The sequence below is a fragment of the Lacibacter sp. MH-610 genome (assembly GCF_045780045.1).
In the GTDB taxonomy this organism is placed as follows: domain Bacteria; phylum Bacteroidota; class Bacteroidia; order Chitinophagales; family Chitinophagaceae; genus Lacibacter.
Genome location: NZ_CP116002.1, coordinates 3,859,374 through 3,917,044 on the forward strand (window position 1 = coordinate 3,859,374; position 57,671 = coordinate 3,917,044).

Consider the following 57,671-nt stretch of genomic DNA (forward strand, 5'->3'; position numbering starts at 1 on the left):
TCAGGGTTAAAACTAAGTGCACGTGTAACATTGTAGTTGGGATCAGGAGCCGGTCTGCCCAAAGGAGGTACATATCCTGTGGCCATTGCTTGGTAAGTGGTATGACCCCAATAGGCAATGTTTTGTACAATTGTGTCCACCCCATCGGTTGTGTTTTTCCGGAAATGATTTTGAAGTCTCCCGGCCCAGGCAGTGTTGTAAGTGCTGGCATTAGAGCCTGCGGCTGTAGAGGAGCCCATAACTACAATTACTTTTTGGGCTTCACATAAAAAAGCAGCAAACAGGAATAGAAGAAAAAAGCAGAAACGTAGTTTCGGTTGCATAACCCATCATTTAACTGTTGATAAAATCTGAAAACAGTTTTTGAAGGGTGAAGGACAGTGTTTGAGAACACCAAAATAGATAATTTGTTGAAATTTCATATAATGAATCCTTTATTTTTTAATTATGTATTGGAATCCGGCACCACACCTATCATCAATTCTTTATTCGGGTTGTTGATTGCTGCTGTTGGTATTCCTGTTTATATACTTTCAAAGCCAGGGAAATAGCCCTTCACCATTCATCCCAACTTTAACCTGTCTTTTTCAAAATCCTCCTTCGGGTCTCAAACAATCTTCGTTTCTTTAAACCATTAATTGATCAACTGTAATGAAGAAATTTTTTATCCTGTTGCTGGCAGTTTCTGCTGTCATCAACACATTTGCACAAAGCAAGTACAACCATCGTGAAGCATTTCATCCTTTCTTTTATCCGTATCCCGGCACTGTTTTCAGAAGTGCCGCCGGTGAACCGGGTCCTAAGTATTGGCAAAACAAAGCCAATTACCAGATCAGTGCTACGTTGAATCCTGATGATCATACGGTAACAGGAACTGTTACGCTGCATTATACCAATAACAGTCCCGATGATTTACGTTTTCTGTGGCTGCAGCTGGATCAGAATATTTACAAACAGGATTCAAGAGGCAGTGCTACCACCACCACACAGGGCGGACGTTGGGCCAATGCAGAGTATACTGATGGTTATAACATCCAATCGGTAAAACTGGAGATGAACGGAAAAACCATTTCTCCCAAAAACTCCATAACCGATACACGTATGCAGGTATGGTTGCCGGAAGTTTTAAAAAACAGCGGCGCTACCATAAAGCTTTCTATTGATTATAAGTTTACAGTTCCTGAATATGGTACAGACCGTATGGGTCGTTTAAAACGTAAAGATGGCTGGGTGTATGAAGTAGCACAATGGTTTCCCCGCATTTGTGTGTATGATGATATTCTTGGATGGAATACCAATCCTTACCTGGGTGCCGGTGAGTTTTACCTGGAGTATGGAGATATTGAATACAGTATTACTGCTCCCTCTAATATGATTGTTGTGGGAAGTGGTGGTTTGCAGAATGCACAGGATTGTTTTACTGCTGAGCAAATCAAAAGATGGAGCCAGGCCATGAGCAGCGATAAAACAGTAATGATCCGCAGCGCAGAGGAAGTTAACAAAGCATCTTCACGCCCGTCTACTCTTACCACTACCTGGAAATTCAAATGTGAAAACACACGTGATGTAGCCTGGGCAGCCAGTACTTCTTTCATCATGGATGCAGCACGTATTAATTTGCCAAGCGGCAAAAAATCAATGGCGGTAAGTGTATATCCAAAAGAAAGTGCCAATGAAAAAGACGGCAACGACTGGCGCCGCTCAACTGAATATACCAAAGCAAGCATTGAATTTTACAGCAACTATTTGTTTGAGTTTCCTTACCCGGTAGCCACAAACGTAGCAGGTATTGTGGGTGGTATGGAGTACCCCGGTATTGTGTTTTGCAGTGCAGAAGCAACAGGTGCCGGTTTGTGGGGTGTAACCGATCATGAATTTGGTCATACATGGTTTCCGATGATTGTGGGTAGCAATGAACGTAAATATGCATGGATGGATGAAGGGTTTAATACATTCATCAATATTCAGTCAGGCGAAGCATTTAATAATGGTGAATACAACGACCGGCCCGATGTAAGCGGTATTGCTCCCTATCTCTTTAACGAACGCATGGATGGTTTACTCAACACGCCCGAAGTAATACAACAAAGTAACCTGGGTGCAGCTGCTTATTTTAAACCCGGCATGATGTTGTATGTTTTGCGTAATGAAGTGCTGGGCCCGGAACGATTTGATGCTGCATTGAAAGAATATGTAAGAAGATGGGCATTTAAACATCCAACGCCGTGGGACTTTTTTCATACCATTGAAAATGTAGCAGGTGAAGATTTGAGCTGGTACTGGAGAAGTTGGGTGTTGAATACCTGGAAGTTTGATGTAACAGTGAAAGACGTAGCACCCATTCGTAATAACTTTAAAAACGGAACCAATATCACCTTACAGTTGCTGGAGCAAATGCCGATGCCTGTAACGGTAAAGATTAAAACCACAGATGGTGAATCAATAACCATGAAACTACCTGTAGAAATCTGGCAGCGGGGTGATACATGGACATTCCCTGTAAAAACAAATGCTGAAGTAAAAGAAGTGGTGGTAGATCCTGACCGTCGCTTACCGGATATGAATCCTAAAAATAATGAGTGGAAGAAATAATTAAAATTGCCCTGACTGAAAAGTTGGGGCAATTTTTCTTTTGATCAAATTATTTAATATGGAGATTACTGTTTCAGCTATTACATATCTTGTTTTTATTGGACTGATTGTATGTCCCTTTTTTCTAAAGAACAGAATTGAAAAGCTACAAACAAAAAATAAATTTTTGATTTACTTAGTCACGAGCATTTTTGCAAGTGTTCTTATGACTACTCTTCTTGCGTGGTGGGTAAATTACTCGGATACATTTTTGCTAAACTACTACGGCTACAATTTTGATGGTATTAATGAAAAAGAGTTTTACGGAAACGTGTCTGTAAAAGATTTAAAAAGAGTTAAAGAGCTTGAAGCCAGCATCTCCGGAATAGGTTGGCCTGCCAAAGCTATGTTGTTATCACCCTTTAGTTTCCTGTATATGCTTACGGCCTATTTTGCTGTAATCGTTTTTAAATGTAATTACAAAGGCTATAAATAATATTTCAATAATTCTCAACAATCAATCTCCGTTAAACAGCAATAAATTTTCTAAACTCATTTCTTCCAGTACTTCCCACTGAGAAGTAGCTTGCTGCTGCTTCCATTTAATTAAGCGGATCATTCCATCAGCAATTTCAATACCCGTTATATCTCCATCACTGAAACAACAACAGCCGGTATTAAAATAAAAAGGTTTCATCTGCATATAATTGGCCGCTACATAATCATATTCCTGTTTCCTGAATTGTATGGCCTGTTTGAGTTGTTGAATGGTGGCAACATTATTTTCTTTTTCAGCCGAGATCAATTGCTTGTACAAACGTTCCAGGTGTGTAAGGGAAGCAAATACAGGTTGATGCGTATGACCCGTTATCAACACGGGATTATTTTCAAGCCTGCTCCATTCATACATAAAACGGTTATGGGTGCTTTTCATTTCTTTTTGATATGCCGGTGTATTGGGATTGATGTTGAGAAAACTTTGAAAAGGCGCCCACACACGGCTCACAAACCAGGCACTCAGCGGATTGCCATCACTTTGCCCGTCTCCCTGGTGCCCGTGCGTAAGAAAGAGATTGGTATTTTTTCCTTCCAGCTTTGTTTGCAGTACAACGCCCTCATACACAGGAATACTTTCGCCGTACATACTCTTTAAATAGAGAGAGGCGAAAGGATCATTGTTCCAGAACAGATCATGATTGCCATAGACCTTGGTAAAGCGTTGCTCTTTTACAAAGAGACGTTCTGCTTCTTCACTTGGTTTATTCTTACTCATCACACTCCAGATTAAATTCTCCCAGAGTTCTTCACAATCTCCCAAAGCAATTAAATGAAAGCCTTTTTTATGATAATGCTGTAATGCACTGATGTAATTGGTTTCTGCATTTCTGAAATCATCGCTGCCATCTTTTGCTCCTTTATGCTGATCGCTGAAAATGATATAACGGCTTGCCTGCATATCCAGCGGCAAAACAGGTCCTTTTTTGGTATCACCATTCATAATAGCTTCAAACAATTTAGAAAGCGCCTGGTGAACACGATCGATATCAGGATTGCTCGAAATTTTTTTAGCCAGCCACAGTGTTGGTTTGGTTAACAGTTGTTGAAGAAAGCGACGCATACTTAAAGATACTGTCTTGTGCAATAAAAAAAGGCGGTGTCGTTACACCGCCTTCAGACAATTTATAAACCAATCAGAAATTAAAGCCAAGACGTACAAAGAATCTCATGCCATTACCACCCATCTGCACGGCATCCCAGGGACCACCTGTTTCATTATTAAAGGCCCATCCTTTGGCACCGGGTGCAACACCCAGATCAGGATGCACATTCAGCAAATTATCAACACCTGTAAACAAACTCAGTTTGGAATTAAACTTATATCCAAGATAGAGATCAGTTACAAGCTTGCCGTTGTAGTTGTATTGATCCGGCACATAATTATTTGGATCAGCATCAGTAGGTACCTGCGGATTGATGCCTAAACCATCTTCGCCATAACCCAGCAATACAATTTTACCAAAGTAAGTAAAGCGTGTACCGATGGTAAGATTATTGCAACCGTATTCAAAGTTGAATGCAAATTTGGTGGGGGGAGCAGAAGCGAGGATGAATTTCTGTTCCCGCTCACTCAGGAAGGTAGAACGTAAAAATGCAGAACCACTGAGTTTGGAAGGCACATTGATTTTGTCAATGGTCATATCCTGGAAGTTACCGGTGAATAAAGCACGGAAATTGTTTTTGCCCCAGCGTTTATTATAATCAATCACCACATCAATTCCCTGATTGGTGGTGTTTACTGCATTGGCAAAGAACTGGGCATAACTTACATTTAATGCCTGTAAACGGGCTGCAAGTGCCGCATCAAGATTGGGATCTGTTGCATCAAACTGACCGGATAGAACCACACGGTCTTTAACTTTAACAATGTAACCATCAACGGTAACATTTAATTCAGGAATAGGTCGCCACGTAAAGCCTAAACTTCCGTTGATGCTTTTTTCCTGCGTAAGATCAGGGATGCCGGCCAGCTTAGCCAGGTCACTGTAGTTAGGCGCAATCTTTACTTCAGCAATATTGCCACCCTGTACCGTAGTGAAGGTAGAGCTGAAATTCATTTGCTGCAGGGAAGGTGCACGGAAGCCGGTACTGAAAGATCCACGGATATTAAAGTTGGAAGTTGCTTTTAAACGTGCTGCCACTTTATAGTTATGTGTAAAACCAAAATTACTGTAGTTTTCAAAGCGGGCTGCAATGTTTAATAAAAATATTTTTGAAATATCAAACTCCATATCACCATAAGCACCCAGTACTGAACGATTGGCTGTTACTGCATCTGCAGGCTGATAACCGGGAAAGCCCTGGGCGCCACCTGCAACATATTTATCATAAAACGCACTGTATTTATTGGGATTGAAATTTCTGTAAGATGCTTCTTCACCCGCATACAGTTTATAACGTTCATACCTGTACTCTGCACCAAAAGCAAGATTTGTTTTGCTGCTCAGCTCTTTACTGAAATTGGCATTAATGGTGTTTTGTAAGAAGTTGAAACCACCATCATCAAAGTTTGTTTTATTGGCGCCTAAAGACGCATTGAACGTTTTATCGCCAAAGAAGTGAAAATTATTACGGCCCAATGTATTGCTGAGATCCCAACTCATGCCGTTTTTAAATACACCCTTTAAACCGGCAGCAAAAGAAAGATCGCCTACTTCTGTTTGAATGTGCGGATTATAACTGGTATCATCAGCCGTTACGTTCATAATGGAAGGAACATAGATGAGATTCCAGTTATTATCAGTAGGGAAACGCTCAGGTCTTGCACTCCAGTTGCGGGTAAAGGCAAAGGCATCTGATTTTTTTCCATTATAACCGCCAAAGGCATAAAACTTTGTTTGTCCTTTCATTGGTACTTCAGCATTGAAAAAAACACCACCTGCAGTAAGTGAACCATCACCATGTGCACGGCGGTAAATATTGGTATACATAAAATCTTCGCTGTTGCTGTTTGTATCCAATGCCTGGCGGTAGGTTTTACCCTGCGACAGAAAATTACCCGTTACATTAAGAAAACCGCTTTTACCCAGTTTGAATCCATAGTTGCCGTTGAAGGTAAACGCACTACCATCTACCGCACCATCATGCACATACAGGTTATAGCCTTTCTTGAAATGCGGATTGAATTCAGGATCATAATAACCGCTGTATCCAATATTACCGCTAAACTTTCCGGTATTTTCTTTTAAGATGATATTGATCACACCTGCTATGGCATCAGAACCATATTGAGCGCTGGCGCCATCACGCAATACTTCAATACGATCAATGGCTCCTACGGGAATCGCACTCAGATCAGTTCCTGAATTACCACGACCTCTCGTACCAAATACAGCAACAAAGGCTGTTTGATGACGGCGCTTTCCGTTAATGAGTACTAAGGTTTGATCAGGCCCTAAACCACGGAGTGTGGCCAGGTCAATATGATCTGCTCCATCACTGCCACTTTGTTTGTTATAGTTGAACGATGGCGCTGCATAATTAAGAATGGAAGTAACATCCATTCTTGCTGTTGGTAAAGAAGCCTGGCCAACATTCACCACATCCACCGGAGCGGTTGTTTCTGTTTTTACACGTCCTAACCTACGGGTGCCTACCAGTACCACTTCACCAAGATTGGCACTTGTGCTTTCCATAGCAATGGTGAAGGAAGTGCGGGAGCCAACTCTTTGTTCAATGGTAGTATAACCAACAATGCTGAACACCAATACATCAGTTGATGTGGCAGCAATTGAAAAGTTCCCATCCTTATCAGTAGAGGTTCCGGTTGAAGAAGATTTCACTACAACAGATACGTCCGGGAGCGGATTGCCGTTTTTATCGGTCACCTTTCCGGTAATGGTCTGTTTTTGTGCAAATACAGGAAGAAAGAACAACAGCAATGCTGTTGTAAGCAGTTGTTTTATCGGGTTCATGAGTGATTGTTTGTACTAATTTAATCAGAAATTCTTTTCCTTACACTTTTAATACTGATTACCTCAAACTCCGGCAGCCATAACAACCCGAATACAATCATATTTTTTCGTTCCTTTGAAGTTATGCAACCCGTAAACGAACAGATTTCTCAACTATACCAAACCAAATTCGGCAGCGAGCCTGTTTCTATTTCTAAAATTCCGCAAAGCGGCAGCGACCGCATTTATTATCGTGTGGAAGGCGTGCAAACCTGTATTGCTACTTCCAATAAAAACATCAAAGAAAATCAAACCTTTCTCCGGTTCAGTACGCATTTTAAAAAAAGCAATTGCCCCGTTCCTGAAATTTTTGCGGTGAGTGCGGATGAAAGCATCTACCTGCAGGAAGATTTTGGTGATGTGTCACTGCTCAATGAACTGGAAAAACATGGACATAATGACCATGTGTACGGTTTATTTCAGCAAAGCCTGCAGCAGTTGGCACATCTGCAGATAAAAGGACATGAGAATTTTAACTATGAATGGTGCATCACGTCGCAGGAGTTTGGTAAACAGGCCATCCTTGCAGATTTGTTGTACTTCAAATACTATTTCTTAGATGCATTAAAGATTCCATATGATAAAGAAAAGCTGGTAGATGATTTTGAAGTATTGAGTATTTACTTAGCACGGGTGGATTACAAATATTTTATGTTTCGTGATTTCCAAAGCCGCAACGTGATGGTAAGAGATGGAAGAGTACACTTCATCGATTACCAGGGCGGCATGAAAGGCGCTGTGCAATATGACGTGGCTTCTTTATTATGGCAGGCCAAAGCAGAACTGCCGGAAGAATGGAAAAATTCGCTGCTTGAATTTTATATGGACCAGGTAGAAGCAGTGTTACAATCAAAAGTTGACAGAACCAGGTTTACCAGTCAGTACAACGGTTATGTATTGATACGTTTGCTGCAGGTGCTTGGTGCTTATGGATTCCGTGGACTCTTTGAACGAAAAGCCCATTTCTTAACAAGTATACCGCTGGCATTAAGAAACCTGCGTTGGTTTTTAAATAATAAACATATTGGTTTGAGTGTACCTGAGTTTGAACGGTTACTGGCATTGGTAGTGGAAGATGAGGTCATTCACCGCTTTGAACCACCCAAAGCAACGGACGAAACCAAACTGCTGGTGCAGATCAATAGTTTTTCTTATAAAACAACCGGCATTCCTAAAGATGAGAGTGACAATGGTGGTGGTTTTGTATTTGATTGTCGTGGCATCTTAAACCCGGGCCGGTTTGAAGCATACAAACAGTTAACGGGCAGAGATAAAGAAGTAAAAGATTTCTTAGAGCAAAACACCAGGATGCCGGCCTTCCTCAACAACATTTATAATATTGTTGACATTAGCGTGGAAGATTATATGAAGCGTGGTTTTGAAAGCCTGCAAATCAGTTTCGGATGCACGGGCGGCCAGCACCGAAGTGTGTATGCAGCAGATGCACTTGCGAGGCATCTTCGTAACAAGTATGGTGTTAAGATTGAACTCAGGCATTTGGTACAGGATGCCAAGAACTGGAATAATAAACCGGAGGTGAAATGAAAGCTATGATTTTCTCTGCAGGTCTCGGTACACGCTTTAAACCATGGACGGATAAACATCCGAAAGCACTGGCATTAGTAAACGGCAAAAGTTTACTGCAACGCAATATTGAATACCTGCAGCAATACGGCATTAAAGATGTGGTGGTAAATGTGCATCATTTTGCGGATCAGATTATTGAAGCAGTTGAAAAAAATAAGGGCTGGGGCAGCAAGGTGAAGATCAGTGATGAACGTGATGCAGTATTGGAAACAGGCGGCGGTTTGCTCAAAGCACGTCACCTGCTGGAAAGTGATGAACCGTTTGTAACGATCAATGTTGACATTCTTACCAACCTGGATCTGAACAAACTGCTGGCGTATCATGCACAGCACAAACCACTTATTTCATTTGGAGTAACCAACCGAAAAACTTCCCGTAATTTTTTGTTTGATGAACAGAACCGTTTGTGCGGATGGAGAAACAATACCACAGGTGAAACAAAGGGCCCCTTCCTAACCTTCCCCCAAGGGGAAGGAACAGAAAAGCATCTTGTAGAAAAAGCGTATAGTTGTGTAGTGGTATTTGAGCCAACTATTTTTTCACTCATGCGCCAGCAGGGGAAATTTTCATTAACCGAACCCTACCTTGATTTATGTAAAGACCATCTCATCCTCGGTTATGACCACAGCGGTGATCAATGGGTGGATGTGGGCAGACCGGAGAGTGTGCAAGTGGCGGAGAAGATGTTTAAATAGAGCTTTTAATAAGAAATAACAAATACTTTGTATTCAAACAAGATTCAAATTTGAAAAAAAGAATAAGCCCGAGAGCTAATAAAAGCAAGGCTTCTTAAACATGTTTTTAAAACAAATCTGTAAACTTAGTTAAATATGTTTTCGCAAATTGGCTCAATCACCAGGTTAATATAGTATGTACGAAGGAGTGTGGCTTCAAAGTATAAATTTTATGAAATCAAAAAATGTTTTCTGGACTTTGACATAACAATGATTGATACAAATCAATATTATCATAGGTTTCAACAAAATTTTCTCCAATAAACTCAACTCTTCGTATTGGAGTGATAGCTAAAAAAGGATCAAGACGTTTATAATTCAAAAACGTCTCCTTAATTAATAGTTCTATTTCAATTACATATTGTAGATGACTTTTGCAAAAAGGAAAATAAGAAAGATCAACTCGCTCAAAATTATTATCAGTAACTAAGGGGATACTTGCTTCAACTGAATAGGAACAAAAAATATAGCCATATAAGTTTGAAAACGGATTTAAATGAAAAAACAAACCATCAGATTGCTCGTTTACTGAAATGGATAATTCAAAGCTATAATTAACTGATCTCCTATGACCTGAATCTCTAAGTTTTACAGAAACAGGTAATTTTTTACTTATTTGATTTATTAAACTACTCCACTTTGTATGAGCATGATTCAAATGAGGTCTTATTTTTAAGGATTCAAGGTTGTTTTTTAATATCAACCCCTTAAAAACAGGCGAATATTCTATAGTCGTATTAGGAGAACCAAAACTATAAATAATGTACTTATAAAGGCTATCAATTACAATTTGTGCCATACCAAGCAATTGAATTTTGTGTTGTTGAATTAGTATTAAAACTTACTCTTGATCCAGGTACAACAGCTTTAAGCAATGCCTCAGTTCTATTTCGCCATTCTGTTCTTGCGATCATATTTGCAGGATTTGCTGCCCCAGGAACTTCTAAAATAACCGTGGCAGACGCAAAGTTTGAAGCCCAAGATGAAATAGTTTGAACGGCATAATGATCAAAATACCAATAAATTTTTCCGTCTGATGGAGAAACCTGAGAGTGAATATGAGTGCCGAGCAATCCACTTAACATAGGTATTTCTTGCAATGCTTGATAGGCTGATATTCCAAGTGCTGAGTTAGGAGAAGTCGTTCGAAAATTAGCATCTAAAATTCCATTAGCCAAAAAGAAATAAGCGTCAAAATCATTTGTTGTTTGACCATTTTCAAACCTAAGCCCCCTCATGTTTGTCTCCCAAAAGGAGTCTTGAGTCCCAGCTTTGAATTGAAATGAAGTGTTACAGAGTTTGTCCCCCGGTGCGTTTGGGTCTGAAGGCGGGTTTTCCCCACTGCCGCCGCCACTACCTCCTGATGCGCACTCTAAAGATTCTAAATAAGGGTCTGATGGAGTACAGTTCCCATCACAAGTCGTTCCGATATAAGTTTCATATTGGGCTGTAATATTACCACCTGAATCATAGAAAGTAGTAACTATGTACCAATCTATACAGGATTCATTTTTTAAGTCAAATGATCTATTTATTTTTTTTCTAAATACACCTATACTTTTCAAATTGCCATTCTCAAAATCCAATGTAGACATGAATTTTGAATCACTGTTATAATACCGATAACTTCCATTTTCATCAATAATATTTAAAGTGTAAAAATTGAAAGCATTATTTTCAGTTATACTATCTCCAGTATAGTTGACTATATAATAGTTGATTACTGTATCAGCATTAAATCCAAAAAGAACTACTGAATCGAGGTTTTCATTAGAATTTGTTTGATATTCAGAAATTAATGTTTTTTTAAAATTTGCGATTACAATTTTGTTGTTTCCCTTATCAGTTATTTTAATATTCTCAAAGTCAAGTTTTTCGAGTAAAACATCAGGAGTGAATCTGCCTTTAGTTTTTGTAAATAATGAACTGGTTGTTAAATGATTTTTCAAAATTGATACAACATTCTTTTTATCTGGCTTTTTTTCATCCTTAATTAAATGATTATCAAATTTTTTGCAACTATAAAATAACTGAGTTAGTCCTAAAAGGACAGCAAATAATAGACGATTCATAAACTCGAAATTTAAAATGAAAGATTTTTGAAAAGTAATTAATATATTGTGTATTAGCAATACTACAAAGCGAGTAGTAACAATATGATAATCATAAAAAGTTAGAGTATTAGTTAAATTAACCGAGCTCATATTTAAAACTCATATCTAAATATGAGAACAGTAAAAGAAAAGTGTTCGACGCCGCTACAACCCAATAGCAGTACTCCACTCTGTAACATCATCATTAAAAACAAGCAAAGCGTTTTATTCCGTCCGACGGGGGCGTCTGACGAATGTTAATCCCGCTCCTGCGCCCGCAACCAACGTTCAGGTATTTCACTGTGTGCTGCCAGGCGATAATCGCTTTCGCTGCAGGCTACAAACTTTTGGTTGGGTAACTGCATCCACCAGCGGCCGGTACGGTGGCTCTGCAAAAAAACAGTATCTACATCTGCCAGTTGTGTGTGGTATTCATTAAAATTATGACGCTCTGTTAAGCTGGCTTCACTCTTTGCTTTGTTTCTTCCATCTACAAAATACCAGAGCATATGTGCAATTTGTATGGCGGTTAATTCATCCACATCATTTTTAGCATTATAACCATACACACCGATGCTGTTGAGCTGATCACTCATTCCTGCAAAGCGGGTGAGTGTGCACATATCTTCACCCGTTAATCCGTTAGGACTAGTACGGTTAGCTGGCGCCGCTGCATGGCTCATGGCTGCTATATCAACACTCATCATCTGTGAGTTGCGGATCACAGGTTCCATTTCTTCCAAACGCTCCCGCACCACACCTACACGGTAACAATCAAACCGCAGTTTGTCTAAGGTCTGCAACATGCTGGGGTGCACAAAATAACTTTGAAACGCCAGGTGATTGTAATGACGAATGAAGTTGGGCTCGCCGGTGAGCATCTCCATTAAAAAGTTTTCGCTGCGGATGTTGCTGCCGGTACCCAGGTTGATAAACGCATCTACGCAACAGGCTTCAATGATCCGGTTGTTCTGTGCATAAGCACCGTATTGTGCCAGTGTAAGATCATGACTGCCGCCCAATATGATGACGGTTTTATTACCGGCTATCAATTCAGCAATCACGGCCTTAGCCGCTGCATACGTATCGTTTAAAGAAGCGCCGGGTTTTATATTACCAATGTCTGCAATTTTTAACTGCGGATGCCAGTTAAACAGCCGGTAAAAATTTTTACGGATGAGGTTGGGTGCATCGCCGGTACTTACTCCGTTGCCGGTACCACGTTCTTCGGTGATGCCCACTATTACCAGTTCAGCTTCTGTAAGGTCCGGGAAATGATGAAAATAGGTATCAATCTTTGTTCCCATCTGCATGTCGTTCAGCTCTTCATCACCCAACACAGCAGCTATGGAAACAGGTTCTAAAAAATCAGCTATCAGCAAAGAATCACTCATGGGTTTGATTTGCGCAAACATAGGAAAAAAGATGACAGTTGATGGAAGACAAAGGGCAGCCATTAGCCTTATGTCTTCCGTCAACTAACCACTCTCAACTTCTTCCTATGCCTTATCTTTGCCGCATGGAACAGGTGTTACAGCAACTTGCAGATCTGCGTAAGGAAATTGAAAGTTTACAGATTTCCAATGCCAAAGCTTTGGAAGAATACCGTATTAAATTTCTCGGTACCAAAGGATTGGTAAAAGCACTCATGGGCGAAATGAAAAATGTGGCCAATGAACAGAAAAAAGCATTTGGTCAATCACTCAATGAGTTTAAGCAGTTTGCAGAAGCGAAGTATGAAGAATGGAAAAACGGTGTGGGCGAAAGTAACGGTACAGCAGGTGATATTCCGGATGTAACCTTACCCGGCGATGCAATTGCTGTGGGCAGCCGTCATCCCATTTCACTCATGCGCAACCGCATGGTACAGATTTTTCAGCGCCTGGGCTTTGCTGTGGCTGACGGACCGGAGATTGATGACGACTGGCACAACTTTACCGCACTCAATTTACCGGAGAATCACCCGGCACGTGATATGCAGGATACTTTTTACATCAGTACGAATCCTGCCTGGCTCTTACGTACACATACCAGCAATTTACAGATACGTGCTATGGAGCACAGCAAACCACCCATTCGTATTGTAACACCGGGACGTGTGTACCGTAATGAAACCATCAGTGCACGCAGTCATTGCTTCTTTCACCAGATTGAAGGTTTGTATGTAGATGAAAATGTAAGCTTTGCAGATCTCAAACAAACTCTTTACTTTTTTGTGCAGGAGATGTTTGGCAAGGAGGTGAAGGTTCGTTTCCGTCCTTCTTATTTTCCATTTACAGAGCCGAGTGCTGAAATGGACATCAGTTGTTTACTGTGCAAAGGCGAAGGTTGCAGCGTGTGTAAAAAAACCGGCTGGCTGGAAATTCTTGGTTGTGGTATGGTGCATCCCAAAGTTTTGGATAATTGTGGTATTGACAGTAACAAATACACCGGCTTTGCATTTGGTATGGGTATTGAACGCCCTGCTATGTTGAAATATGGTATTAAAGATATTCGCCTCTTTAGTGAAAACGATGTGCGGTTTTTAAAACAATTTACGGGAGCCGTGTAGCAGTTTATTGTTTGTAGTTCATTGTTTTTTGTTACAGAGGTTTGTCTTACTATGCAGCTTCGGTTGTGTCACTCACTGCAACGTTTGGTAATTCTATTGAGCAAGTATTCAACCGGGTTCACAAAACAAAATCAATAAAATAATTTTAGAGAAGATGCGGGGGCTTCGCCCCCGCATCTTTTTTTATATGTCTGTGTTCATCTGCGCCATCAGTGAGCAACTAAAACACCCATAGTCCGTCCACTTCACCTGTTCTATATTTAAATTCATCAATTCTTTTTAAAACGATACAGGTTTGTTATACGCTTATCAATTGCTGCCTGTACTTATGCTATTTATAAAAACTCTTTCTCATTATTTAAGTACTCAATAAAAGAGAGTACCCATGCTATGTATGAACTCGTTACTTTTGTTGGTAATTCAGAATAAACAACTCCATCCTTTAATGAAAATTCAAACGATTTGTGTTTGCGGAGCCGGCACCATGGGCAGTGGTATTGCACAGGCTGCTGCTCAAAGCGGCATCTACACCATTCTGTTTGATTTAAATGAAGCAGTCATCCAAAAAGCCCAAAGCGCTATTGAAAAAAACCTGGCATCACTGGTTGAAAAACAAAAAATGACGGCAGAGCAAAAGCAACAGGTGCTGGGCAACCTGCTTTTTACCACCGACCTGCATCAGTGCTTAGCCGATGTGATTATTGAAGCCATCATTGAAAAACCCGAAGCCAAGATTGCCCTCTTTAATCAACTGGCCGAAATCAATCACAGCGAAGTGATTTTTGCCAGCAATACATCTTCCTTATCTGTTTCTCAACTGCAGCAACAAATTGTGCAACCGCAACGGGTAGCAGGACTGCATTTCTTTAACCCGGCTACTATTATGAAACTGGTAGAAGTTGTGAAAGGCCGGCAAACCCATGAAAGAGTTATTCAACAATTGGTTTCGTTGGTACAACAAATGAATAAAGTACCTGTGGTGTGTAAGGATGCGCCGGGCTTTATTGTAAACCGTGTGGCAAGACCGTATTACACTGAGGCGCTTCGTTTGGTGGAAGAAGGTGTGGCAGACTATGCCACCATTGATGTATTGATGGAGGCAAGCGGTTTTAAAATGGGACCTTTTAAACTGATGGACCTGATTGGTAATGATATAAACTATGCCGTAAGTTGCAGTGTGTACGACCAATTGGGTCAACCGGAACGTTTAAAACCTTCCTTTCTGCAAAAAGAAAAAGTGGAAAGCGGAAAATTGGGAAGAAAAACCGGTGAAGGATACTATAAATATTAATGGATAATTGTTTAATTGATAATTTAGGCTGTGAATCTTCCCCTTTTACTTATTAATGCAGCAGTTTTAAATTATCATTTATCAATTAATAAATTATCAATTCAATAAAAATGATTTTTGTCACCGGCGGTGCAGGTCTGGTAGGTGCTGCACTATTGAAACAATTATTGCGGCACAACAAAGGCCCGATTAAGGCATTGTACAGAAATCAACTGCCGGTTCTGCTTTCTAAAGAGGAACTTGAAAAAATTCAATGGGTGAAAGGGGATGTACTGGACACATCTGTATTGTATGAAGAGCTGAAAGGATGTAAACAGGTTTATCATTGTGCAGCAGTTGTTTCCTATCATCAAAAAAGAAGAGAGCAGATGTACCGTATTAATATTGATGGTACCGCCAATATGGTAAATGCTTCTTTGGAAAATGGTATTGAAAAATTTCTGCAGGTAAGCTCAGTAGCGGCTATAGGGAGAATAAGAAAAGGAGAATGGGTGAACGAGGAAACCAAATGGACAGAAGAAACCAATAACTCTCATTACGGCAAAACAAAATATTTATCTGAACTGGAAGTATGGCGTGGCATTGGCGAAGGTTTGAATGCAGTAATGGTGAATCCTTCAATCATCTTAGGTGAATCCACTTGGGAAGCAGGCTCCACTGCTTTGTTTAAAAATGCATGGAATGAATTTCCCTGGTACACCAATGGAAGTACCGGTTATGTAGATGCACAGGATGTAGCCAAAGCGATGGTTGGACTTATGGAAAGTAATATCAAGGGGGAACGGTTTATTCTTAGTCATGAACATTTTACCTATCGTGAACTACTCACTAAAATTGCGAATGCATTTGGAAAACAGCCACCCAAACGGGAAGCCAAACCATGGATGGGTGCATTGGTGTGGCGGCTGGAACATTTGAAATCGCTTGTTACCGGTAAAGAACCCTTGCTTACCAAAGAAACAACCAAAACAGCACAGTCGGCTACGTTCTTTTCCAATGAAAAAATAAAAAAAGCATTGCCCGGTTTCGAGTTCACACCCATTGATGCAACCATTGAACGTACCTGCTCATGGCTGAAAGAATTCTATAATCTGAAGTAATGAAGTTTTACCAATCGCCGCTGGTTATTTGCTCTGTCTGTTTGATAGCAATGGGGACTTATTTTACATTTGAAACAATTCTTAATCCTCAAAGCTGGGGTCTATTAATAGGCATCCCGGCATTAATTGTGGGTGGTATAGGCATAATACTGCATTTTATAATTAACAGGTTTATAAGGTCGAAACTGAAACATAAAATCATGGTGGAGATTCTAGTCATTATTGCAACGATTATGTTTTTTGCTTTTTATTTATGATAGGATCTTAATTGGGCTATTATTTTATTTCGGCCTCAAAATTGTTATTTTTAATCCGTCATCAAACAATTCGTATGAAAACAATCCTCTCCATTATCCTTTGCCTGGCATCTGTGTTTACATCTGCACAATCTTCTTTTTATATCAAAGGAAAAGTACTGGACGATAGTACGGGCACGCCGCTGGATGGCGCTTCTGTGCTTTGTCAAAATACCACCAAAGGAACGGTTACAGATAAAGAAGGTTCGTTCAGAATGGAACTTCCTGCAGGAGGTCATATCCTTGTGGTAACCTATACCGGTTTTGAAACAGAAAGCATCCGCATCAGCTCTTCGCAGGATAATGGCGAACTCATCGTAAAACTCAAAAAGAAAGAAAAGAAACTGGAAGAAGTAGTGATCCAGGCCAGTACCGAAGTAAAAGACGGATGGAACAAATACGGTCAACAATTCCGTGATTATTTTCTCGGCACCACTCCCAATGCCAAACAATGCACCATTACCAACCCTGATTCCTTACACTTTTATTTTTCCAAAAAGAGGAACCGCTTAAAAGTAAAAGCAGATGAACCGCTTGTGATTTTGAATTATGCATTGGGCTATAAAATACAATACCTCCTGGATTCATTTGTATATGACTATACTACCAAGTTCAGCACGTACACCGGCGTAGCTTTTTATTCAGAATTAGATTCTACTGAAACGCAAAAAAAAATCTGGAATAAAAACAGGCAACAGGCGTATTATGGCTCCCGTTTGCATTTTATGCGTTGTTATTTTGACAGTACACTGGAAGAAAACAGTTTTGTACTGGAGCAGATTGTTACCGACAGCACCACAGGTAAAATCAGTTTTGCTGCACTTGAAAAACCATACGACAGTACGATTTACACCATTGTCGACAGCGTTGACAGAGAGGTGGCACTGTTTGGTAAATACCGCCTTACGTACAAACAAGGTTCCATGGAAAAAGAATATCTCATTGCCAATAAATATTCACTCAACTCCAAATACCAGGTTTCTACACTGGAATTGCTTAACGGCTTTGTAATTTCTGAAAACGGGTTTTTCTATGAGCAAACAGAAGTGATCAACAGTGGTTATTGGGCCTGGAAAATTTTAGGCGATTTATTGCCTTATGATTACTGGCCGGAGGAAAAGGTTGAATAGTTTAACAGGTTCAATAGTTCAAGGATTACATACATCACAATACATCGGATCTTCTGTTGTTTTACCGTAGGGAAAATCTTTTCGTTCTTCAAAATGACAATGACTGCATTGATACAAATGCGCCAATGTGCTGCGGGTGGGCGTACCACAAAAGCTGCAGGGCAATCCGCTGATGAAATCAGTTACATCATAACCGGGAGCATGGCACTGCGGACATGCTGAAAATATTTTTGTGATCAGTTTTTTGGCAGCAGCTTCTATTACCAGTAAACGGGAGGGATTGTACATTGCCCGCATATCCGTTTCTGCATACACATGCCAGTAGGAGTTCAAAAACAGTCCTGCTTCTTTTTCCAATACTTCCCACTCCGTTATTCCTTTAATAACAGGTGACAGACTGTTTTTGTCTTTGCGGAGAATAAGTCCATGCGAAGGGAACTGCACTTTTTCAGCAAATACTTTTAACTCATTGTACGAATGACAAGTTTGGCCGTCAAAATTGGTAGATGTGCTCAGCTCCTTAGCTGTAATTTCAAAACCGTTTTTGGCATCCATCAACACTACCAGTTCTTCATCACTGCTTACAAAACCAAGGAAGGGATGCGGACCAAAACTTCCTTCATTGGCAATTGCAAGGTCTCCACCTGTTTGTACCATTGCCTGCCGGCATTTTTCACGTGCCGCATCAACAGGTGATAAAGTGCGTTCTATTTCACCGGTAAAAGTTCCGAGTAAATCTGTATTTAATGAAGAAGGCAGCACAATCTCTACACCCAATGCTTCCATGAGCAATGGAGCCAGCACCTGTTCTTTACCATGCATGGTGGCAATCACCAGCTTGCGGTTTTCAAACAACGATTTTATATGTAAAGGAAAGTTCACAATCATTCATCTTTCAATGATTGTTACTTGTTTTTCATCAGTTTTTCCCACATTTCAGGAATGCGTTTGATCCAAACAAGCTCACGTCTTTTATAAGAAGCATCTTCTGCAGGGTAACCAAAATAGGTTTTACCACCTTGTAATGACGAGGGTACACCGCTTTGCGCCAGCACCACTGCATTTTCGCCAATGGTTAATGTTTTACTTACACCTACTTGTCCCCATAACACAACACCCTCTTTAATATCAACTGCACCGGCCACTCCCACCTGTGCTGCAAACAAACAATTTTTTCCAATCACACTATCATGCCCGATATGTACCTGGTTGTCAAACTTAGTACCACGGCCAATCACTGTATCATGGCTCACTCCCCTGTCAATAGTACAGCCGGCACCTATTTCCACATCATCTTCAATTACTACACGTCCGCAACTCTGCATTTTTTTATACCAGACTTCACGGTTCTTTTTGGTGTTGTAATAAAACGCATCGCTGCCGATAACCGTTCCTGCCTGTATAATTACATTATTGCCGATGACGGTATAATCGCCGATGGTTACATTGGGATGAATGATGCAGTTATCACCAATCACTACTTCATGCCCGATGAAAGCACCCGGCATAACAACCGTACCAACGCCGATGGCAGCAGTATCGCTGATCATTTTTGTAGCTGCTACAAAGGGCCGGAAATGATTTACAATTTTGAGATACGCTTCAAAAGGTTCGGCAACTACCAGTAATGCTTTACCTGCAGGAACATCTGTTTCTTTATTGATGATGATAAAGCTGGCAGCTGATTGAATGCATTTATCGTAGTACTTGGGATGGTCAACAAATACCAGGTCGCCGGGTTCTACTTTATGAATTTCATTAATACCTGTAGCGGAGGCATCTTTAGTACCGATAACAGTTGCATCAATTAATTCGGCAATCCATTGAATGGATACAGGAGCAGGAAACTTCATGTTTTAAAAATTTTTCTTGTCATGGGAACACCCACGTGTTCAAACGGCGTTTCAGTAAAGTATTCCGTTTTTTTCAAAGGTAGTATGCTTTACAGTAGCAGCCGCAATTTCATGGAAACCATATTTTGTTTCTGCAGAACAATAAAAAATAATCAGACAGCCGGCAACATTAAAACATCACATTTTCATTGGAGAAAATCACTTTTATAATTGTACAGATGGAATAAAGTTGGCACGATCAAACAACACAATTGCATGAATAAAAATCAGTAACATCAAACCCGTCAATCAAAAAAATGAATGCAAAAGTTGATTTTTGTAAAGTGGGAAGTGGTGTAAATGCATACAGCCTTTTCCACAACCACCAAAAAAATGTGAATAAAATAGGTGAAAAAATTTTTCTTGTGGAAAAATTTATTTTAATATTGTGGAGGGAAATTTATTTCCCGGTACTTACTAACCCATCCATCATAAAAGTCCCGTTTTCCAGCGGGATTTTTTTATTGCCGATTGCTTTGATAAAACATACTTACATTTAAACAAGATAGCAACGAACAAAAGAATAATGTATGATTAAATCCATGACAGGTTATGGACGTGCCGAAGAGGCAGCAGGTAACAAAACCTTTTTAATTGAAATCAAATCCCTCAATGGAAAACAGTTTGATTTGAATTTAAAACTTACTCCATTATTACGTCCCTCAGAATTTGCAATACGCAGTTTACTTTCTGAACAGTTATTAAGAGGTACCATTGAATGCACTGTTTCTTTAAAAGAAAACGGCGGCAGCGGCGCAGTTACTATTAACAAACAAATGGCCAAAGCCTACTTTCAACCATTAAAAGAAGTGGCTGATGATTTGAACCTGCAGTTAAGCGAATACATACTGGGTGCACTTTTACGACTACCGGATGTGGTGACTCCCAACTCTGATTCCCTCAATGAACAGGAGTTGAAACAGTTTATGCAGATTCTGCAAAATGCCATCAATGAACTTAATAAACATCGCATCCTTGAAGGCGATGCCCTGGAAAAAGATTTGATTGAACGTATTAATAATATCCTTGCCTACCAGGAAAAAATAAGCGAACTGGAACCCCTGCGTCAGCACCGCATGAAAGATGAACTGCGTCGCAAACTGGAAGAACAGGTAGGTAAAGAAAATTATGACAGCAACCGGCTGGAACAGGAAATGATTTATTACATCGAAAAGATTGATATCAGTGAAGAACAGGTACGCCTCCGCAATCACTGTGATTATTTCCTCAACATTTTAAAAGAAGCTGAAGAATCAAAGGGTAAAAAACTCAGCTTTGTGCTGCAGGAAATCGGCAGGGAAATCAATACTACCGGTGCCAAAGCTTATGATGCATCCATTCAAAAGCTGGTAGTGCTTATGAAAGATGAGCTGGAAAAAGCAAAAGAACAGGTGCTGAATGTTTTATAAGGAGTTTTGTAAAACATCTGCTGCTATTCCTCTTCGCTTTACATTTGCAAATAAAATCATTGAAAAAACCGTTACATAACGTGTACGCTTCTTTAAAACAAGTTTTGCTTTGCTGCAGCATCGCAGTTTTTTTTGCTTCCTGCATGCAGCTGGATCATTTTGAACAAACTTTAGAAATCAAAAAGCATGAGTGGAGCGCCGCAGCTCCGGCTGAAGTTTCATTCAACATTACAGATACCATCAGCCCTTATAATATATTTGTTGTGCTCCGGCATACAGATGCTTATGCTTATAAAAATATCTGGCTTACTATTTCCACCCGCCGGCCCGGTGACAGTACGTATCAAAAAGACCGGTTTGAATTTACACTCCAGCAACCTGATGGCACCTGGTTGGGTACCGGCCTGAACGATGTATGGGAAGTACGCACTCCGCTCTTTTCCAACGTACGATTTACCCGGCAGGGAACCTATTATATACGTCTGCAGCAAGCCATGCGGGATGAACCGTTACTCCACATTATGAATGCAGGTATAAGAATTGAAAAAGTAAAACGTTGATGGGCTATACCAATAAAGTTTTCAGGTTTGGGAATTTTTCATTCTGGTTCTGGATATTACTGGTATATGTAATAGCAGCGTTAGTTTGGTGGTTTATTTCACTGGAGCGGCAGAACCAGGAAATGACTAGCCTGAAACTTTCTGAATTAAAAAAAGATCATCCCCAATATACTTTACAGTACAGTAATATTATGGAACTCCGGAAACGGGGTACCGCTAAATACATAGCAGAAGGCATTACTTTTTTAGCACTCATATTGGTAGGCGCTTTTTTTGTATATCGCTCCATCCGTAAGCAGATGGAGTATAACAGCCTGCAGCAGAATTTCATGATGGCTATTACGCATGAATTAAAAACGCCTATCGCCACTACAAGGTTAAGCCTGGAAACTGTGCTGCGACGAAAACTGGATGAAGTACAGCAGCAAAAATTATTGTTAAGTGCTTTATCAGAAACCAACCGGCTCAATATTCTTACCAATAATATTCTGCTGGCCTCCCAAATGGAAGAAAAAAATTTTCAACGGGATAATGAAGATGTGAACCTGGCTGATATTGTTGAAACTGTAGTAAGCGATTATAAAAACCGTTTTCCGCAACGTACGATTGAAGCCAGTGCTGATAAAGATGTGTTTTTGCAGGGCGATGAATTGTTGCTGCAGATAGCCCTTAGTAATTTAATTGACAATGCGCTCAAATACGCCCCTAAGGAAAGTCCTGTATATGTTGATCTGATGGATGAGAATGATATGATCCAGGTAAAAGTAAGTGATGAAGGGCCCGGCGTTCCGGATGAAGAAAAGAAACGAATTTTTGAAAAGTTCTACCGCAGCGGTAATGAAAGTACCCGTAAAGCAAAAGGAACCGGGCTGGGTTTATATCTTACCAGAAAAATTATCAGGGATCATAATGGTGACATTTTTGTGATGGACAATACTCCCCATGGAAGTATTTTTGTAATTCAATTTTAGTTGAACCGCAAAAATTCAGTATCACTTTTTTAAAATTTCATGAGTACAAAAGCCTCCATATTACTGGTAGAAGATGAAGAGCATTTGCAGGATGCACTTAAACTCAATTTAGAGCTGGAAGGTTATGAAGTTACTACAGCGGGCGACGGCAGCGCTGCTTTAAAAGCTGTAGAGAACGAATACTTTGACTTGATTATTATGGATGTGATGATGCCTGAAATGGATGGCATCAGTGCTACTGAAAGCATCCGCATCCGCAAAAATGATGTACCTATCCTGATGCTCAGTGCAAAAAATACCAGCAACGATCGTGTACTTGGCTTAAAGAAAGGAGCTGATGATTATCTTACCAAACCCTTTAACCTGGAAGAACTGTTGCTGCGGGTAGAAAAGCTGATTGAAAAGAATAAGAAGATCCAGGATAAAGACACCGTTGGTGAAACCTACTCCTTCGGGAAAAATAAAATTGACTTTAAAGCACAGGAAGCATTGAACTTCAAAGGCGAAACGATTCAACTGAGCAAAAAAGAAAGTATGCTGCTGCACCTGTTGGTTGAAAATAAAAACGAAGTAGTAACCCGTGAAAAAATCCTGCAGGTAGTATGGGGTTATAATGTTTATCCCACCACAAGAACCATTGATAATTTTATACTCAACTTCCGTAAGTATTTTGAGGAAGACAGCCGTAACCCCCGCTATTTTCACAGTGCCAGGGGTGTAGGTTATAAGTTTACAGAAGAATAAATACCGGGTATACTGCTGTTGTAATTTAGTTCCAACCTTGTACTGCAGGGTTGCATATTCCGTTTATTTTACTATTTTCACCCCACTAAAACAAACTCATAAACCTCTGATCTGTAAACCCTGCACCATCAAAATCACCTTTTAATTATGTCGCAAGTAGAAGCTTATAAACCAAGTTGGAAAAATCTCAGTAAGTACGGAGTTTATATCCATTATTTTGTTGAATACCTGAAACATGGTGATTTAAAATCACTCGGTGCTTCTTTAAAATATGTGCTTACCCATAAATTACCGCAGCAGGATTATACTACCAGCAGTGGTATGGGAAAATTTCTCATCCGTAAGAACACCACTGATTTTCAGTTTATCAATTATGCCTATGAAAAAAGCATCAAAGATTACCTGCGGAACAATCTGAATAATTTTGATGTGTTTATTGACCTGGGAGCCTGCATTGGTGAATATTCCATCTGGCTGGCAAAAGAAGGCAAACAATGTATAGCCGTTGAACCGGTAAATTATAAGGGTCTTATCAATAATATTCAGCTCAACGGGCTGCAGGATCGCATCCGGGTTTTTCCCTGTGGTGTGGGCGATAAAAAAGAAAAAGTGTTTTTTAATATCCCTGACGGAGTTACCAGTTCCAGCTTTATGGATAAAGAAAGTACCAATGAACCCAATGGTGAAATTGATACACTTGATAACATTATGGCGGCTGCGGGCATTGCAAAAGATGCACGCATTATTATGAAGCTGGATGTAGAAGGCATGGAACCGGAAGCCATCCGTGGCGGAGCCAATTTTATTAACTCCTGCTCTAACCTCCGTGTTATTTATGAGCACTTTCCGGAAGATGATTACCGGAATGATAAATGTCTGCTGGCAGTTTGCAGTTTTACTTTCAATAACCTGGATGAAGTAAACCGGGTAGCTACAAAAGTATAAACATCATTGATCAGCTTTTTGCTGCAGCAGCGTTTGCTGTAATTGATTGATCAATGCTTTTCATAATGAATTCAGCATCTCTCAGTAATTCATCTTTAGAAATATTTAATTCCAGCGGACTGAACATTACTTCTTCACAACGGTTCACCATAGAGTTCCAGGTTGCAGCTTCCTGCACTAATTGTTTTTCCTGCAACAATTGTCGTAAAGCTGTACTGCTTACAGACTGATGCTGCAGTTGAAACCGGTCAATAAAAAACTCCTGCATACCATTAATCAATAGGGAATAAAATTGTTTGTGATGCGATGAATCACGGGCATATAATGCAGGCGCCAGGAATGTTTCAGCGGGTTCCTTTAGCACAGGTTCTATGGCAGGTTCTGCTACGGAAGCAGATGGCTTTTTAAATCGTTTGATTGCCAAAACAATTAAAAGAATTGCTGATAAAATACCGCCCACCAAAAACCATTTCCATTTAGCTAAAAAGGAAACATTCTCTTTTGTTTCAGTTGCAGGCAATTTCTTTTTGCGGAGCGAAGCAGGTTGAACGGTAAATGAAACAGGATCACTCTGAACCGTTTTGTAGGTTTTAGATGCCACATCAAAAAAACTAAATACAACCGGTGGCAGCTCAAATGCACCTGCCGGGGCTGAAAAAGGAATTTCAAAATCCTTAAACCCACTTATCGGCGAAAGCAGCTTGGAAATTTCTTCTTTTATTTTTGGTTCAAACACTTCTGCTTTGTCCGGCCAGTTAACTACCGGTGCATTGATCATGGGAATATTACCAGTTCCTGTTATTTTAATTTGCAACACACCGCTTTCATCTGCCTTGAATTTATTTTTAATAAGTTTCGAAGAAATAGCAAAAGAGCCAACCGCACCGTTAAAGCTCTCCGGTTTACCGGCAGGTAACTCCGCAACGGTTACCTGCAAAGGAGGTGTTACCGTAACCAGTTCTTCTTCTACAATGGTCTCATCATTGAGCTGCTGATTTTTTTCTTTGTTAGTGAGTGCATCCATCCAGTCTTTACCGGTTTTAGAAGAAGTTCGAATAAGCCGCACTTTGTTAGTGATTTCAACCGGCTCAATATTCAATACACCGCTTTGCAGCGGAAACAATTGCACTTTACGGATGAGGTAGCAGTTATAAATTTTTCCGTCTATTACTTCCTTTGTAAAAATGCCTGCTTCCGGCTCTTCCAGGTCAATCACAGAAAAGCCATTAAATGAAGGACGTTTCAAAATCTTTGATTCGCTGTCGAGCCTTGTGTATAGTTTAAAGGTTGCCAGCAGGGCCTCTCCTACATAACAGGATTTCTTATCAATGAATGCCTTTACAAATAAATTCTTCCTGATTTTTTCCTTTGCATCTTCCCCCGGCAGCAGGTAGTAATCGGGTTTTTCTTCCTCTTTACTTGCTGTTACATCCCTGTTCACAGTAACTGCATCTGTTACCTGTATCGTAACTACCTGGGAAAAAACAACTTTTCCTTTTGCCTTAATAGCGGCTTCGCCGATAGAAAGTTTACCCTTGATTTTCGGTTTCAGGATATACGTGTAGCTTACATATTCAGTAAGTGAACCGTTCACCCAGGTCCAGCCATTTGTTTCAAAAGCATTGGAAACCTGCTCAAAATTTTTGAACGCCGGTGGTATAAATTCATCGGCTTTAGAAACACCTTCTGCTACAAACTGCAAATGTAATGTTTCATTGGGATGAATAACGGTTTTGCTGGGTACCGCCACCAATTTCACCTGTGCAGCAATGTGCTCCACAATCAATAAGGCAACCAAAAAAATATAGAAACGTTTCCTGAGCATGAAGGGCAAAAGTATAACAAGCAATGCTAAAGAAATCTCAAACGCCAATAAGGCTCTGTTAAATGAATGATGTAAAAAAATTACAAATCACCTAATTGCGGCCGTATGATGATATCCTCCACACAGGCAGCCGGTGATAGCTGTGCAGCAGCATAGATCATTTTGGCAATATCCTGAGCTTCCATAATACGCTGGTTGGTGTTGTCAAAATCACCCCAGCTATCTGTTAATACAGCACCGGGAAAAACAGAGGTTACTTTTATTTGATATGGTTTCATTTCCTCCCGCAGATTTTTGCTGAAACCATAAAGAGCATATTTGCTGATGCTGTAAGAACCGCCATTGGCGTAGGCCTGCAGCGAGGCAATAGAACACATATTGAATATATGACCGCTCTTTTGCTTCATCATTGCGGGCAACACCGTTCTTGTAAGATGATAGGCGCTGTAGAGGTTTACTGCCATCATTTCCTGCAACAAACCATCCGCTTCGTTATATACACTGCCCGGTTCGAAATTTCCTGCATTGTTCACCAATACATCTACCGGAACACCATTGTCCAGTATCCATTCACCAAACTGTATGGCATCTTCTTTTTTAGAAAGATCCCTTGCCTTGCCTTTGATTCTGCTGTTTGGGTATTTGGTAATGAGTTCTTCAATTGTTTTGTACAGACCATATTCATTCCGGCTGCATAAAAACAGATGATGACCATTAGCTGCAAACAGTTCAGCAATGGCTTTACCGATTCCACGTGATGCCCCCGTAATAACTATGTTCATGCGTTTAGATTTTAGATTGTAGATTGCAGGATTCTTTACAAATCTAAATTCGTAAATCCGAAATTGGAAATGAAATATCAGCACCTCTTCTTCGACCTCGATCATACTTTGTGGGATTTTGATGCCAATGCCATGGAAACACTTGCTGATGTGTATCAGCATCTCAACCTGCAGGCGGCCGGCGTACACGACTTTGATCTCTTTTGCAAACAATACCTCCACCACAATGCTATCTTGTGGGACCGCTATCATCATGGTTTTATTACAAGCGACGATTTAAAGTGGAAACGTATGTGGCGCACCTTGCTCGATTTTAAGATAGGCAGTGAGGAACTGGCCAAGAATATGAGTGCGATATTCCTGGAAATTCTACCTACCAAACAAACCCTGTTTCCTTATACGCATGAAATACTGCAACATCTGAAAGAAAAAGGATATATACTGCACTTAATTACCAACGGTTTTGAAAAAACACAATGGCGGAAATTAGACAACAGCAATCTCGGTCAATACTTTAACGAAGTTATTACCAGTGAAGCCAGTAACAGTGTAAAACCGAACAAAGAAATTTTTGATTATGCCTTAAAGGTAACCGGTGCTGTACTAAAGGAAAGTATAATGATTGGTGATAACCTGGATGCAGATATCGCCGGCGCTATCAATGCAGGAATGGATTCAATTTTTGTAAACCATATTAAAGCCGAATTAAACGGAGTAGAACCAACGTATGTGATTTATCACTTGAAGGAACTGGAAGAGATTTTATGATGTGAATAGGCAAAAGTGAATAGTGAATGGGTGACCGACTTTTGGGAAAGTTTATTAGCTATTTAAAATAAAACTTATGTTTCTCCAATTAAATCACCAAAAGCCTGAAGTTTATAAAGCATCAAGGGAATTTGTATTAGAATGTTATCGCTTTTCAAAGACACTGCCTGATGACGAAAAATTTGGGATGTCTTCCCAAATCAGAAGAGCTGCATTATCAGTTCACTTAAATATCGCAGAGGGTGCTTCAAGAAAATCAGCCGCAGAAAGAAAACGTTATTATGAAATTGCACGTGGTTCTATTGTAGAAATTGATGGGGCTTTGGATATTGCTGACGGGCTTAGTTATTTCAAAAATTATAACAGAGAGTTGTTTGGTGAAAAAATGATTCAAACCTTTAAGTTACTTTCAGGTATGATATAATACTTAAGATTGATCCTTTCATTGCCTATTCACCATTACCCATTCACTTCTCAACATTCTGCCAATACCGTCACTCCCGCCTGCACCTTCTCACCCAGCTTTACATTAATCTTTGTACCAACAGGCAGCAACAAATCCACCCGTGAACCAAACTTGATAAAACCAAGCTCGCCGCCCTGCTCTACTTTTTGTGAAGGTTGCAGATAATTTACAATACGCTTGGCTAAGGCACCTGCAATCTGTTTTACAAGAATGGTTGTACAGTTATTACTGAGCACCACACTGTGACGTTCGTTTTCAGTAGATGATTTTGGATGCCAGGCAACCAGGTATTTCCCTTTGTGATACTGAGAGTACTTTACTTCACCGGCAATGGGGTTTACATTCACATGTACATTAGCCGGGCTCATAAACACACTCAACTGGATTCGTTTGTCTTTAAAATATTCTTCATCCACCACTTCTTCAATCACCACCACTTTGCCATCACAGGGGCTGTAAATAAACTGTTCATTAACTGCTGTTGTACGTTTGGGTATCCGGAAAAAAGAAATAATAAACAGCAGCAGGAACAAGCTTACTGCAAAAACAATCCATGCAACTACGGGCATCGCCGGGCTCAGTAAATTAAAAGCCAGCAGGTTTAATACGATAAAAATAACAGCTGCAATGGAAATGCTTTTATATCCTTCTCTGTGTATAGTCATTAACTTAAATTGAGGGGCAAAGCTAAGAAGATTCAGGGGCTTATGGATATTTATGGAACCCAAATTTCTCCCAGTGTTTGAGCGCCGCTTCCTGCATTACTTGTGGTAAAGATTGAAAAGATGCATCCCTGTTCATAATGCCGCCCAATGTATCTTTCCCCATAATCATAAGTTCCTCTCCCCTGATGGCATACTTTTGCGGCCCTTGATACAAGAGAAGTTTTTTCTCATTCGGACTTACATCTCCCTTGCAACCTTGAGCATAAACCAACATAATTTCTGCCATACCATTGCTGTCAAGATCTGTTATAGAAAGATGATCATCATAAAAAGAGCAAACAATATCCAGTCCGCAATCATTTACAAAATCATTCATCTTCCAGCGGGGAACAAACCCACTATCTGTTTTGATAAATAAAACAGCCGATAGTTTAGCAGATGCCATTGTATTACCTTTTGGAATAAAAGAGCCGGTTTCATAAAGTACCAGCCAGTTTTCGCCGGAAGCATCAAACCATTTTTTCGCCTGCTTTACATTATACATGTTAGGAGCCGGTAACAAAACACTTACCGCCGCTGTTACTTCTTCAATTACTGAAAGTTGTATGCCTGTTGAGTCAGCAACCGCTGTTGTTACGGGCTTTTGCCCGTTGTTGCAACTAAACAGCAGCAACACAATAAGTACACTGAAAACAACTTTCATTCAATCAGTTTTAAGAACACCCATACAAACGGGGTGGCTAATAATAAGGAATCAAACCGGTCTAAAAATCCACCATGACCGGGCAATATATTTCCACTGTCTTTTACACCGGCAAGACGTTTTAACTTACTTTCCAGTAAATCGCCTAAAGTTCCTGTAATTGCAGCAATCAACGCAATCACAGCCCATAACCATGCACTGGAAGGTTGGCTCAAAGAACCAAGACCCCACATAACCGCTACTGACAGCACAACGCCGCCGATGGTTCCTTCCCAGGTTTTTTTAGGTGAAACAGAACTCAAAGGCGTTTTACCGATTAAGGAACCAACCACATAGGCCATGGTATCATTGATCCAGATAGAACCGATAATAATGAGCGGCACTACATAACCGCTGATGCGTGCCAGCAAGGTGCTGAGATGAGTAAACCCATTGCCTTCGTCATCGCCTACAGGCATCCACAAAGCACCACTACGAATGTTGAGCATTAATGCCCAGCTTAATGAAATATAAATCAACCCGAACAATGAATGCATGATGAGCTTTAGATTCAACTGGCGGGTAAACAATATTTCACTGATGGGTAATACAAACAAACAGGTTAAACCTGTCATCCAGCCAAGTGAATACAATGACAAACTGCCAAACACAAACCAATCATGCGTTAAAAATAACATGAGACAGAAACCGGCCAGCATAACGCCATACTTATGAAACGGGTTGATCTGCTGATAATTTTTATCAATCAAACCCACCAGCTTTTGATACTCTGCCCAGCAACCAAAATGAATAATGGTGAACAGTAAAAAGAAACTCCACTTGTTGAGCAGCAAACCCGTGAGCATAATGGCCGCAAACAATACAGCACTCAGCGCTCGGGTATTAAACGTTTTCCAGTTCCAGGCCATTAAACAATTACATTTTTCTGAGGAGATGAGGCGATGTTTCCAAAAGGCTGAAGCTGTGCATATAAACTTTCTTCCTTCATATGAACAGCTTGTGCGTTTGAAGCAGAAATACGTTGAAATAAAACGGAAGCAACAATCAGTACCACTAATGCAATAGCAATTCCCCACCAGGGCATATCAGTTTCCAGTTTGGAAGGATCTAATTTGCCGCCGGTTTTCTTAAGATAAAATACCTGTGTTAATGCAAACGTATTATTTACAAAATGAATAAGAATTCCGATCCACACATTACGGCTCTTGTAAAAAATCCAACCCAGCGCAACACCCAGTAAAGCACGGCTCAGAAATAAATAAATGGAAAAATGAATTAAGCTGAATAAAACAGAAGTAACCAGGATAGCAGCCCATGGCGAACGCCACCAGCGGTGCAGTGTACTTTGAACCGCACCACGAAAAAACATTTCTTCAAACAGTGCCGGGAAAAAAGCGATGATGAGAATGGCTATAAAATATTCACCCCAGCCTGTTAAATTACTCATGAGCAACACCTGCTCATTGTATGTTTTTTCCAGTGAATTAGCTGCTGCAATTAGTTTAGGTGATGACTGTAAAAGGAATTTTGTAACATCTACCAAAGGTTGAGATACCACATTGGCGCAAAAGATGAGCACAATACCAACTATCACCTGCTGAACCGTTACATATTTTGAAAACCCTAACCACAACCAATGTTTGCTGTGGCACAAACGCATAAAAGCCCAGGCCGGTAAAGCAAGCATAAGCAAAGTGCTTACCACCTGCATCAAACGTAACGCATTTACATTTTTGGGATCGTTCATGGCCTTGAGCATAGCCTCACCCATATTGTTTAAGGTAGTGCCCTGCGGCATCAATGAAAACCCAACAACCATCTGAAAAAGAGCGGCGAGCATAAGACCAACTCCTGTAAACAGGAATAAAAAACCAAGCTGTGCCCATCCGCCATAACCTTTTACGCTTTTATATTCCATAACTCTGCCTGAATGTGTTTAAATTTGCAGTTCATTTTTTACGAAGGTGGTAAAGATAGGCAACATATCGCTTCCTGAGTTTCCGCTCCTCCTCGCTCCCATGGAGGATGTGAGTGATCCTCCTTTCCGTGCCGTATGCAAGGATAATGGGGCTGATCTTATGTTCAGTGAATTCATCAGCAGCGAAGGTTTGATACGGGATGCCATCAAAAGCAAACAGAAACTGGATTTTGATGAAGAGGAACGTCCTTTTGGCATCCAGATTTTTGGCGGTGATGAAGAAGCGCTGGGCTTAAGTGCAAAAATCTGCGAAACGGTGAAACCCGACCTGGTGGATATCAACTTCGGCTGCCCGGTAAAAAAAGTGGCGATGAAAGGCGCCGGCGCCGGTGTGCTGAAAGATATTGATTTGATGGTTCGTCTTACTGCAGCAGTAGTAAAATCAACTTCATTACCGGTAACAGTGAAAACCCGTTTGGGATGGGATGAAAATAATAAGAACATTGAAGAAGTAGCAGAGCGTTTGCAGGATGTAGGCATCAAGGCACTTAGTATCCATGGCCGTACACGCATGCAGATGTACAAAGGCGAAGCTGACTGGACGCTGATTGGAAAAGTAAAAAACAACCCACGCATACAGATTCCCATTTTTGGTAATGGAGATATTGACAGTCCGGAAAAAGCACTGGAGTACAAAAACCGTTATGGTGTGGATGGCATTATGATTGGTCGTGCTGCTATTGGTTACCCCTGGATCTTTAATGAAATCAAACACTTTCTTAACACAGGTGAACACTTAGCACCTCCCACTGTAGAGCAGCGTGTGGAAGTTTGCAAAAAACATTTGCATAAATCCTTTGCATGGAAAGGTCCTAAGATTGGCATCTTTGAAATGCGCAGGCATTACGCTAACTATTTAAAGGGCTTACCTAACATTAAAGAATACCGCAGCAAACTCGTTACCTTAAACACGGTTGAAGAAATTGATGCGGTGCTGGATGAAATTGTAGTAAAGTTCAGCGGTTATGAATTTGCCGCTTCTAAAATTGAACTTATCAATTACCACGAGAAATGTCCGGTGGATTAGCTATTACTTACAAACTCCTTCAATCCCTTTATATACACATGCCCCCGCTTTTCTGCAAAGTAATCAGCAAATAAAGCAAGCACTGCCATGGCAAATAAACCGATGCCCAAACCTGCCCAGAACTGCTGGTTCAGATTCGTTCTGAAATAAAAGAACAAAACAAGACCCAACAGTGCCAGGGCAATTTCTGTATAACGGTAGATCACAAAGTTTTTCATAACTGCTTCCATACGGGGAATTTCCTTTTCTTTTAACTCACCCGGATTCATATCATAGGCATACACATTACGGATACGGTCACTGTCGCTGCGGGCATAAACCGTATAACCGACAACCCCCAACAGTAACCCTACCAGTGCCAGCGGAATAGCAGCACCTTTAGTGAATTGTGTTTTTAACACAACTAAAAAAACAATAGCTGCAATAATGCCCACAATGCCGATGCCGAGAAATAATAAGCTCTCCGCTTTTTCAGCATTAAAATATTTTTCAATATCAGATTTGGTAAACATCTTATCTGTTTTTTATGAGTAGTTTATAAAAGCCGATCAGAGAAACAATACACCACACTCCTTCCAATACAATAAAGGGTACATATTCAATAAGTACAGAGGCATAACAGGCTAATGCCGAACCGATGATATTCAGCACAAAAAACAATTTTCCTTCTTTAACAATTAATGAAAAGAGACTTAACGCATAAGCTACCAGGATCAACCCAACACCAATTGTACCGATTATATCATTGTACTGCATTATTAAAGCTACTGCTTTTTCAACTGCTTTTGAAAGTAAGAACAAAACTGCTGCAACCCGCACTCCCTGCATTTAGGGTTCCGTGCTGTGCAGGTGTAACGGCCATGAAGGATTAACCAGTGATGGGCTTTATGAATGAGTTCAGTTGGAAAATGTTTGATAAGTTCTTTTTCAACTGCTAATGGTGTACTGGCTGATTGTTTTACCAGACCCAGCCGTTTGCTTACCCGAAACACATGTGTATCAACGGCCATGTTAGGCTGTGCATCAATCACTGAAGTAATGACGTTGGCTGTTTTTCTGCCCACACCGGGCAGTGTAATTAATTCTTCTACCGTCAATGGCACTTCGCCGTTAAACTCGTTCATGAGTTTTTGTGCCATGCCGATAAGATGTTTGGTTTTATTGTTAGGGTAAGAAATACTTTTAATGAGCGGAAATAATTCATCAAACGTTGCTTTGCTTAATGCAAGCGGTGTAGGATATTGTTCAAATATAGCCGGTGTGGTCATGTTCACACGCTTGTCTGTGCATTGAGCTGAGAGAATCACAGCAACTAATAATTGATACGGATTATCATAGAGCAATTCCGTTTCTGCATCGGGTGCATGCACAGTGAAATAATCAATAACCGTTTGGTAACGTTCTTTGAGCTTCATGAACAGGGAAAAATGTTAGCTAAATTAAATGACTTTAATGAGATAGAATTAAAAGTATCAATCCAGAATTACAATTTATCATTGGGTTTCCACCTGTCAACTCCTGTTAACCATTTTACAGGGGATATAATAACTTCATCAGTAAAACATTGCTCTTTTTCTATACCTAAAGATGAAAACTTATTGATGATTTCATCTTTATAAAAATCGTAGTTTTTAAGTACGTCAATAAATGAATGATCGTATTTATAAAGATTAAGCCTGAATACAATTGATTTTTCTAAATCCAAAAGCAAGTAATGATAAACACCTCCAGCGTCTGCATGCTCGGGTTTATATTCAAAAAAAACAGCCGCATCGCCGTTCTTAGACCACTTGACAAAATCTGGCGGTTCAGTATCCTTGAGTATATGAGCAAAGCAGTCTTTGCGGTGATAGACAATTTTATTATCACGGTTAAAAAAAGCAATTTTCGAATATAGGTTCCCCCAGTAATCAATTATTTTGGTAAGGCGATAGTAGAAAGTCTGTTGCCGATTAACTGTTGTCAACTGCAGTTGTCTGGATTTGTATTTGAAGTGGCCTTTCAAAAAGTTGAAATTAATTTTAAATAGCTTGGATCATTGCTGCCTTATTAAACACAAGTAGAAGTGTGCGACGCAATACCGCTGCCACAAGCAGCTCTGCCCGTAACCAAAAATAAAAAAATGCCCGAAGGCATTGAGTAATTAATCCTGCGAAACAATCTGCTTATTACCGTACTTCAATACATTAAGTACGCTTTCCACACGGGGAGATAATTTGAATTTTTCCAAACGGGCGTGCGCCTTTTTGATCACTTCAAATTTTTCACGGAGTGTCCAGTTGTTCTGCAAGGCCTCTTCTATGGCTGCATTCTGTTCCGGAGTCGTTTCTTTGTAGAGATACTGTACCAAATCTTCAGGAGTAAAAATTCTATTCATCAGCAATCCTTTTTAGTGTGAACAAGTGGTTTTTCAAGGATGCTCTCGTGAAATAAAACGGAGAAGTGGTACTCTTATTGCCTGTAGCGGAAAAATTATTGGTCAAACAGGAAAATATCCTCGTTGTCCTTCTTCATATAGTATTTTTCCCTCGCAATTCGCTCATAGGCGGTAGGGTCGTTTTTACGTTTCTCCAGTTCGGCTTTGGCAGCTTCAATCTTCTGCTCATAATAAGCAGTATTGGTTTTAAGCTCTTTCAACTTCTGGAAACGCTCTAACTGGGAGGGAATATCATTGCGGTCAAAAAACAACATCCATACACTAAAACCGATAATCGCCAGCAAAAACTTGTTCTTAACGATGGAAGTGATGGAAGAAAGGATGGACTGCATGACCAGCTTTGTTATTAGATACTCAAAGTTAGGGTTTCCCTGAAAAGAAGCAAGCGCTTCCTGTTAAAACAATGAATCCTTTGGACGATGGCTCAAACCGTCTTTCCTTCCGGTTTGGTATGCGTATAGAGTTTGTGCATCTCCGTCATGTGTGGCAGTGTGAGAATGGACAGCAATACAAACAATGCAGGCAATGCATGATTACTGAGCCAGGTACCATTGCTGAGCCAGCCGATTACAAAAAGAAATACCACGGCTGCTGTTGTAAACGGCAATGCCTGTTTGAGCATTGTTTTAAATCCGCTGCGGCTAAATACGGCATGGTGTACATGCAACATAGCACTGATGCTGTGCCAGCCGGAGAAATATAAAATAAAACCGATGAGCAAACTGGTTTTGGAAACCAGGTAGAGAAATAACAGAAATAACAACCGTTGCGTCCATGTAAATGCACCAACATGAGGATTAAGTACAACAATTATCGCTACTACACCCAACCATATTAAAACGGGCACAGTTGTTATCCATTGCACAACAGTTAAAGCAACTTTGCTCTTTTGTGTAATGATACCGGTCCAGTAAATCAAAACATCCGGCTCCTGTAATAATAACCAGCAGGTGAGTGCAGCGCCATACACAAATACAAGTACCGGAGATGCTTTTTGAAAACCGAAGCAAGCAATATCTGTTTCACCAAAATGCCAGGCAGTCAGCAGCAAAAAAAGCAGGAAGGCCCAGCCGGGCATCCAGAGCCATACGGCCAGGAACAAAGCCGCTGCCGCTACATAACCACCGATGTAGAATAACAGCTTCAGATTTTTATTGCGGTGTTGTGCAATCTTATGATCCAGCGATCCGTGAGGAATACCTGCCACAATAATGAATACCGCAGCTACTATCCATTCCAGTACAGAACCCATCCAATACGTACGTGTTGCCACCGCCACTGCAGTAAGGAGCATTACGATGAGAATATGAATGGTTCTTTTATTCATCCATTGAGCTTAATGCGTTTTAAAAAAGGCCACCAAGGTAGCTTTGAAAATATTTTTGCTTCTTCAGCAATCGTACTGTTCTCATCCAGGAAAGTAAGAATAGACTTCATGGAACTTTTACTAAAGAGTTGATGAAAGATGGAAACAGCACGGCCCGGTTCTTCTTTTATAATAGAAAGCAGCAGGCCATCGTAAAAACGAAAACGGCGATGACGCTTTCTGCGTAGTGGTTGTTCTTTGTGCAGTGAAGCTGCTAATAATTTTGAATCTTCCACCATACGCTGAAATGCATAACCTGTGCTGGGTTTAATCATGCCGGCCGATTGGCCAATGTTGATCATAGCAGGTGTTGCATCAGATGCACCCGTATGCAATTGCAGCGGAATAGCACCCTGCTCTTTATGATAGATCCTGAAGTTATTGCCAAAGCGTTTCAAAAGGTACTGCTGAATTTCCTGCTGGTAAATAACAGGATCAAATGCTTCCACAGAATAGTAGGTACACTCAACCAACGCTTTCCTGTTGCTGAAAGGAAGTACATAGAAAAAACAAAACTGATCATTGCCAGGCAATGCAAAATCCATGAGCAAAGCACGGTTCTCATCAAATACATCCTGGTTGTATTCAATAAACCAACCATGAAAATGTTGCAGCATGGGCTTGGCGGGCTGGTTCAGTGCAGCGTTGGATACAAGACGGTTACAGGTAAATTGTTGATGCTCTGTTACTACCGTCCATTGCTGATTGTTGTGTTCAGCAGAAAGAATTTTTTGTTGTAATAAGGTTACGTTGGGATAAGCAGGAAAAAACTCAACATTGAAATATCTGTCAAAATCAGCACCATGTATGCAACAGTAACGGTAAGGATTGATCGATTCACGTGTAGTATAATCACCTGCTTTAAATTCCAGTTCATTCCATTCTTTGCGGATAAGATGCTCAAACGGATGTTGTTGTTGTGTCCAGAAGCACCAAGTTTTTTCAGCAATACGGTTTTCAGCTTCCAGTATCAGTATCTGCAACTGATCAAAACCCGGTTGCAAACGCATAAAGTAGAGGAGAATGCGGGAAGCTGCTCCCCCACCCGCCATAATGATATCGTAGTGAGGATGAATCATAAAAAAAGGCCTGCCGGTGGCAGGCCCTTATTAAATGCAATTATGCAGCAGATGCTTTTCTGGAAAGTGAATAGATCACTAAGCCAAATCCGATTTTGTTTACAGCATCACCGATGTTGTACACAATATCCATAGCAGCAGAAGCAGCAGCAGGATCAGCAACCAGTTGCATACCAAACAAACCACCTTTGGTTCCGAGGATATAACCTAAAGGATAGATAGCCCAACCTACCAGTACAAACCAGGCAAGTGTTTTATTGGCAGCAGCTACATCAGGACCCGCATTACCGGCCAGTTTTGCCACTTCACCAAACCATACCAGGTACACAATATAGAAGTAGAACAAACCGCTGATGGCACCCCATACCCAGCTAACAGATTCTGTTGGATAAATAGCTTCACCTACATAACCGGTTACCAGCATACCTACTGATGCGGCAATAAGTTTCCACAGCAAGCTTTGAGTTGATCCCACTTTTTTGGTGATCAGGTAAAATTCAACACACATCAATGGTACAGTCAGCAACCAGTCAACATAACGGAAGAAGGTAGGTGATTGACCTGTTTCCAGGTTATAACCACGCATGTAATAATAGTGAACGGCAGCGATGAACGTAATCAGGCCACTCACGAGTACGGATGTACGCCACTTTTTGTCGGTATTGCCCAGTTCAAAAAAGAAGAAAACTGAAGCGGCCATCATAGCCATAGTACCAACAAAGAAAGTAAACGCTACATAGTTGTCATTTGAAATCGGGGTGATTTCAAGAAAGAATTGTTGCAGCATATCAATTGGTTTTGATGAAGAAAAATACCAGATTGTTTAGTATTCTGGCTTGTATCGTTCAACAAAACCTATGACACTGGAGAATTGTTCAAATAAAAAATAAAATACTTGTTTTGTTTTACTTGTGAATAGGTTTAACTAAAATAACTACAAACAAAAGCCCTATAAATTTTCATCAAAAACCTTAAAAGGAGAGTAAGCGATTTCTGCATAACGAAAAGAAACCACAATCATTTACTTAAAAAGGCCCGGAATTCCGGGCCTTTTTATTTTCTTACTTTCCAAATTTTATTTTGCCTTTCGGATAGATGCCGTTTTCTCCCAGCATTTCCTCAATGCGAATGAGCTGGTTGTACTTAGCCATACGGTCGGTACGACTGGCAGAACCGGTTTTAATCTGTCCGCAATTCAATGCCACTGCTAAATCAGCAATGGTAGTATCTTCTGTTTCACCACTACGATGGCTCATAATAGAAGTAAACCCTGCATTCTGCGCCATTTGAACGGCGTTGATGGTTTCAGTAACCGTACCAATCTGGTTTACTTTAACCAGGATGCTGTTGGCAATGCCTTTATCAATACCGTCTTTCAAACGTTTTACATTGGTCACAAACAGATCATCACCCACCAGCTGGCATTTACTGCCGATGCTTTCAGTTAACTTCTTCCAGCCATTCCAGTCATCTTCTGCCATACCATCTTCAATAGAAACGATAGGATATTTATTCACCCACTCTGTCCAGTAAGCTACCATTTCATCACTGCTGATGACTTTCGATGGATTGCTCTTATAGAATTTGTAAGTGTTAGTTGCTTCATCATACATTTCACTGCTGGCGGCATCCATGGCAATATTGATCTGTGTGCCGGGCTCATAACCAGCAGCTTTGATGGCTTCCAGTACGGTTTCAATCGCTTCTTCGTTGCTTTGGATTTCAGGAGCAAAACCACCTTCATCACCTACGTTAGTGCTGTAGCCTTTTTTCTTCAATACTGATTTTAGATTGTGAAATACTTCCACACCCCAACGCAAACCTTCACTGAAAGTAGATGCACCTGTAGGAATGATCATGAATTCCTGGAAGTCAATTTTATTATCAGCATGGGCACCACCGTTCATAATGTTCATGAGCGGCATAGGAAGTACAGTGCTGTTTACACCGCCGAGATAACGGAACAAAGGAAGATCGCTTTCCAGCGCTGCTGCTTTAGCCACCGCCATACTCACAGCCAGTGTTGCATTCGCTCCAAGGTTCCCTTTGTTTTCAGTTCCATCAATTTTTATCAAAAGACTGTCAATATAGGTCTGACGGGTTACATCAATACCAATCAACTGGTCGGCAATAATTTCATTTACATTCTGAACGGCTTTTAGCACACCACGACCCAGGAATTTGCTTTTATCACCATCACGCAATTCTACCGCTTCGTGTTTACCGGTTGATGCACCACTGGGCACAGCAGCACGGCCTACAAAACCGTTTTCAGTTATTACATCTACTTCAACGGTGGGGTTGCCACGGCTGTCAAGAATTTGTCTGGCATGAACGTCTGCAATGAAACTCATAGTAATCTGTTTATTTTATTAGGTTTAAATTTATTGGATGCGTTGAATATTGAAAATCTGCAGTACGCATCTGTAAGTTCGTTGGTTGTAATCGCTGCAAAGAAAAGACATTCACAGGCAGCAGCAAAGAACTCTTAACAGATGAAATGATTATTTTTATCAGCAACAAACAGTTGTATGGATACACAAACGCTCACTTCCATTGCCATGGGCATCGCCTTAAGTGCCTGTTGCGGTTTCAGGATTTTTATTCCCATGCTGGGTGCAAGTGCAGCCGCCTATTTTCATTGGTTTTCGCTTCCTGCTGATATGAGCTGGATGGGCAGCCTGCCCGCCTTGATTTGTTTTGGTACAGCTGCTGTATTGGAAATTGCAGCCTATTATATTCCGTTTGTTGACAACCTGCTGGATACCATTGCCACACCTTTAGCAGCAGTAGCCGGCACTGTGCTGGCTGCTTCTTTTTTACCCATTGCTGATTTAAATCCCATGCTCAAATGGTTGCTGGCCATTATTGCCGGAGGCGGTGCCGCCACTACCGTACAGGCAGGAACCGGTTTGCTTCGGCTGGCTTCTACCAAAACAACAGCAGGTATGGGTAATAGTATTGTAGCTACCGGTGAAAATGCGTTAGCCGTAAGCGGCACTTTGCTGAGTTTTGTGGTGCCGGTGATAATTGCCTTCGTATTTGTATTACTGATTGTATGGATCTGGAGAAAACTGCTCAAGAAGTTAAGCTCCTGAATACTTCTTCCAGGCTTTGATTGCCGCTTTGCAGCGAAACAATATTGAGATTGTGTTCGATGGCCATGGCCAGAATCTGCTTCCGCAAAGCTTCTTCATCATTACTTTCAATTTGCCAGGAAGTAGCTTCGGTTTTTGTAACACTAAGAGCTGCCGGCAAACGTTCCAGCCAGGCGGCTTCCAACGCTTCTTTAAACTGAACCTGCACCGTTGCCGTTGTTGATTTTGATTGCAGTTGGCTCAGTTGATCATCAGCTACAATCGTTCCTTTGTTAATGATGATCACACGGTCGCAAATAGCCTGTACTTCCTGCATAATGTGAGAGGAAAACAACACTGTTTTGCTTTTACCGAGTTCTTTAATCACATTGCGGATTTCGATAATCTGGTTGGGATCAAGACCGCTGGTGGGCTCATCTAAAATCAACACTTCAGGATCATGAAGTAAGGCAGCAGCCAATCCTACACGTTGCTTATACCCTTTTGAAAGCTGGCTGATTTTTTTATGTGCTTCAGGCGTGAGGCCTACCTGTGCTATAACTGCTTCAATACGCTTCGGTTTTTCAGCAATTCCATGTACATCAGCCACAAATCCTAAATACTCCTTTACATACATTTCATAATACAATGCATTGCTTTCCGGCAAATAGCCGATCTTTTGTTTGGCCGCCAACGGGTTTGATTGTACATCCATATCACACACAAGTGCTTTACCGCCATCCGCTTCTGCATAACCTGTAATGATTTTCATAGTGGTGCTTTTGCCGGCACCATTGGGACCAAGAAAACCAACAATCTCACCTTTATTCACTTTAAAAGAAATACCATTCACAGCTTTTTGTGTGCCGTATTCTTTTACCAACTCCTTTACTTCAATTGACATGCGGTTAATTTGCTTCAAAAATAAGATTCCTGTTGTAATACCATCAACGTATTAACAGTACAGTTCCTTTACGCTGAAAGGTTTTGCCTTTGCGGGTATAACTCATTTTCCAACTATAGGTACCGGGCACAGATGCAACACCCTTGTACATACCGCTCCAACCATTGCTGATATCTTTACTTACAAACAATTCATTTCCCCAACGGTCATAAATACGGAGTTCAAATGCTTCCAGCCGGAAATAGGCTTTTGCTGCAAGCACATCATTAAGTCCGTTACCATCCGGTGTAAAAGCAGTGGGCAGAAATACTTCATCGCTGCATTCGTTTACAGTTACAAATACATCCTGTACATCGGTGCCGCAAACATTGGAAGCTTCCACCGTATAAAGACCTGCTGCTTTTGCATAAATAAATGGTGATGCACTCCCGTTGTTCCATAAATACTGATCAGCCCCGGGTGTGGTTGCGTTGAGAAATGCAGAATCAGAAAAACAAATAACAGTATCCTGTAATAAAGGAAGAATGGGTGTGTTATTTGTTTCAATCATTAACGTATCACTTCGTTTACATACACCATCACTGCTGAGCAAAGTATAAGTACCGGCATTACGAAGCGTACGCTGTGGAGCAGTACTTCCATCGTTCCATAAAAAATTAATAGCCGGCGGTCCTGATGCATCAATTGGTAATACATCTCCATCACACAACAATGCATCAAAAGGAATTTGCCTGGAAAGTTGATTGGTACGAACCGTAACCTGTGTGCTTGCAGCAGCAGGGCAGCCTCCATTGGCAATTACATTCAAGGTATAGGTTCCGGCTTGTGCGGGAGTAATGACCGGAAAAGTATAAGCACTGTCAGTTCCGATTGAATTGCCGTTGAATTGCCATATATAAGTTAATGCAGCTATACTACTGCCCAATTTCAATGTATCCTGTTCGCATAGATTATTTGTGCCGATGATGGCAAGATTGGGCGGCGCAAAAACACGCAACTCTCTCACCGGCGAAACAGCCCGGCAATTAGGAGAATTAATATTCACTGCTTCTGCAGTTAACAAACGATACAAACCGGAGTTTGATGGTTGAGCATTATTGATGGTATAAGATGTTGTTTGAGCTCCTGCAATATTATTCCATACAATCCCATCACTGCTGAACTGCCATTGATAAGCCGGGTTTTGATAAAACCCTCCTGCCACATTTCCTGCAAAATTTATATTAGCACCTGCACAGGCATCCGTTGAATTTTGATAGGTACCTGTAACAACAGGATTCATGGCGGGACCACACAATGTAAACTCAATATCATCCAGGCATAAATCATTGCCTTGTCCGCCGGGTTGATTATTGAAGATGCGGAGTACCACATCATTTTCGCCGGAAGGCAGTGAAAAATTAAAACCATACCGTGTCCATGTAAAAACAGAAAAGCGTGGAATGGAAGGTGTAGTATAAGTAGCCAAAACAGCACCACTCACCGCACTGCTGATTTCAAATCGAACCACGGGGTCAAGCGGGTCAGAAGAACCTGCTTTCAACAGATTGGCAATCCAGGCTGAAAAAAATAACTGAGAGCCGGAGCAAAGATTATTGACCCTGGTTTCATAAAACTTGCCGGCTGTAAAATCAGCATTTACAATCATCATATGTCCGCCGGAATGATCAAAGCCCACATGCCAGGAAGGGAAGATGGGGCCGCCGGTACTTACATCGGCCGAGCTGCGGCGGATGCCATATTCCCCGTCATCAATGGCACCTGTTGAATCAAACCTGTAGGTAGTAGTGCCGGGAGGTAAACGGGTGCCTGTAAAGGGAGGCACAATACTGCCGCCGAAGTTTTCAAAAAACAACACATTGCCGGTGCACTGGGCTGAAAGATCAACAGCACCATATAAAAAGGCCAGCAAGAACAAAAGCGAGTACTTCACAATAACTGTTTAGGGCTTTAAATTTAAAGCGAAAGCCCTGGTTAAACAACCCGGGCTTTCATAAAAAAACCAACCATATGAACAGACATCGAATGAGCCGAATAGGGGAACGGCCCATAGTTCCTTCGTTAAAAAGACCTCGGCAGCTGGTAATTCGCTGCACACCTGTTTACTTTTTTTGAAAAAAATCAAGGGGTGAATCTCTATCAGCTTCAATCCAATGTGGAAGTATTATAATCCTGCTCCAGCTCTTTGGAGTTTTCAGGTAAATGATCGTATTCACCTTTCATGGCATAGTATCCAAAGATGCACATACCAATCGCAATGGGAATAAACACCGCAATAAACACACCCCATTGAATCTTGGTATCAATCACCGGCTTCTTATTGATTTCTGAAATGGCAGTTTCTACCAAATAGTACATGGCAATGGGTGCAATAAAAATCCACAAAATTCCAGCCCAGCGTTTTACTTGATTCATATAAATAAATTTTTTAGTTTAAAAATGCTTTTACGTTGATGTGTTAGTACCAAGTAACATTAATGGAATATAGCCCGGCCTCCTTCTCCATTGGAGAAGGAATGAGGATGAGGTTTCTTAGTCCGTAACATCCGGATCAATTTTGTTGCTTACATACAATATACCAATCACCAAGCAAACAGCCGCAATCAAAATCGGGTACATCAGTCCGCTTAATTTATCATCTACATAAATGGTGGTAAGCAAGGTGGCGATGAAGGGCGTTAATCCGCCAAATACACCATTGCCGATATGATACGGCAAGCTCATGGACGTATAACGGATTTTCGTGGGAAATAATTCAACCAAAAATGCAGCAATAGGACCATACACCATCGTAACATAAAGAATCATGACAAACACTATCGCAACCATCATCCAATAACCATTACTGCCCAGTACTTTTGAAACCTTTATATCAGGCTTTAAAGTTGCCTTACCTGCCATCGCATACAAAGTATCTGTTTTTGTTTCCGTCATCTGCATGCCATCTGCATAAAGTGTTTTGGTAATTGTTGTACGAAGCGAATCAGATGTGCCTGCGATAGAAGCAGCAGTTACTTTTACATCACGCTTATCTATCAGTTCTGTTTTTTGCTGGGTATCACTTATACTCAGCAATTGTCCAAACAGCGGACTATAGGTAACAATCGCCAGCAACATGCCTGCCATCATAATCCATTTGCGTCCTGCTTTATCACTCCATCCACCAAACACAACAAAGAAGGGAGTAGCAAATAAAATAGCCCATATGAGCAATGTGCGGCTTTGCTCAAAATCAATTTTACATACATTCTCAATAAACGATTGTGCATAGAATTGTCCCGTGTACCAAACTACCCCCTGCCCCATGGTGGCACCAAACAATGCCAGTAACACCATTTTTAAATTGGCCTTGTGTACAAAACTTTCTTTTAACGGGTTAACAGATGTTTTACCTTCTGCTTTGAGTTTTGAAAACAGGGGCGATTCATTCATCTTTAAACGGATGTAGATGGAAACGATCACCAGCAAAATGGAAACAAGAAACGGCACACGCCATCCCCAATCATTAAACTTGGCAATAGAAGTTTGCAAATCACTATCCAAACTGTGACGGGTAATTAGTATCACACCCAATGAAACAAATAAACCCAGCGTTGCGGTGGTTTGAATCCAGGAAGTATAAAAACCACGTTTGTTGGCAGGTGCATGTTCTGCCACATACGTTGCAGCACCTCCGTACTCACCACCCAGCGCCAGACCTTGTAACAATCGCAACAACAAAACCAATATGGGTGCTAAGAATCCAATGCTTTCATAACTCGGTATCAAACCAATGGCAAACGTAGAGCCGCCCATTAAAATCAAGGTGAGCAGAAAGGTGTATTTTCTTCCCACAATATCACCCAACCGTCCAAACAACAATGCACCAAACGGACGTACAATAAAACCCGCAGCAAAGGTGGCCAGTGTGGAAAGCAGTGCAGCCGTGGGATTTGTTTTCGGAAAAAACTGGTTGGCAATCACTGTAGCTAAACTTCCGAAAATGTAAAAATCATACCATTCAATGAGTGTACCTACAGAGGAAGCGCCTATCACCTTCCAGATGCCTTTGTTGTTTTGGTTCATAGGCTGAAATTAAAGAATTGCAGGTTTCATTTTGCTGTCGGGCTACGCAAACGTTTACAAACAATCTGTAGCTGATTTTGATTTAACTTGTGAACTCATTTTTATTCATTGTTTGCTATGAGTTATCCTTATCAAATCAAATCATTAGAAGAATACAAGACAGCCTACAAAAAAAGCGAAGAAGATCCTGAAGGTTTTTGGGATGATGTCGCTTCTCATTTTGTATGGAGAAAAAAATGGGAAAAAACACTCGACTGGAATTTTATTGAACCACATGTTCGTTGGTTCCTCGGCGGCAAACTGAATATTACGGAGAGTTGTATTGACCGCCATCTTCCTGCAATGGGTGAAAAACCGGCTTTTATTTGGGAGCCGAATGACCCAAACGACAGAGTACGTGTGGTTACTTATAACCGTTTACACAAACGTGTTTGCCAGGTGGCACAAATGCTTAAAAACAACGGTGTAAAAAAAGGCGATCGTGTTTGTATTTATATGGGCATGGTGCCGGAGCTGGTGTATGCTGTTTTAGGCTGTGCAAGAATTGGTGCCGTACACAGTGTTATTTTCGGTGGCTTCAGTGCACAAAGTATAGCAGACCGTTTGTATGATGCAGAAGCAACTTTCATTATTACCTGCGATGGTGCTTACCGGGGCGGAAAAGATATTCCGTTAAAAAATATTATTGATGATGCATTAATCGGAAACCGCACTGTAAAAAAAGTAATTGTTTACACCCGCACCAGAACACCCGTGAGCATGATTAAAGGAAGAGATGTGTGGTGGGAAGATGAAATGGACTATGCAGAAACACAGGTAGAGAAAGATGGTGTGGTTCATTTTCCTGCAGAAGAAATGGATGCAGAAGACCCGCTGTTTATTTTGTACACATCAGGAAGTACCGGCAAACCCAAAGGTGTGGTACATACCTGCGGCGGTTATATGGTGTGGACGGGTTATACATTTGTAAATGTATTTCAATACCAGCCGGGCGATGTACATTTTTGCACGGCAGATATTGGTTGGATCACGGGTCATAGTTATATCTGTTACGGACCATTGACTGCAGGCGCCACATCAGTTATGTTTGAAGGTGTTCCTACCTGGCCGGATGCCGGACGTTTTTGGGATATTGTTGATAAGCACAAAGTAAACATTCTCTATACTGCTCCCACTGCCATCCGCAGCTTAATGGGTTTTGGTCTGGAGCCTTTAAAAGGAAAGGATTTATCCTCATTAAAAATTCTGGGTACCGTAGGTGAACCGATTAATGAAGAAGCATGGCATTGGTATGATGAACATATCGGAAAGAAAAAATGTCCTATTGTAGATACCTGGTGGCAAACAGAAACTGGCGGTGTACTTATCTCAAATTTAGCAGGCATTACACCTGCCAAACCTTCCTGGGCTACTTTACCAATGCCCGGCGTTCATCCTATACTCGTAGATGAAAACGGAAAAGAAGTTACCGAAAAAGATGAGCATGGTTTGTACAAAGGAAATCTCTGTATCAAAAATCCGTGGCCTTCTATCATCAGAACTACCTGGGGCGATCATGAACGCTGCCGCACCAATTATTTTGCAACCTATCCTAATTTATATTTCACCGGTGATGGTGCCTTGAAAGATGAAGAAGGCAACTTCCGCATTACCGGCCGTGTAGATGATGTATTGAATGTGAGCGGCCATCGTATCGGCACAGCCGAAGTGGAGAATGCCATTAACATGCATGCAGATGTGGTGGAGAGTGCGGTGGTGGGTTATCCGCATGATATTAAAGGCCAGGGAATTTATGCCTATGTTATCTGCAGCCATATCCATGGAGATGAGGAGCAAACAAGAAATAATATTCTGCAAACAGTAACACGTGTCATCGGCCCCATTGCCAAACCGGATAAGATTCAGTTTGTAAGCGGTTTGCCTAAAACACGAAGCGGAAAAATTATGCGTCGTATCTTACGCAAGATTGCTGAAGGTGAAAAGGGTAATTTGGGTGATACTACCACTTTGCTTGATCCGGGTGTGGTGGAGGAGATCGTAAAAGGGAAATTATAAATCACATGAATAAAAAAACACCTGAACATCATCTGCTCCTTTTTTTAAGACAGTTTGTGAACCTGCAGGCTGAGGAAATCTCTTCGTTTCAAAGTATTGTACATCAAAAGGACTTTGATAAGAATGAAATCTTTATTCATGAGGGTGAGATATGTGACAAGGTTTTTTTTGTAGTGAAAGGTTTATGCCGGCATTTTTTTACAGATAAAGACGGAAATGAAATTACGGCCTGGTTCAGTGAGCCCGGTATGATGGCAACCGATTACAAAGCCTTTACAGAAGGAGGCCGTTGTTTATTTAATATACAGGCCCAGGGCACCACTTCCTGTGAATACATTTATTTTTCTGATCTGCAGCATTTGTATGATACCAGTAAAAACTTTGAGCGGTTGGGCCGACTCGTGAATCAGTCCTATCTCAATCAATTAATTGAACGTAACACCTCCATGGTTACGAAAAGTGCCAAACAACGATATGATGAATTTACTTCGCAAAAAGCACATCTCTTCAATACTGTACTGCTGAAACATATAGCCTCTTACCTGGGCATGTCCCTTGAAACACTCAGCCGTTTAAGAGCCGGCAGCTATAATAAATAAAATTTGATCTGTATCAACTCTTTTCATTTCCGCATCGTCTACTTTAGCAAATAAGGCCGTATGCATAACCTATACACCGTATTTGTATCAACCATTTTTCTTGTGGCAGTTCACTCCTGTCTACCACCGCCACCCAAGTACCCTTTCAGAAATCCGGATGATGTAACCAAAGAAGCTATTGAGCTTTCTGATTCTTTGGAAGCTTACATCAAGCGGTGGTATGCAGGCAAAGAACCGGCTCTTCTTCCTCAACGATTATTGCCTAAAGGGTATGACCCTACCCGTTATTCAGAAATCAAACTGGTTCGTTATGAAGATATCAAACCAGAAAAAATCTGGGGCGTTCGTTTAGCACATGATATTGATTTCAACAAACAGCATGGCAGTTTTCCTGATCCGCATTGCACGTACTTATTAGCTCCTGTTATTTATGCACCCTTTAAATCAAAATTGATTATTGAAGGTGAGTTTCCCTATTGCCGCTTTTTCAGTATACAGGTAACCCCTCCTTTTGATGCAAGGGAATATCGCTATGATAAGTATGCAGGCAAGGGTGAAGTTGCTATTGTAGATGCAGATATGAAACCGCAGCCCGGCAGCATCAATCCATTTTTACCCGGTGCAAACAGGAAAGCTGTTAACAGGAGTTACAAGGTTGTTTATGAAATGGCCGTGGGAGATCCCAGTAAAATTGATCCTTCACATAAACCCCCTTTTTACAGGGGCGATGGAAGCATCCGCTACGGAAGCGCCCTTCAATACCAGGGCCCGTGGGGTGCCCAAAAAGGAACAGGTGGTCATGGCCGTGGCAGTTGGGATTTTGGTGATATATGGATCCGTTATTATGCCATGGATAAAAATCAATTTCCTACCGGAGGAGTAGGATTACCCAAGGCTTATTTTCAATTACCAAGCGGTGAAAAATTTTTCATCACCGCCACCTTTGACGGGCTCATCAAACAATCTGAAACAACAGGCACCAACAGAACAACAAGGAGCGCTGACCCTGCTTCTTACAACAAACCTCCTTACGGATGGGATAAAGCATTTGGTGTGTTTCTTTCCATCTCATCAGGTTTATCAAGAGCCTTGTACAGGGAGCGTAAGGGTGATAAAGATTATATCCGCAAACTTGATTTAGGTGTTACCGGCAGAGGTGAAAATCAACCGGCACCAGCCAGTTATGAACCCAACGCTACCTGCAGTAACTACACTAATTATTTAGGCCGGGGTGCTACTATTAAAAAAGGAAAAGTATTGATACTAACAGGTAAGCTTCCCACTTTTCCTGATACAAGGAACGGTGCTGCTGCAATGACAACTGCTCAATGCCGCTACTGGAGTATTACTTCCTATGACGTAGATTGGCCATTTGCTGAAATAAAAGGAATGGAAAACACATCAGTGATGGATGATGAATTAGTATTAGATAAAGACCGTCATTTTATCATTGTGTACAGTCGTAAAGAAGATCGTCCGGTTAACGCTACAAAAGAAAACGGAGTTACCTGGGTTGATTGGGGACAAACCACTTCCCAAAGTTTAAGTTTACGATGGATCAGTGTGGGACCTGAATGGAATATGCCCGTTGCTCCCAATGAAATTAATCTGCCCTGGAGCAAAACAGCCTGGAGCGGTACACAATACGATATGAATTTGATTGGTACTAATAACCACAATGGTTTTTTGGGTGACTATTTACCGGTGGCACATTACCTGACCAAAGAAGAATTTCAAAAGCTGGGTAATCAATTTGGCTGGAAAGATATTCCGGTGTGGAAATAAATTACAGGCAGTTGTGCTAAGTATAAAAAGAAACCCCGCAAATGCGGGGCTCTTTTTTTACAACATGGATCTTGGGTAATCAGCCGTTGCAAATTGTTATTGATTGTTTTAATCTAAAGGCATCTTGGCAAACCACAAGGTTTTACCGCCTGACGTTTCGCCAAGAAACACAACCTGTCCTCTTCCAAGATTTAAAAAAGGATATCTGTTATTTACATAGTAATCTGTTTTTCCCTGTCCAAATTTTACAGGATTTGAGATGGTTGTATTGGCCAAATTGATTTTGGTCATATTTGGATACACTAAGAATTTAAATTTACTATCACCCAGTTCTTTATCTTTTTTTAAATCTTTTATTTCTAAAATTCCCCAATAAATACTTTTGCCATCATTGCTTTCATATATTAACTGATTATTACTTACCATCTTAGAATCATTATTACTTTCTTCACGCTCTAATCCGTATTGAGCTTTTAAGGTTCCTTTATTGTCAAAATGAAGCATGATTAAATCGGTAAACACTTTTACATTGGAGTACCCTAAAACCAGATTATAATTCTGACCTGCTATAAATAAATCTCCATTTGATGCCTGGAAAATTTGATTTACCCGGAATTTTCTGCCCCGGTAATCAGGGGATTTTTTTTGGGCAGCTGGCTTTTGAGCTTTTGCTTCAAAGTCAGAAATAGGTGTGCTGGTTATATAATCAATTTTTCCATTTTCAATTTTTACGATTTGAAAATTTTTGGCTTTAAACTTATCATCTTCAGGCTTTTCATTGAGATAATCAGTTTTGTTTTCATTAGCAGGACCGTAAATGATCATTCCATTAGCGGTATTCACAAATGTCCCGTCAAAAATTCCGTGATTAGATGGAACCGGAATTCGTTCTTTCACTTCTGCTTTAGGGGTTATGCGAACAAAAGTATAATTACCCGCATTGGGATCAGCTACCTTTTTAAGTCCCCCACCACCTTGAGGAGCAAATAATATGGTCAAATCCCCATCTGTTTCTTCATCTTCTTCAGCATCATCTACATTGGCAACTGCAATCATTTGAGGATAATCAAATACAATTTCCTGATCAGCAAGTTGATTTAATTCACTATCATACCGTAACACATGTATTTTTTTGTATTGACTGTAAGGATCATTTTTATTGTTTTTTTCACCTACAACAATAATAACACCTCCGCTTTCATTTTGCTCAGCGTGAGTTAAATAATAAAACTTGTTCCCGTCATCCGATTTTGGTTTTAATTTTTCTTTATACTCTACCTTTATATCATAGCCTCCCCAAAACCAGTTCCATTTTTTCTTAATCACCTTACGACGTAATACAAGTGTTCCTACCTTGTTCCTCTCAACACTTACTGCATTCATCTCCCATTCATCACCTTTATCCACCCTGTAATTCTTTAATTTTTCAACGCCTTTTTCACTTTCTTCCATTCCAAGAAAGTTAAAATTGAGATCAAACTTGTAGGTTTCAAATTTCACATTTCTGTTGGTTGATTTTGTAACATAGGTAAGCGTCATCTGGTTATTGGCTTCATCAATCTTTGGTTCATATAAAAACCCTTTGTTAGCCTTTTTAGAAATTTCATGTGTTGCTTCCTTGCTCAATTGCTGTGCAGTTACTACAGCAACTGTAAGTAAAGCAGTGAGGGAAAAGAGTATCCGTTTCATAATGTGGAATTTGCCACCAATGTAAAACGGAGCAGAAAGAGATGCTATACCCTGCACAGGGTATTTTGCTTACTCAGGGGTAGATGGTTACTTCAGTTCCTATAGGAAGTAAGTCGTACAATTCCCTGGCATAGGAGCGCTTGGTAGAAATACAACCGAGCGTCCAGTTATAATAATAATCTACAAAGCGGTCTTCTTTGGTATTACGTGTAGCATGAATACCGATACCGCCGCCGGGTTTGGCAGTAGAAGGAATTTCACCGTTAAGTTTCCGCAGTTGAAACTTTTCAAGGCTTTCTTTATTGGGATAATCCAGCAATAAAAACGGTCCCCATTCCGGGTGTATTTTTTTGTGAACAATTTTAAAATGCCCTTCCGGTGTTTGTTTATCACCCTCCATCATTTTATCACGCATCTCACTGCTGCCAAAAACCACGGGATAGGTATACAGCCATCCGTCTTCATCAAATACCTTCAGTTCATATTTGCTTTTTGTAATGATTACTTTGAAATGATTGGCATAGGTAGGAGTTCCAGTTCCATTTTTTTTGCTGCGGTTAATAAAGCTAAAACCGGTGAGCAGGAGCATGGCTCCAACGGGAAGGATGAATGTAAGTTTAAGGCTGTTCATGGCGGGTTTTATTTTCAAACCGGTACAGTTCTTAACGGATAAAAATGATGCCGTATTATTTCTTTCAAAATGAATTAACAATCCCTTGATGATAAAGCCAGGGGAACAATAAAAAACACCGGCTGTATAGCCGGTGTTTGTACTTGAACAAATATATTCTTAGTGGAAAACTTTTTGCTCCAGTGTTTTTGCCTGGGTAATCATATCATGTAAAGATTCTGCTGAAGGTACTCTTCCGCTCAAGCCGAATTTTTCATTTGTTTCTATCAGTTTTGTGTGAAGGTTTTCAGCATTACGAACGGCCAGTTCTTTTACCGTGTCCACACCGGCTGCTTCCAGCAACTCGGCTATCTGTCCCGCCACGCCTTTAATACGATGCAGATCAGCATGGTTCACCCAGGTAAGAATTAAACTCTCCGGAATACCTGTGGTATCTGCAATTTTAGTACGGCCGCTTTTTTTACTGCCGGCTTCCAGCAAATCATCTGTTGTAAAAATGCCGACGGCTTCCAGTTTAGCTGCATAATTAGCTCCGATTCCTTCAATATCAATTACTTTATAACTCATATCTAATTTCTTTGCGGCAAGGTAAGTGTTTTGTTGCCACGGAAACACGGAGAAACGTGAAAATTTATGGATTAAAAACAAGTCTTTTGATTCCTAACTTGGCTCTGCCAAAATTCAAAATCAATCCTACTTCACAGCCCGAACATTTGAGGTAGTTGATGGTTTGGGCAAAGTCTTCATCAGCAATATTTTCTGTTGCTTTTATTTCCAGTATAACTTTATCAAAAACAATAAAATCAGCAAAGAATTTATGTGGTAATATAATTTTCTTATAAAGGATTTTATATTCTTTTTCCCGCTTATACAATATCTTTCTTTCGGTCAATTCATACTCAAACGCATCTTTATATACAATTTCAAGAAAGCCATGTCCAAGTAGTTCGTGGATTTCCAAAGCAGTGCCGATGATTTTATCAGTTTCATCTTTTAAAGGGAAATGTGGTGTTTTAATTTCGTACGACATATACTATTCTTTCTATGAAAATTAGAAAGTGTTACCTGGGATTCAAATACTACTTTTCGGGTAACAAATTCTTTCCGTGCCTCCGTGGCAAAAAACAAAAACCGCTCCCCAACTGAGAAGCGGTTTAACCAGAGAATACACCTTAACAGTGTATCGCCGGGTGTTGTATGGTTAATGGTGATAACGACTTACCAACTGCTGAAACGGATACCAATATTATAAGGTGTTTGATCCAGTCCGCTGCGGAACATATTATTCAATGCATAGCTTCCGTAAAAACGAACTGTTCCCAGGTTCAATTCACCGATAGCCGATAACTTCCAGGGCTCCAGGTTAAAATCGTTTTTAATTTTTTCTTTACCACGCTCATCACTGATGAGTTTTTGACGGGCGGTGTACAGGTATCCTGCACTTACACCGGCACTTAATCCATAGCTCTTCTTTTTCTTGGGAGTGAAGTTGAAGTTGAGCATTACAGGTACGGTGATATAATCAACGGCCAGTTTGTTTTTTTCAAATTTTGTTACCTGTGCATCCGTGTTAATAAAGTCCCTGGGTTCATACTGGTAACGGATATTACTTTCGTAACGGTAATTATTCAGTTCCAACCCAAGACCATATTTCAGGTTTACTACATGCTCAATTAAATTGATGCGTTGCATAAAGAACCAGATGTTTACGTTTACTGATTTACCGTTGCGTAAATCCATTTGTCCTTTACTGCCGCCGGGGAAATAACCACCGGGTGCGGTTGCTGCTGCATAATTAGTTTGATCATTTACATTGGCAAAACCAAGATCCACAATCCACCAGTTGGTACTGATGTTAGAAGGTTTGTATTCCTTGCGGCGTTTGATTTCTACTGATACACCGTCTCCGTCTGTTTTGGATTCATCTTTTACTTCCACATTCCTGCTATCCCCTTTTTTAATAATGATGATGCTGCCTATTTTAATGGTATCAGCGCTTTGGGATTTGGTAGTATCTGTTTGTGCAAAGAGGGCCGTGCATACGGATAGTGCCAGAGCTGTTGTAAAAAGCTTCTTCATAACTGTTTGTTTAAATAAGTTTTTTTATTGTGTGTTTACGGTAAACACTGCAAACCGAACCTGGGATTCTCCGGATTGAATGCCGGTTCTGCGTTCAAATGTGCGTTTGGCCTTTTTCAACAGCGCTTTCAATCCTGAGCTTCGCTGTTTGTTTTCATTTAAAAGACCTTCCTGCTCATCTTCATCGTCTGCTGCATCATAGTTTACATAAGAAACATTTGATACACTTGCAATGCTTGTTTCTGATTGTTGTACGGATGAGTTCTCCGGAATGTTACCTGGTGTTTCAGATTTTCTTTCTGTTTTAACAATTGCTTCCTGTGATTGAAGATTATTGATTTCCAGCTGTTGTATAACAGGAGGCTGCTGTTGTTGGGTTTGAACAGCAACAGTATTGTTTGTTTTATTACTTACAACTGATGCAGGTGCCTGTTTGAAAGAGTTTTGTACTCCGTTGCCTGTTTTATCTTCAACGGTTGCCTGCGGTGCTGCTGTTGATTCAGTAGCAGCCACTTCATCAGTTGTTGTTGTTTTACTACCAGGTGTTGTAACAGGTGTAGAAGGTTGAGCAGTTGTTTTTGTTTCGCCTGCAGCTACTTCACCGGCCGGAACAGCTTGCCTGTTCATAAGCCAATAGCCGGTGCCCAGCATGAGCAATACGGCGGCGGCGGCACTCCATCTTCTTACAGCGGCTGACATATAAAACACACGTGCCGGTTGTGCTTCTTTATACAAAATAGATTTATCAGGAAATACTACAGATGCATCAGCCTGCAGTTTTGTTCGCTGCAACCATTGCCATTCTTTTTGAACAGCCTCATCTTTTTCAATCACTGATTGCAATTCTCTTGCATCTTCTGCTCTTAATTCTCCATCCAGCAACAGCAGTAACTGTTCTTCAGCTACCGATTCTTCCTGCTGTATTTTGAGTAATTGATTTTTAAAGGAATCATCCAGTGTAACATCTGCCTGCAGGGTTGTTTGCTGTAACAACTCCAGTTCCGGTTTCAGATCAGGGTTGGCAGCAACAAACTCTTCTACCAAAACACGTTCGGCTGCTGTTAACTCACGGTCAACATACAGCAGAAAAAATTCTTCGTAATTATGGCGGTTGATGTTCATTTTTTTTAGTTGATGGTTGATAGTTCGTGGTTTATGATACGTAGCCCGGGCTATGAACCACTACCTGTGAACTATATGCTATATAACGTTTTCAATACTTACTAAATAGTTTTTCAGTTGTAAGCGGGCACGGTGGAGGTACACTTTCACCTGGCTTTCATTGAGCCCGGTAATGGTACCTATTTCTTCATAACTATAGCCTTCATAGTCTTTGAGCAAAACCAGGCTGCGGGCCGTTTCGCTCAGGCGACTCAATGCTTCTTCCAGAACTTTCTTCATATTATGTTGCGGACGGTTCTGCACCCGCATTTCTTCCTGAAATTCATCTCTCAATTGTACACGTTTATGTTTGCGGATATGGTCAATCATCTGGTTATAGGCAATGGTAAAAAGATAGGACTTACTTCTTTCCCCATCTACCTGCTCCCGGTTCACCCATAATTTTTCAAAGGCGCTTTGTACCACATCACGGGCATCCTCTTCATGCCCCAGGTTTTTGAGGATGAAGCGATACACATTATCGGCATACCTGTTTACACAGTCATTATATTCTCTGGCGGTCATGTTCGGTAGCGTGCTTTTTACGGCTTCTTTATTTGTTACGTTTTAATAAAAGGAATGTTACAGAAAAATATAATTTTCTTTCAGGAACAGAAATTAAACAGTGAGTGAACTGGGGAAATAAGGGTATAAATCAGGCTGAATTGATTACAGAATGCCTGAAAATGAGTCCACTATAAAAAAGCCGGTAGAGGGGCCGGATGATGCCTTGGGAGTTGTTTCTTTCTTACAGGCGGTTGCACAAGGCTTTGCAGGTGCTTTGGTAACTCCGCTCAGCAGGGCCCAGCCTGTGAGTGCTATTACTAAAAATGCAGCGAGGATGATGATTTGCCTTTTCATGCAGTTGAAATTTTGATTTACCGGTCTGCTATAAGCTAGTTTTCAATCTTTAACTACAGCTTTTGGTAAACTTTCAAAGATGAGACGAAGATAGAGACCGAAATGTTACACTGCAATCACCTAAATATGTGATTTTGTTAAACGTAAGACAAAAGTTGCAGCTTTCAGCCCCCGATTCCACCTATTTTTGCCCTCTAAAATTGATTATGGTATGAACGAAGCATTTGTAACACGTATAGCTGCTGAACTGGAAGAGATCAAAGCCGGCGGACTTTTTAAAAAAGAACGGGTTATTGAAAGCGCCCAGGGACCAGAGATCATGGTGAACGGAAAGATCGTTTTGAACTTCTGTGCTAATAATTATCTCGGCCTTTCTTCTCACCCTAAAGTAATCGAAGCTGCTAAAAAATACATTGACCTGCGGGGTTTTGGTATGAGCAGTGTGCGTTTTATCTGCGGAACCCAGGATATTCACAAAGAGCTGGAAGCAAAGATTTCCAAATTCCTCGGCACAGAAGATACCATTTTGTATGCAGCTGCCTTTGATGCTAATGGTGGTGTGTTTGAACCTTTGTTTGGAGAGCAGGATGCCATCATCAGCGATGCATTGAACCATGCTTCAATTATTGATGGGGTGCGTTTGTGTAAGGCACAACGTTACCGTTATGAGCATAATAATATGGAGGACCTGGAAGCAAAACTCAAAGAAGCTTCCGGTGCACGCAGCCGGATCATTGTTACAGATGGCAGTTTCAGCATGGATGGCACCATTGCACAATTAGATAAGATTGTTGAACTGGCTGAAAAATATGATGCCATTATTATGGTAGATGAATGCCACAGCAGCGGTTTCCTCGGTAAAACAGGAAGGGGCACGCATGAATACAGAGGGGTGATGGGTAAGATTGATATCATCACCGGCACGCTCGGTAAAGCACTCGGTGGTGCAAGTGGCGGCTTTACAAGTGGCAGAAAAGAAATTATTGAAATGCTGCGCCAGCGCTCCCGTCCTTACTTATTCAGTAACACCTTAGCGCCAAGTATTGTGGGTGCCTCTATTGCCGTGATGGATTTGTTGAGTGAAACAACTGAATTAAGAGATAAACTGGAAAGCAATACCAAATACTTCCGCACGAAAATGACGGAAGCAGGTTTTGATATCAAGCCCGGCGATCATCCCATCGTTCCAATTATGTTGTACGATGCAGTAGTAGCCCAAAATTTTGCTGCCAAACTTTTGGAAGAAGGAATTTATGTGATCGGCTTTTTCTTTCCGGTGGTGCC

At 40.8% G+C, this 57,671-nt stretch carries 58 protein-coding genes (2 of these 58 cut by a window edge); 22 read left to right on the top strand and 36 right to left on the bottom strand.

The window, feature by feature from the left end; translation table 11 throughout:
• Positions 1–323 carry the 5' end (the start) of a GDSL-type esterase/lipase family protein gene (locus PDL71_RS17575; protein ID WP_407523629.1) on the bottom strand. The gene continues 928 nt to the left of window position 1, outside the view, so the window shows 323 of its 1,251 coding nt (coding positions 1–323); its start codon is at positions 321–323; its stop codon lies beyond the left edge, outside the window.
• A 102-nt stretch (positions 324–425) separates the two neighbouring features.
• Between PDL71_RS17575 and PDL71_RS17580 the strand changes: the two genes are divergently transcribed.
• The 3 genes from PDL71_RS17580 to PDL71_RS17590 all read left to right on the top strand — a co-directional run bounded on the left by PDL71_RS17580 (position 426) and on the right by PDL71_RS17590 (position 3,067).
• A complete protein-coding gene (locus tag PDL71_RS17580) occupies positions 426–551 on the top strand; it encodes a hypothetical protein (RefSeq protein ID WP_407523631.1) in 126 nt (41 codons plus the stop codon).
• A 100-nt stretch (positions 552–651) separates the two neighbouring features.
• Positions 652–2,592: a M1 family metallopeptidase gene (locus PDL71_RS17585; protein ID WP_407523633.1), complete on the top strand. Its 1,941-nt coding sequence runs from the start codon at positions 652–654 to the stop codon at positions 2,590–2,592.
• Between the two features lie 58 nt (positions 2,593–2,650).
• Entirely contained in the window at positions 2,651–3,067 is a 417-nt protein-coding gene (locus tag PDL71_RS17590) for a hypothetical protein (protein ID WP_407523635.1), read from the top strand.
• Between the two features lie 21 nt (positions 3,068–3,088).
• Here the strand turns inward: PDL71_RS17590 and PDL71_RS17595 are convergent, their stop codons facing one another.
• Entirely contained in the window at positions 3,089–4,189 is a 1,101-nt protein-coding gene (locus tag PDL71_RS17595; RefSeq protein WP_407523637.1) for a metallophosphoesterase, read from the bottom strand.
• Between the two features lie 73 nt (positions 4,190–4,262).
• Positions 4,263–7,043, bottom strand: coding sequence for a TonB-dependent receptor domain-containing protein (locus PDL71_RS17600; protein ID WP_407523639.1), 2,781 nt, complete (start codon positions 7,041–7,043; stop codon positions 4,263–4,265).
• 123 nt (positions 7,044–7,166) lie between these two features.
• Here PDL71_RS17600 and PDL71_RS17605 point away from each other — a divergent pair, with 123 nt between their 5' ends.
• Positions 7,167–8,627, top strand: coding sequence for a phosphotransferase (locus PDL71_RS17605; protein ID WP_407523641.1), 1,461 nt, complete (start codon positions 7,167–7,169; stop codon positions 8,625–8,627).
• Positions 8,624–9,364, top strand: coding sequence for an NDP-sugar synthase (locus PDL71_RS17610; protein ID WP_407523643.1), 741 nt, complete (start codon positions 8,624–8,626; stop codon positions 9,362–9,364). Before PDL71_RS17605 ends, PDL71_RS17610 begins: the two co-directional genes overlap by 4 nt.
• Positions 9,365–9,581: 217 nt before the next feature.
• Here the strand turns inward: PDL71_RS17610 and PDL71_RS17615 are convergent, their stop codons facing one another.
• From PDL71_RS17615 to PDL71_RS17625, 3 genes are all read right to left on the bottom strand, one after another.
• Positions 9,582–10,202 (bottom strand): hypothetical protein, encoded by a 621-nt coding sequence (locus tag PDL71_RS17615; RefSeq protein ID WP_407523645.1) that lies wholly within the window; start codon positions 10,200–10,202, stop codon positions 9,582–9,584.
• Positions 10,183–11,475 (bottom strand): hypothetical protein, encoded by a 1,293-nt coding sequence (locus tag PDL71_RS17620; RefSeq protein ID WP_407523647.1) that lies wholly within the window; start codon positions 11,473–11,475, stop codon positions 10,183–10,185. Before PDL71_RS17620 ends, PDL71_RS17615 begins: the two co-directional genes overlap by 20 nt.
• 278 nt (positions 11,476–11,753) lie before the next feature.
• Positions 11,754–12,911 (bottom strand): arginase family protein, encoded by a 1,158-nt coding sequence (locus PDL71_RS17625; protein WP_407523649.1) that lies wholly within the window; start codon positions 12,909–12,911, stop codon positions 11,754–11,756.
• Between the two features lie 104 nt (positions 12,912–13,015).
• Between PDL71_RS17625 and pheS the strand changes: the two genes are divergently transcribed.
• The 4 genes from pheS (at position 13,016) to PDL71_RS17645 (ending at position 17,864) form a co-directional block, all read left to right on the top strand.
• Complete coding sequence (gene pheS / locus PDL71_RS17630; RefSeq protein WP_407528428.1) at positions 13,016–14,047, top strand: phenylalanine--tRNA ligase subunit alpha; 1,032 nt, start codon at positions 13,016–13,018, stop codon at positions 14,045–14,047.
• A 394-nt stretch (positions 14,048–14,441) separates the two neighbouring features.
• Entirely contained in the window at positions 14,442–15,338 is an 897-nt protein-coding gene (locus tag PDL71_RS17635; RefSeq protein ID WP_407523651.1) for a 3-hydroxyacyl-CoA dehydrogenase NAD-binding domain-containing protein, read from the top strand.
• A 110-nt stretch (positions 15,339–15,448) separates the two neighbouring features.
• On the top strand, positions 15,449–16,438 hold the full coding sequence (locus PDL71_RS17640; protein ID WP_407523653.1) for an NAD-dependent epimerase/dehydratase family protein: 990 nt from the start codon (positions 15,449–15,451) through the stop codon (positions 16,436–16,438).
• Between the two features lie 331 nt (positions 16,439–16,769).
• Entirely contained in the window at positions 16,770–17,864 is a 1,095-nt protein-coding gene (locus tag PDL71_RS17645; RefSeq protein ID WP_407523655.1) for a carboxypeptidase-like regulatory domain-containing protein, read from the top strand.
• Between the two features lie 18 nt (positions 17,865–17,882).
• Here the strand turns inward: PDL71_RS17645 and PDL71_RS17650 are convergent, their stop codons facing one another.
• Both PDL71_RS17650 and PDL71_RS17655 read right to left on the bottom strand, forming a co-directional pair.
• Positions 17,883–18,746 carry a DUF6671 family protein gene (locus PDL71_RS17650; protein ID WP_407523657.1) on the bottom strand — a complete coding sequence of 288 codons (864 nt, stop codon included), beginning with the start codon at positions 18,744–18,746 and terminating at the stop codon, positions 17,883–17,885.
• Positions 18,747–18,769: 23 nt separating this feature from the next.
• Positions 18,770–19,717, bottom strand: a complete 948-nt coding sequence (locus PDL71_RS17655; protein WP_407523659.1) for a UDP-3-O-(3-hydroxymyristoyl)glucosamine N-acyltransferase — start codon at positions 19,715–19,717, stop codon at positions 18,770–18,772.
• Between the two features lie 569 nt (positions 19,718–20,286).
• Here PDL71_RS17655 and PDL71_RS17660 point away from each other — a divergent pair.
• The 5 genes from PDL71_RS17660 to PDL71_RS17680 all read left to right on the top strand — a co-directional run bounded on the left by PDL71_RS17660 (position 20,287) and on the right by PDL71_RS17680 (position 24,385).
• The gene (locus PDL71_RS17660) at positions 20,287–21,165 is read left to right on the top strand and encodes a YicC/YloC family endoribonuclease (protein ID WP_407523661.1); all 879 of its coding nucleotides are present in this window, start codon (positions 20,287–20,289) and stop codon (positions 21,163–21,165) included.
• Between the two features lie 59 nt (positions 21,166–21,224).
• The gene (locus PDL71_RS17665) at positions 21,225–21,725 is read left to right on the top strand and encodes a gliding motility lipoprotein GldH (protein ID WP_407523663.1); all 501 of its coding nucleotides are present in this window, start codon (positions 21,225–21,227) and stop codon (positions 21,723–21,725) included.
• The gene (locus PDL71_RS17670) at positions 21,725–22,696 is read left to right on the top strand and encodes a sensor histidine kinase (RefSeq protein WP_407523665.1); all 972 of its coding nucleotides are present in this window, start codon (positions 21,725–21,727) and stop codon (positions 22,694–22,696) included. The genes PDL71_RS17665 and PDL71_RS17670 overlap by 1 nt, the downstream gene beginning before the upstream one ends.
• 39 nt (positions 22,697–22,735) lie before the next feature.
• Positions 22,736–23,440, top strand: coding sequence for a response regulator transcription factor (locus tag PDL71_RS17675; protein WP_407523667.1), 705 nt, complete (start codon positions 22,736–22,738; stop codon positions 23,438–23,440).
• Positions 23,441–23,587: 147 nt separating this feature from the next.
• Positions 23,588–24,385, top strand: a complete 798-nt coding sequence (locus PDL71_RS17680; RefSeq protein ID WP_407523669.1) for an FkbM family methyltransferase — start codon at positions 23,588–23,590, stop codon at positions 24,383–24,385.
• Positions 24,386–24,395: 10 nt separating this feature from the next.
• On the opposite strand, the gene PDL71_RS17685 is transcribed toward PDL71_RS17680, so the two are convergent.
• Both PDL71_RS17685 and PDL71_RS17690 read right to left on the bottom strand, forming a co-directional pair.
• Complete coding sequence (locus PDL71_RS17685) at positions 24,396–26,210, bottom strand: BatD family protein (protein ID WP_407523671.1); 1,815 nt, start codon at positions 26,208–26,210, stop codon at positions 24,396–24,398.
• Between the two features lie 80 nt (positions 26,211–26,290).
• Positions 26,291–26,992 carry an SDR family oxidoreductase gene (locus PDL71_RS17690; protein WP_407523673.1) on the bottom strand — a complete coding sequence of 234 codons (702 nt, stop codon included), beginning with the start codon at positions 26,990–26,992 and terminating at the stop codon, positions 26,291–26,293.
• A 69-nt stretch (positions 26,993–27,061) separates the two neighbouring features.
• On the opposite strand from PDL71_RS17690, the gene PDL71_RS17695 reads away from it, so the two are divergent.
• Entirely contained in the window at positions 27,062–27,760 is a 699-nt protein-coding gene (locus PDL71_RS17695; RefSeq protein ID WP_407523675.1) for a YjjG family noncanonical pyrimidine nucleotidase, read from the top strand.
• A 76-nt stretch (positions 27,761–27,836) separates the two neighbouring features.
• Positions 27,837–28,184 carry a four helix bundle protein gene (locus PDL71_RS17700; protein ID WP_407523677.1) on the top strand — a complete coding sequence of 116 codons (348 nt, stop codon included), beginning with the start codon at positions 27,837–27,839 and terminating at the stop codon, positions 28,182–28,184.
• A 50-nt stretch (positions 28,185–28,234) separates the two neighbouring features.
• On the opposite strand, the gene PDL71_RS17705 is transcribed toward PDL71_RS17700, so the two are convergent.
• From PDL71_RS17705 to PDL71_RS17720, 4 genes are read right to left on the bottom strand one after another with little or no spacing between them, the layout of a single operon-like run.
• Positions 28,235–28,891: a phosphatidylserine decarboxylase family protein gene (locus PDL71_RS17705; RefSeq protein ID WP_407523679.1), complete on the bottom strand. Its 657-nt coding sequence runs from the start codon at positions 28,889–28,891 to the stop codon at positions 28,235–28,237.
• A 40-nt stretch (positions 28,892–28,931) separates the two neighbouring features.
• Positions 28,932–29,594, bottom strand: a complete 663-nt coding sequence (locus tag PDL71_RS17710) for a M949_RS01915 family surface polysaccharide biosynthesis protein (RefSeq protein ID WP_407523681.1) — start codon at positions 29,592–29,594, stop codon at positions 28,932–28,934.
• On the bottom strand, positions 29,591–30,502 hold the full coding sequence (locus tag PDL71_RS17715; protein WP_407523683.1) for a phosphatidate cytidylyltransferase: 912 nt from the start codon (positions 30,500–30,502) through the stop codon (positions 29,591–29,593). Before PDL71_RS17715 ends, PDL71_RS17710 begins: the two co-directional genes overlap by 4 nt.
• Entirely contained in the window at positions 30,502–31,512 is a 1,011-nt protein-coding gene (locus PDL71_RS17720; RefSeq protein WP_407523685.1) for a CPBP family intramembrane glutamic endopeptidase, read from the bottom strand. Before PDL71_RS17720 ends, PDL71_RS17715 begins: the two co-directional genes overlap by 1 nt.
• Before the next feature lie 46 nt (positions 31,513–31,558).
• Here PDL71_RS17720 and dusB point away from each other — a divergent pair, with 46 nt between their 5' ends.
• Entirely contained in the window at positions 31,559–32,599 is a 1,041-nt protein-coding gene (dusB, locus tag PDL71_RS17725; protein ID WP_407523687.1) for a tRNA dihydrouridine synthase DusB, read from the top strand.
• Here the strand turns inward: dusB and PDL71_RS17730 are convergent.
• The 10 genes from PDL71_RS17730 to eno all read right to left on the bottom strand — a co-directional run bounded on the left by PDL71_RS17730 (position 32,596) and on the right by eno (position 39,835).
• On the bottom strand, positions 32,596–33,111 hold the full coding sequence (locus PDL71_RS17730; RefSeq protein ID WP_407523689.1) for a hypothetical protein: 516 nt from the start codon (positions 33,109–33,111) through the stop codon (positions 32,596–32,598). The two genes, dusB and PDL71_RS17730, sit on opposite strands and share 4 nt — an antisense overlap.
• A 1-nt stretch (position 33,112) precedes the next feature.
• On the bottom strand, positions 33,113–33,355 hold the full coding sequence (locus tag PDL71_RS17735; protein ID WP_407523691.1) for a hypothetical protein: 243 nt from the start codon (positions 33,353–33,355) through the stop codon (positions 33,113–33,115).
• An 8-nt stretch (positions 33,356–33,363) separates the two neighbouring features.
• Positions 33,364–34,014 carry an endonuclease III gene (gene nth / locus PDL71_RS17740; protein WP_407523693.1) on the bottom strand — a complete coding sequence of 217 codons (651 nt, stop codon included), beginning with the start codon at positions 34,012–34,014 and terminating at the stop codon, positions 33,364–33,366.
• A gap of 68 nt (positions 34,015–34,082) precedes the next feature.
• Positions 34,083–34,604, bottom strand: a complete 522-nt coding sequence (locus PDL71_RS17745) for a hypothetical protein (RefSeq protein WP_407523694.1) — start codon at positions 34,602–34,604, stop codon at positions 34,083–34,085.
• Positions 34,605–34,742: 138 nt separating this feature from the next.
• Positions 34,743–34,976 carry a hypothetical protein gene (locus tag PDL71_RS17750; RefSeq protein ID WP_407523696.1) on the bottom strand — a complete coding sequence of 78 codons (234 nt, stop codon included), beginning with the start codon at positions 34,974–34,976 and terminating at the stop codon, positions 34,743–34,745.
• 95 nt (positions 34,977–35,071) lie between these two features.
• Complete coding sequence (locus PDL71_RS17755) at positions 35,072–35,368, bottom strand: FtsB family cell division protein (RefSeq protein WP_407523698.1); 297 nt, start codon at positions 35,366–35,368, stop codon at positions 35,072–35,074.
• Positions 35,369–35,460: 92 nt separating this feature from the next.
• Positions 35,461–36,363: a beta-carotene 15,15'-dioxygenase, Brp/Blh family gene (locus tag PDL71_RS17760; RefSeq protein WP_407523700.1), complete on the bottom strand. Its 903-nt coding sequence runs from the start codon at positions 36,361–36,363 to the stop codon at positions 35,461–35,463.
• Entirely contained in the window at positions 36,360–37,481 is a 1,122-nt protein-coding gene (locus tag PDL71_RS17765; protein ID WP_407523702.1) for a lycopene cyclase family protein, read from the bottom strand. Before PDL71_RS17765 ends, PDL71_RS17760 begins: the two co-directional genes overlap by 4 nt.
• Positions 37,482–37,521: 40 nt before the next feature.
• Positions 37,522–38,268 carry a bacteriorhodopsin-like gene (locus PDL71_RS17770; protein ID WP_407523704.1) on the bottom strand — a complete coding sequence of 249 codons (747 nt, stop codon included), beginning with the start codon at positions 38,266–38,268 and terminating at the stop codon, positions 37,522–37,524.
• A gap of 274 nt (positions 38,269–38,542) precedes the next feature.
• On the bottom strand, positions 38,543–39,835 hold the full coding sequence (gene eno / locus PDL71_RS17775; protein ID WP_407523706.1) for a phosphopyruvate hydratase: 1,293 nt from the start codon (positions 39,833–39,835) through the stop codon (positions 38,543–38,545).
• Between the two features lie 177 nt (positions 39,836–40,012).
• On the opposite strand from eno, the gene PDL71_RS17780 reads away from it, so the two are divergent.
• Entirely contained in the window at positions 40,013–40,579 is a 567-nt protein-coding gene (locus PDL71_RS17780; protein ID WP_407523708.1) for a DUF4126 domain-containing protein, read from the top strand.
• Here PDL71_RS17780 and gldA read toward each other — a convergent pair.
• The 4 genes from gldA to PDL71_RS17800 form a co-directional block, all read right to left on the bottom strand.
• Positions 40,560–41,462, bottom strand: coding sequence for a gliding motility-associated ABC transporter ATP-binding subunit GldA (gldA, locus tag PDL71_RS17785; RefSeq protein WP_407523710.1), 903 nt, complete (start codon positions 41,460–41,462; stop codon positions 40,560–40,562). The genes PDL71_RS17780 and gldA overlap by 20 nt on opposite strands.
• A gap of 43 nt (positions 41,463–41,505) precedes the next feature.
• Positions 41,506–43,395, bottom strand: coding sequence for a gliding motility-associated C-terminal domain-containing protein (locus tag PDL71_RS17790; RefSeq protein ID WP_407523712.1), 1,890 nt, complete (start codon positions 43,393–43,395; stop codon positions 41,506–41,508).
• 212 nt (positions 43,396–43,607) lie between these two features.
• Positions 43,608–43,877 (bottom strand): DUF6814 family protein, encoded by a 270-nt coding sequence (locus tag PDL71_RS17795; protein WP_407523714.1) that lies wholly within the window; start codon positions 43,875–43,877, stop codon positions 43,608–43,610.
• 117 nt (positions 43,878–43,994) lie between these two features.
• The gene (locus tag PDL71_RS17800; RefSeq protein WP_407523716.1) at positions 43,995–45,527 is read right to left on the bottom strand and encodes an MFS transporter; all 1,533 of its coding nucleotides are present in this window, start codon (positions 45,525–45,527) and stop codon (positions 43,995–43,997) included.
• A 117-nt stretch (positions 45,528–45,644) separates the two neighbouring features.
• Here PDL71_RS17800 and acs point away from each other — a divergent pair, with 117 nt between their 5' ends.
• The 3 genes from acs to PDL71_RS17815 are packed head-to-tail and all read left to right on the top strand — an operon-like array spanning position 45,645 to position 49,966.
• Positions 45,645–47,582 carry an acetate--CoA ligase gene (acs, locus tag PDL71_RS17805; RefSeq protein ID WP_407523718.1) on the top strand — a complete coding sequence of 646 codons (1,938 nt, stop codon included), beginning with the start codon at positions 45,645–45,647 and terminating at the stop codon, positions 47,580–47,582.
• A gap of 5 nt (positions 47,583–47,587) precedes the next feature.
• Positions 47,588–48,181, top strand: coding sequence for a Crp/Fnr family transcriptional regulator (locus PDL71_RS17810; protein WP_407523720.1), 594 nt, complete (start codon positions 47,588–47,590; stop codon positions 48,179–48,181).
• Positions 48,182–48,241: 60 nt separating this feature from the next.
• Positions 48,242–49,966: a hypothetical protein gene (locus PDL71_RS17815; protein WP_407523722.1), complete on the top strand. Its 1,725-nt coding sequence runs from the start codon at positions 48,242–48,244 to the stop codon at positions 49,964–49,966.
• A 108-nt stretch (positions 49,967–50,074) separates the two neighbouring features.
• Here PDL71_RS17815 and PDL71_RS17820 read toward each other — a convergent pair whose 3' ends face one another.
• The 8 genes from PDL71_RS17820 to PDL71_RS17855 all read right to left on the bottom strand — a co-directional run bounded on the left by PDL71_RS17820 (position 50,075) and on the right by PDL71_RS17855 (position 56,387).
• Positions 50,075–51,418: a hypothetical protein gene (locus PDL71_RS17820; RefSeq protein WP_407523724.1), complete on the bottom strand. Its 1,344-nt coding sequence runs from the start codon at positions 51,416–51,418 to the stop codon at positions 50,075–50,077.
• 310 nt (positions 51,419–51,728) lie between these two features.
• Positions 51,729–52,286 (bottom strand): murein L,D-transpeptidase family protein, encoded by a 558-nt coding sequence (locus PDL71_RS17825; protein ID WP_407523726.1) that lies wholly within the window; start codon positions 52,284–52,286, stop codon positions 51,729–51,731.
• 159 nt (positions 52,287–52,445) lie between these two features.
• A complete protein-coding gene (locus PDL71_RS17830) occupies positions 52,446–52,853 on the bottom strand; it encodes a DUF4332 domain-containing protein (RefSeq protein ID WP_407523728.1) in 408 nt (135 codons plus the stop codon).
• Between the two features lie 64 nt (positions 52,854–52,917).
• Positions 52,918–53,316 carry a GxxExxY protein gene (locus tag PDL71_RS17835; RefSeq protein WP_407523730.1) on the bottom strand — a complete coding sequence of 133 codons (399 nt, stop codon included), beginning with the start codon at positions 53,314–53,316 and terminating at the stop codon, positions 52,918–52,920.
• A gap of 188 nt (positions 53,317–53,504) precedes the next feature.
• A complete protein-coding gene (locus PDL71_RS17840; RefSeq protein ID WP_407523732.1) occupies positions 53,505–54,365 on the bottom strand; it encodes an outer membrane beta-barrel protein in 861 nt (286 codons plus the stop codon).
• Between the two features lie 24 nt (positions 54,366–54,389).
• Positions 54,390–55,487, bottom strand: a complete 1,098-nt coding sequence (locus PDL71_RS17845; protein ID WP_407523734.1) for an anti-sigma factor family protein — start codon at positions 55,485–55,487, stop codon at positions 54,390–54,392.
• 78 nt (positions 55,488–55,565) lie between these two features.
• Positions 55,566–56,051 carry an RNA polymerase sigma factor gene (locus tag PDL71_RS17850; RefSeq protein ID WP_407523736.1) on the bottom strand — a complete coding sequence of 162 codons (486 nt, stop codon included), beginning with the start codon at positions 56,049–56,051 and terminating at the stop codon, positions 55,566–55,568.
• Positions 56,052–56,195: 144 nt separating this feature from the next.
• The gene (locus PDL71_RS17855) at positions 56,196–56,387 is read right to left on the bottom strand and encodes a hypothetical protein (protein WP_407523738.1); all 192 of its coding nucleotides are present in this window, start codon (positions 56,385–56,387) and stop codon (positions 56,196–56,198) included.
• 211 nt (positions 56,388–56,598) lie between these two features.
• On the opposite strand from PDL71_RS17855, the gene kbl reads away from it, so the two are divergent.
• A protein-coding gene (gene kbl / locus PDL71_RS17860; protein ID WP_407523740.1) for a glycine C-acetyltransferase crosses the window boundary here: on the top strand, positions 56,599–57,671 show its 5' portion. The gene runs 115 nt beyond the window's last position; only the first 1,073 of its 1,188 coding nucleotides appear in the window; its start codon is at positions 56,599–56,601; the stop codon falls past the right edge of the window.

Excerpts from the sequence above, each read along its gene's own strand:
- PDL71_RS17760 (WP_407523700.1), bottom strand. The coding sequence starts at position 36,363 with ATGAATAAAAGAACCATTCATATTCTCATCGTAATGCTCCTTACTGCA.
- PDL71_RS17845 (WP_407523734.1), bottom strand. The coding sequence starts at position 55,487 with ATGAACATCAACCGCCATAATTACGAAGAATTTTTTCTGCTGTATGTT.
- PDL71_RS17715 (WP_407523683.1), bottom strand. The coding sequence starts at position 30,502 with ATGGCCTGGAACTGGAAAACGTTTAATACCCGAGCGCTGAGTGCTGTA.
- PDL71_RS17820 (WP_407523724.1), bottom strand. The coding sequence starts at position 51,418 with ATGGAAGAAAGTGAAAAAGGCGTTGAAAAATTAAAGAATTACAGGGTG.
- PDL71_RS17680 (WP_407523669.1), top strand. The coding sequence starts at position 23,588 with ATGTCGCAAGTAGAAGCTTATAAACCAAGTTGGAAAAATCTCAGTAAG.
- PDL71_RS17855 (WP_407523738.1), bottom strand. The coding sequence starts at position 56,387 with ATGAAAAGGCAAATCATCATCCTCGCTGCATTTTTAGTAATAGCACTC.
- PDL71_RS17675 (WP_407523667.1), top strand. The coding sequence starts at position 22,736 with ATGAGTACAAAAGCCTCCATATTACTGGTAGAAGATGAAGAGCATTTG.
- PDL71_RS17815 (WP_407523722.1), top strand. The coding sequence starts at position 48,242 with ATGCATAACCTATACACCGTATTTGTATCAACCATTTTTCTTGTGGCA.
- PDL71_RS17735 (WP_407523691.1), bottom strand. The coding sequence starts at position 33,355 with ATGCAGTACAATGATATAATCGGTACAATTGGTGTTGGGTTGATCCTG.
- pheS (WP_407528428.1), top strand. The coding sequence starts at position 13,016 with ATGGAACAGGTGTTACAGCAACTTGCAGATCTGCGTAAGGAAATTGAA.
- PDL71_RS17655 (WP_407523659.1), bottom strand. The coding sequence starts at position 19,717 with ATGAAGTTTCCTGCTCCTGTATCCATTCAATGGATTGCCGAATTAATT.
- gldA (WP_407523710.1), bottom strand. The coding sequence starts at position 41,462 with ATGTCAATTGAAGTAAAGGAGTTGGTAAAAGAATACGGCACACAAAAA.
- nth (WP_407523693.1), bottom strand. The coding sequence starts at position 34,014 with ATGAAGCTCAAAGAACGTTACCAAACGGTTATTGATTATTTCACTGTG.
- PDL71_RS17590 (WP_407523635.1), top strand. The coding sequence starts at position 2,651 with ATGGAGATTACTGTTTCAGCTATTACATATCTTGTTTTTATTGGACTG.
- PDL71_RS17610 (WP_407523643.1), top strand. The coding sequence starts at position 8,624 with ATGAAAGCTATGATTTTCTCTGCAGGTCTCGGTACACGCTTTAAACCA.
- PDL71_RS17580 (WP_407523631.1), top strand. The coding sequence starts at position 426 with ATGAATCCTTTATTTTTTAATTATGTATTGGAATCCGGCACCACACCT.
- PDL71_RS17615 (WP_407523645.1), bottom strand. The coding sequence starts at position 10,202 with ATGGCACAAATTGTAATTGATAGCCTTTATAAGTACATTATTTATAGT.
- PDL71_RS17585 (WP_407523633.1), top strand. The coding sequence starts at position 652 with ATGAAGAAATTTTTTATCCTGTTGCTGGCAGTTTCTGCTGTCATCAAC.
- PDL71_RS17840 (WP_407523732.1), bottom strand. The coding sequence starts at position 54,365 with ATGAAGAAGCTTTTTACAACAGCTCTGGCACTATCCGTATGCACGGCC.
- PDL71_RS17850 (WP_407523736.1), bottom strand. The coding sequence starts at position 56,051 with ATGACCGCCAGAGAATATAATGACTGTGTAAACAGGTATGCCGATAAT.
- PDL71_RS17710 (WP_407523681.1), bottom strand. The coding sequence starts at position 29,594 with ATGAAAGTTGTTTTCAGTGTACTTATTGTGTTGCTGCTGTTTAGTTGC.
- PDL71_RS17795 (WP_407523714.1), bottom strand. The coding sequence starts at position 43,877 with ATGAATCAAGTAAAACGCTGGGCTGGAATTTTGTGGATTTTTATTGCA.
- PDL71_RS17620 (WP_407523647.1), bottom strand. The coding sequence starts at position 11,475 with ATGAATCGTCTATTATTTGCTGTCCTTTTAGGACTAACTCAGTTATTT.
- PDL71_RS17595 (WP_407523637.1), bottom strand. The coding sequence starts at position 4,189 with ATGCGTCGCTTTCTTCAACAACTGTTAACCAAACCAACACTGTGGCTG.
- PDL71_RS17830 (WP_407523728.1), bottom strand. The coding sequence starts at position 52,853 with ATGAGTTATAAAGTAATTGATATTGAAGGAATCGGAGCTAATTATGCA.
- PDL71_RS17755 (WP_407523698.1), bottom strand. The coding sequence starts at position 35,368 with ATGCAGTCCATCCTTTCTTCCATCACTTCCATCGTTAAGAACAAGTTT.
- PDL71_RS17600 (WP_407523639.1), bottom strand. The coding sequence starts at position 7,043 with ATGAACCCGATAAAACAACTGCTTACAACAGCATTGCTGTTGTTCTTT.
- PDL71_RS17765 (WP_407523702.1), bottom strand. The coding sequence starts at position 37,481 with ATGATTCATCCTCACTACGATATCATTATGGCGGGTGGGGGAGCAGCT.
- PDL71_RS17720 (WP_407523685.1), bottom strand. The coding sequence starts at position 31,512 with ATGGAATATAAAAGCGTAAAAGGTTATGGCGGATGGGCACAGCTTGGT.
- PDL71_RS17700 (WP_407523677.1), top strand. The coding sequence starts at position 27,837 with ATGTTTCTCCAATTAAATCACCAAAAGCCTGAAGTTTATAAAGCATCA.
- PDL71_RS17705 (WP_407523679.1), bottom strand. The coding sequence starts at position 28,891 with ATGACTATACACAGAGAAGGATATAAAAGCATTTCCATTGCAGCTGTT.
- PDL71_RS17780 (WP_407523708.1), top strand. The coding sequence starts at position 40,013 with ATGGATACACAAACGCTCACTTCCATTGCCATGGGCATCGCCTTAAGT.
- PDL71_RS17640 (WP_407523653.1), top strand. The coding sequence starts at position 15,449 with ATGATTTTTGTCACCGGCGGTGCAGGTCTGGTAGGTGCTGCACTATTG.
- PDL71_RS17750 (WP_407523696.1), bottom strand. The coding sequence starts at position 34,976 with ATGAATAGAATTTTTACTCCTGAAGATTTGGTACAGTATCTCTACAAA.
- PDL71_RS17800 (WP_407523716.1), bottom strand. The coding sequence starts at position 45,527 with ATGAACCAAAACAACAAAGGCATCTGGAAGGTGATAGGCGCTTCCTCT.
- PDL71_RS17670 (WP_407523665.1), top strand. The coding sequence starts at position 21,725 with ATGGGCTATACCAATAAAGTTTTCAGGTTTGGGAATTTTTCATTCTGG.
- eno (WP_407523706.1), bottom strand. The coding sequence starts at position 39,835 with ATGAGTTTCATTGCAGACGTTCATGCCAGACAAATTCTTGACAGCCGT.
- PDL71_RS17835 (WP_407523730.1), bottom strand. The coding sequence starts at position 53,316 with ATGTCGTACGAAATTAAAACACCACATTTCCCTTTAAAAGATGAAACT.
- acs (WP_407523718.1), top strand. The coding sequence starts at position 45,645 with ATGAGTTATCCTTATCAAATCAAATCATTAGAAGAATACAAGACAGCC.
- PDL71_RS17685 (WP_407523671.1), bottom strand. The coding sequence starts at position 26,210 with ATGCTCAGGAAACGTTTCTATATTTTTTTGGTTGCCTTATTGATTGTG.
- PDL71_RS17690 (WP_407523673.1), bottom strand. The coding sequence starts at position 26,992 with ATGAACATAGTTATTACGGGGGCATCACGTGGAATCGGTAAAGCCATT.
- PDL71_RS17825 (WP_407523726.1), bottom strand. The coding sequence starts at position 52,286 with ATGAACAGCCTTAAACTTACATTCATCCTTCCCGTTGGAGCCATGCTC.
- PDL71_RS17770 (WP_407523704.1), bottom strand. The coding sequence starts at position 38,268 with ATGCTGCAACAATTCTTTCTTGAAATCACCCCGATTTCAAATGACAAC.
- PDL71_RS17605 (WP_407523641.1), top strand. The coding sequence starts at position 7,167 with ATGCAACCCGTAAACGAACAGATTTCTCAACTATACCAAACCAAATTC.
- PDL71_RS17730 (WP_407523689.1), bottom strand. The coding sequence starts at position 33,111 with ATGTTTACCAAATCTGATATTGAAAAATATTTTAATGCTGAAAAAGCG.
- PDL71_RS17810 (WP_407523720.1), top strand. The coding sequence starts at position 47,588 with ATGAATAAAAAAACACCTGAACATCATCTGCTCCTTTTTTTAAGACAG.
- PDL71_RS17660 (WP_407523661.1), top strand. The coding sequence starts at position 20,287 with ATGATTAAATCCATGACAGGTTATGGACGTGCCGAAGAGGCAGCAGGT.
- PDL71_RS17625 (WP_407523649.1), bottom strand. The coding sequence starts at position 12,911 with ATGTTTGCGCAAATCAAACCCATGAGTGATTCTTTGCTGATAGCTGAT.
- PDL71_RS17645 (WP_407523655.1), top strand. The coding sequence starts at position 16,770 with ATGAAAACAATCCTCTCCATTATCCTTTGCCTGGCATCTGTGTTTACA.
- PDL71_RS17635 (WP_407523651.1), top strand. The coding sequence starts at position 14,442 with ATGAACTCGTTACTTTTGTTGGTAATTCAGAATAAACAACTCCATCCT.
- PDL71_RS17695 (WP_407523675.1), top strand. The coding sequence starts at position 27,062 with ATGAAATATCAGCACCTCTTCTTCGACCTCGATCATACTTTGTGGGAT.